Genomic DNA, 41,518 nt, shown 5'->3' with positions numbered 1-41,518 from the left:
CCAGCGCGCGGGGGGGGGGGGGGGCCGCGCGCGCGGGGGGGGGGGGGGGGGGGGGTTGGGGGGGGGGGGGGGGGGGGGGGGGGGGGGCGGGCGCGCCCCCCCCCCACAGCCCCCAGGCGGCCTCGCCCCCCGGGTCGCGCGCCCGTGTCCCCCGTGCCAGGTTGGTACAGGGGGAAATGCGGGCACACCATGCGACAGACGACCGGGAAGTACGGCAGAGGCAGGACCATCGCGACGGCAACGGCCGCCGCCCTGGTCACCCTCGCGGTGCCCGCCTGCTCGGCCTCCTCGGGGGCCGGGCCCTCCGCGCCCGCCGGCTCGGGAGCCGCCGCGACCACCGGCGCCCCCGCCGTCACCACGGGCGCCGCCCCCGATCCGACGCCCCCGCCGGACTCCTCGTACCCGATGTCCACCGCGCCGCTCACCGTCCCGGCCGTACGGGAACACGAGCCCGCGCGGGGCCCCGGCTGGAAACCCGGACCCGGCTCGCGGGTGGTCGTGGCGCCCGCCGACAGCGCGGCCCTCGCCGACGAGGGGAAGCTGCTCGCCGGCGAACTGAAGCTGGGGTACGCGGAGTCCGACGAGGTGAGGTCCGGCGACGTCGAACTGGACCTCGGCGCGAAGGGATCCGGCGCCGCCGAGTCCTACACCCTCACCGTCCGGGACGGCCGGGTACTGATAGCCGGCCCCGACCAGGCGGGCGTCTTCTACGGCACGCGCACCCTGAAACAGGCGGTACGCGGCGCCGGGTCCGCCCCGGAGGGCACCGTCAAGGACGCCCCCGCCAAACCGCAGCGCGGCCTCAACCTCGACATCGCCCGCAAGTACTTCGCCCCGGAGTGGATCGAGGCCCGGCTGCGCGAAATGGCCGACCTCAAGCTCAACCAGCTCGGCCTGCACTTCTCCGACGACCAGGCGTTCCGGATCCAGTCCGACAGCCATCCCGAGATCGTCTCCACCCCCCACCTCACCAAGGCCGAGGTCCGCCGGATCACCGCGCTCGCCGCCCGGCTGCACATCGCGGTCGTCCCCGAGATCGACTCGCCCGGACACCTCGGCGCCGTCCTGCGCGCCCACCCGAACCTGCAACTGCGCGACGTGCGGGGCAAGGCCGTCAAGGGCGCCGTCGACATATCCGACCCGGCGTCGGCCAAGCTGGTCGACGAACTGCTGCGCGAGTTCATCCCGCTGTTCCCCGCCGGAGCCTGGCACCTGGGCGCCGACGAGTACCAGGCCCTCGTCGTCCGCGACCCGCAGGCCTCCTTCCCACAGCTCGCGGCCGCCGCCCGGCAGCGCTACGGACCCGCGGCCCGGGTCCAGGACCTGGCGGCGGGCTGGCTGAACGACAGGGCCGCGGTGGTCCGCCCGTCGGGCAAGGCCCTCAAGGCGTGGAACGACGGCTTCTTCCGCGGGGGAGTGGTCGCGGCGGCGCCGGACATCCAGGCCGAGTACTGGACCGGCAAGGAGATCGGCGCGCGGCCGCCGCTGGAGTACCTCGACGAGGGCCGCAAGGTCGTCAACCTCAACGACGAGTACCTCTACTACGTGCTCGGCGAGCCGAACCAGTTCACCTACCCCACCGGCCGCCGGATCTACGAGCAGTGGACCCCGCGGGTCCTGCGCGGCACCACGGCCGTTCCCGCGCGCTACGACGCGCAGATACTCGGTGCCCGGCTCGCCATCTGGGCCGACCTGGCCGGCGCCCAGACCCCCGCCCAGGTGGCGGCCGGGATCCGGCTGCCGCTGGCCGCCCTGTCCCAGAAGGTGTGGGACGCGCGGCCCCCGCAGCAGCCGTGGACCGGTTTCCAGGCCCTCGCCGACCGCCTGCGGACCCCGTAGAACCCGAACCCGCCGCCCCGCCGACGTCGCGTACGTCGGCGGGGCTTCACGAGCCTCCTGACCCTACGGAACCGCGGGTCCCACGACCGGGATGCGCTGCGCTACCCCCTGCCCGGAGTTCCATGCCGACGCCAAGCGGATTCAGCCGAACGGGTGGGCGCGCGGCGCGGGGGCCTCGGGCGCCTCGCTAGCGTGGGCCGCCGGATCTCAACGGAGGCGCCCATGGACGCACGTGACCCGTCGCCGGACGGAGCCGCAGGGTCCGCCCCGGCCGCAGAAGGCGCCGCCGGGCCGGCCGCGGACTTCGGGGCGGCGCTGCGGCAGGTCAGGACCGAACGCGGGCTGTCCCTCTCCGCGCTGGCGCGGCTCATGCACTACAGCAAGGGCTACCTCAGCAAGATCGAGAACGGCACCAAGCCGCCCACCGCCGACCTCGCCCAACGCTGCGACGAGGCGCTCGGGGCGGGCGGCGCGCTGGCCCGGCTGGTGCCGGACACCGTGCCGCAGGCACGCAGACCGGAGGCCGAGCCCGCGGCCTGTCCGTACCGGGGCCTGGCCGCGTTCGGTCCCGGCGACGCCGACTGGTTCTTCGGACGGGAACGGGCCACGTCGACGCTGCTGCAACGGCTGGCGGGACAAGCGGGCAAGGGTCCCCTGGCGGTGGTGGCACCGTCGGGCGCCGGCAAGTCCTCACTGCTGCGGGCCGGGCTCGTGCCCGCCCTGCGGCAGGGCGGCGCCGGGCCGTTCGGCGTCCGGGCCCCGCGCGTGGTGCTCTGCACACCGACGGCCCACCCGATGCGGGAGCTGGCGCGGGTGCTGGAGCCCACCGCCACACCCGCCCGGCCGGCGCCGTCGGAGGGCGACTCCGCGCCCGACGGGGCCCGGCTGGTCCTGGTCGTCGACCAGTTCGAGGAAGTGTTCACGCTGTGCCGCGACGAGGCACAACGGCGGACCTTCATCACCGCGCTCACCGAACTGTCGGCGCTCTCCGGCGGCGACACCGACGCCCCCGCCCTCGTCGTCCTCGGCCTGCGCGCCGACTTCAGCGGACGCTGCCTGGCCCACCCCGAGCTCGCCGACGTGTTCACCCGCGGCCTGTTCGTCCTCGCCCCGATGACCCCCGAAGAGCTGCGCGCGGCCATCACCCGCCCCGCCGAGCGGGCCGGGCTGCTGCTGGAACCCGGCCTGGTGGAACTGCTGGCACGGGACGCCGGGGCGGAGGACGGCACCCCGGCGGGTTCGGCGGGCGCCCTACCGCTGTTGTCGCACGCCCTCCTGGTGACCTGGGGCGCCCGCTCGGGCCGCACCCTCACGGTCGCCGGGTACGAGGCGACGGGAGGCCTGCGCGGCGCGGTCGCGCGCACGGCGGAGGACGTGTTCACCGGGCTCGACCAGGCCGGGAAGGACGCGGCCCGGCGCGTGCTGCTGAGGTTGGTGCAGATCGGCGACGGGGACGTGGAGACCCGGCGCCGCGTCGAGCCCGACCGGCTGCTCGCGGGGCTGCGTGACGCGGGCGCGGCGGGCGCCGCGCTGGACGCCTTCGTACGGGCCCGCCTCGTGACGGCCGGCGAGTCCGCGGTGCGGATCACCCACGAGGCCCTCCTGCGGGCCTGGCCCCGGCTGCGCCGATGGATCCACTCCGACCGGGCGGGACTCCTGCAGCGCCAGCAGCTCGCCGACGCGGCGGCGGCCTGGGTGCGGGGCGGCCGGGACGCGGAACTCCTCTACCGGGGCAGCCGGTTGGCGGCGGCCGGGGAATGGGCCGAGCAGCAGGACGGCCGTGATCCGCCGGGCCCCTGGGAGGGCGAGTTCCTCGCCGCGAGCCGGGCCGCTGAACACGGACGGCGGCTGCGGTCCCTGCGCCGGGCGCGGACGCACCGCAGGCTGCTGGTGACGCTGGGCCTGCTGCTGGTCCTGGCGCTGACCGCCGGTGGACTGGCCTTCCACCAGTGGTCGCGGGCGGTGGAGGAACGACTGGTCGCGCAGTCGCAGGCGCTGGCGGTGCGCTCCGGGGCGCTGGCGTCGGGCCAGCCGGAGGCGTCGATGCTGCTGGCCGTGGAGGCGTACCGGACGGCCCCTACGACGGAGGCGCGCGGCGCGCTGCTCAGCACGCAGGCGCAGGCCTTCACCGGCCGGCTGTCCGGACACACGGGCCCGGTCAACGGGGTGGCCTTCGCCCCGGACGGCAAGCTGCTCGCGACGGCCAGCGCCGACACGACCGTACGGCTGTGGGGCGGCGCCGGCCACCGGCAGGCGGTGGCCACGCTCACCGGGCACGGCGGGCCGGTGCTGGGGGTGGCCTTCGCCCCGGACGGCCGGCTGTTGGCGTCGGCGAGCGCGGACGGGACGGTCCGGCTGTGGCGGCTGCCGGAACGCCAGCCGGTGGGCACCCTCTACGGACACGGCGGCGGGGTCCGTTCCGTCGCCTTCTCGCCCGACGGCACGACCCTCGTGTCGGGGGGAGTCGACGGGACGGTACGCCTGTGGGACACGGCGTCGGGACAGCCGCGGAGCACGCTGCGCGGCCACACCGACGCCGTGCACGGGGTCGCGTTCTCCCCGGACGGGCGCCGGGTGGTCTCGGGCGCCGCCGACCGCACGGTCCGACTGTGGGAGGTGGCCGACACGGGCGCGGGCGCCGGTACGGAAGAGGTCCTCGAAGGGCATGACGACGGGGTGCTCGGGGTGGCCTTCGCACCGGACGGGCGCAGCGTCGCCTCGGGCGGCGCGGACCGCACCGTCCGGATCTGGGACGTCTCCGGGCCCGGCCGGCCCACGGCGACGGAGGTGCTGCGCGGGCACAGCGACGACGTCAACGCCGTCGCCTACACGCGGGACGGCACCACCGTCGTCAGTACCAGCGGCGACGGCACGGCCAAGCTGTGGGACACGGCCGGACACCGGGTCACCCAGGTCCTCGCCGGGCACACCGACTACGTGCTCGCGGTGGCGGTCGGACCGGACGACCTCCTGGCCACCGGCGGGTTCGACCGGTCGGCGGTGGTGTGGGACCCGGGCCGGACCGCGCTGGTGGTCCGCCCCTTCGCCGAGGTGTGGCAGGCGGCGTTCGCCCCCGGCGGGCGGCTGCTCGCCTCGGCGGGCGCGGACCGGGCCGTCCGCCTGTGGGACCTGCGGCAGCGCCGCCCCGCCGGGATGCTGACCGGGCACCAGGGGGCCGTCTTTGCCGTGGCGTTCTCCCCCGACGGACGCCTCGTGGCGTCGGCGGGCGCCGACCGCACGGTCAGACTGTGGGACTGCGCCCGGCGGACGCTGCTCGCCACCCTCACCGAGCACGGCGGGTCGGTCTTCGCGCTGGCGTTCTCACCGGACGGCCGGACCCTCGCGTCGGCGAGTGCGGACCGCACGGTGAAACTGTGGGACACCGCCCGACGGGCCCAGCTGAGCACCCTGACCGCGCACCAGGACTTCGTCAACGCGGTCGCGTTCAGCCCGGACGGACGGCTCCTGGCCTCCGGGAGCGACGACCTGACGGTGCGGCTCTGGGACGTCGCCGGGCGTTCGCCGCGGACGGTCCTGCGCGGCCACGGGGGCGCCGTGCGGAGCGTGTCCTTCAGCTCCGACGGAGAGCGCCTGGCCAGCAGTGCCAACGACGGCACGGTCCGGGTGTGGGAGCCCGCGTCCGGCCGTTCCCTCGCCACCCTCACCGGGCACACGGGCGCGGTCCGCGCCGTGGCCTTCGGGCCCGACGGCCGGGTCCTCGCCTCCGGAGGCATCGACGGCACGGTCCGGCTGTGGGACGCGGTCGGGTTCCGGCCGGTCGCCACCCTCGCGGGACACGGCGGGGCCGTGTGGGGCGTCGCCTACGACCCGTCCAGCGGGAGGCCGGCGAGCAGCGGCACCGACGGGACCGTCCGCTTCTGGTCCGTCGATCCGGGCGGGCGGACGGCCGCGATCTGCACCCTGATCGGGGATCCGACGCCGGGGCGCTGGCGTTTCCTGTTGCCCGGACGCCCTTACCGTCCGCCGTGCGCGTCCGACGCCCCCGCCGCCGGCCCGCGAGGCTGACGGCGGGTCAACGTGCCTGGTGGGAGGGGGTTTCCCGAAGGTTTCCCGTTTCCCGTCGCGGTGGGCGACCGTGGGTTCCTCGACAGGCGGGGGTGCCGGGGCACAGTCTCGGAGTGCCCGGCGGGCCGGTGGAGAGCCGGACCGCGATCACGGGGACGACACCGCGGCGACGCCGCGACGGGGACGAGGACGGGGACGGGGATACGTACATGGGGATGCGGAGAACGGTGGGGGCGGCGGTGACGGCGATCGTGCTCCTGGCCGGCTGGGGAGGCGCCCGAGCCACAGCGGCACCGGCACCGGCGGCAGCGGCGGCAGCGGCGTCCTGCGGCGTGCTCGCCACCGGGGCCTCGGCGGTGGCGGAGGCCGCCGTACGGGCCGCCTGCGAGCAGATCGGCGTCTGGTACACCTGGGGCGGCGGCCACGGGCCGCGGCCGGGGCCGACGTACGGCCAGGTCGACCCGAGCGACCCGGCCAGCGAACACGACCCGGAGCGGCTGGGCTTCGACTGCTCGGGACTGGTCCGCCACGCCTACGCCCGCGCCGCCGGCGGCGACCCGCTGTCCGGCAACTCGTACCACCAGTTCAACTCCCCGCAGGTGAAGCAGCGTTTCTCGGCGGCCCGGGGGACGGCGCCACTGCTGCCGGGCGACCTCCTCGCCTGGGGGTCCGGGGGCTCCGTCCACCACATCGCGATCTACCTGGGTGCCGGAAAGATGGTGGAGGCCCGGCAGTCGGGCACCCGGATCGCGGTCAGCGACGTACGACTGGGAGGGGACTACGCGGGCGCGGTCCGCATCGACGAGGCGTCGCGGGCTCCGGGAACGTTCAGCACCTGGGGCACCGATGTGTGGACCCACACGGAGCCGTCCACGAGCAGCGGGCGGGTGCACCGGTTCGCCGGCCCGACCTCGGTGCGCGTCGAGTGCCAGAAGCACGCCGAGACGGTGACGGCGGAGGGCTACACCAACGACGCCTGGTCCTACCTGCCCGAGTACCGGGCGTGGATCACCAACATCTACCTCAAGGGCCCCGCCTGGCTGGACGGCGTGCCCACCTGCCGCTGACCACCGGGCGGCGACCACTCACCACCACACCCATCACCGGCTCCCGACGGAGCCCTTTCGAGGAGGAAGCATGTCCGCACGCAAGAAGATCGCCCTCGGTCTCGCCGCCGCCGCCCTGGCGGGCGGCCTGGCCACCGTCACCGGGCCCGCGATGGCGACGCCCACGGCCGTGAAGGGTGCGGCCGCCGAATGCGGGGTCCGCTCCGACGGCAAGCTGTGGTGCGGCAACAGGGCCGGCGCCAAGGGCTACGAGCACCGCTCCTACAGCTCCGGGGTCCGCGGCCCGCTCAACACGGGCTTCAGCTGGTTCCAGTGCTGGGGCCCCGGGGACAACCACACCGGCGGCAACAACGTCTGGTACTGGACCAAGCTGGACAACGGCCAGTGGGGCAACGTCCCGGCCGTGGACGTCCACACGTCGGTCGACCCCGCGCCGGGCCTGCGCCAGTGCTGATGACGGCCTGACTGCCTGACGGCCTGACTGACGGGCCGCGCGTCCGTGCTGACGGGCCGGAGCCGCCCCTTCCCGTACGGGAAGGGGCGGCCCCGTGCGTGGTGTCGGTCCGCGCCGGCCGGGATCGGGGGGCCTCACACGGGGGCGTCGGCGTACTGGGCGGCGTACTCCCCGGTCGGCGGGACGACGGTGATGACGTCGATCAGGACGCCGTCCGGGGCGCCGACGATGAAGTGCCGCTGGCCGAACTCCTCCGTGCGCAGCGGCAGGATCTCGGTCAGTCCCGCTCGCGCCACGAGGCGGCGGTGTTCGGCGTCCACGTCGGCCACCTCGAAGTTCAGCAGCAGGCCGCCGCGCAGGGGGACGCGGTGTCCCTCGGGGACGGTCGGATGGGCAGGGTCCAGGAGGGCCAGTTCGTACTGGGGGGCGTCGGGGCGGCGCAGGCTGACGTACCAGTCGGCCTCGAAGGTGATCTCGAAGCCGAGGTGCCGGGTGTAGAAGTCGCGGGAAGCGGTCACGTCCGTCGTCGCGATCACCGGGTAGAAGCCGCCGAGTGCGTTGGTCATGACCGTCTCCTCACGTCCGGCCGGAGCGCGGCGCCGACCCGTGCCATTTCGCATACCCGGAGTATGTGAACCATGGGGCTAGCATACCCCGGGTACGCGAAATGGGAAGGCGGTACCTGCGATGGCGGTCAACCGGGCACAGCGGCGGGAGGCCACGCGCCGGGCGCTGCTGGCCGAAGGGCGGCGACGGTTCGCGGACGACGGGTACCACCACGTCGTGCTGGCCGAGGTGGCGCAGGCGGTCGGGGTGACCAAGGGGGCCGCGTACCACCACTTCGACAGCAAGGCGGGGCTCTTCCGGGCTGTCGTCGCCGAGGTCCAACGCGAGCTGGGGGAGCGGGTCGCGGCCGCGGCGGAGGAGTACGAGGACCCCTGGGAGCAGCTCCGGGCCGGTTGCCGAGCCTTCCTGGCCGCGGGATCCAACCCCTCGGTACGGCAGATCCTGCTGGTGGACGCTCCGGCGGTGCTCGGCTGGGACGAGTGGCGGGCCCTGGACGAGGAGCACTCCGCCCGGCACCTCGCGGAAGCGCTGACGGCCCTCGTGGCGGCCGGGGTCATCCCCGCCCAGCCGGTGGAACCGCTGGCCCGGCTGCTCTCCGGGGCGATGAACGAGGCCGTGCTCTGGCTGGCCAGGGGCGGCGACCTGTCGGCCACGGAACGCGCTCTGGACCGGCTCCTGTCGGGCCTGCGGACCCCGTAGCGCACCCCGGCACACCCTTGGGACGCGCGGCCGGTCGGAGCGACTCGTCGCCGTGCCGGTCGGGTGGCGACGTCCCGGACGTCCGGGGTCGGCAACGGCGCGATCCCGGCTCGGTGACGAAAGGGATCGGGCCATCGCCCCGGCCGGATCCCCGCGCTACGTTGACGCGCGACGCTTCGGCGCGGCAGGGCGGCGGCAGGTGGCGGCGGTGGAGGGGGAATGGCGATGCGAGCGGTGCGACACCGGCGAACGGCCCTGGGGGCCATGGTCCTGTGCGGGGTTTTGACGCTCTCCGGCTGTCAGGGTGACGACGGCGGCGACGGGGCGGCGCCCGGCACGCCGCCCGTCGCCCCGGCCGCGTCCTCCTCGACCGGGACCAAGCCCGGCGCGACGGCGACGGCCGCGCAGAAGCCGAAGTCGAAGCCCACGCCGACCGCGGCGGCCGGCGGCGCGGCGACCCCGACCAAGAAGCCCGAGTCCCCGGCGCCGGCGGCCACCTGCGACCACAGGATGCCGATCTCCCCGGACGAGATCGAGGTCAACCGCTACACGCCCGAGGGCGGCTTCCACAGCCTGATCGTCAAGCACGGAAACTGGGGCTGCGCCGCCCCCGACACCGACGGCGCGCCCTTCGAGACCGTGGGCAAGGAAACGTTCCTCCCGATCGCCGCCGATGCCGAGGTCACCGCGGTCACCCCGATCGTCGCGAGCACCGAGAACCAGAAGATCACCCTGCGACAGCTCATCGACTGGCTCGTCGCCCACCCCGACCAGGGGCTCGTCTTCCGCTACCACATGGGAGCCGACGGGGGCTCCGGCGAGGGGCCGGCGATCGACACCCTGGACCAGGTCTTCACTCCCTGAGGTCCGGTCCGTTCCGCAACGCGCAATGGTCCCGGTCCCGGCCGTGGGAGTGCGGTCGCGGTCCGTCTACCAGATGGAGCCGACCCACTCCGGGTGGTCGATGAACGGGTTCCGGTTGTGCTGGTAGGTGTCGAAGATGACCTGGTTGCGGCGCTGCTCGAAGGCGTCCGGCGGGTCCTGCTGGTGCCACTGCTTGAGCAGGCTGATCCGGCCCATCGCGGGGGCGCTGCCGTTGTTGACGCTGTCGTTCATCTCCAGGTTGGCGAAGCCGTCGCCGCCCTCGTAGCGCACCGCCATGTACAGGAGCATCCGCGCGACGTCCCCCTTGACCGCGTTCCGCGGTTCGAAGGAGTCGCCGTCGGTGTAGCTGCCGGGGGCCTCGGAGACCGGGCTGCCGCCCTTGTCGAAGTCCTTGTTGCCCCGGGTGCTGTTGACCGTGACGTCCTCGGGCCGCAGGTGGTGCAGGTCGGTGCCGGGGCCGGTGGCGGTGCCGAAGTCGCCGTGGCTCTTGGCCCAGACGTGCTCGCGGTTCCAGTCGTTGACGCCGCCGCCGTTGGTGGACTTGGACTGGGAGCGGCCCGAGTAGAGCAGGATGACGTTGTTGGAGTTGGCCGGGTCCTGGTCGGTGACCTTGAGCGCGTTCCACACGCCGTCGTAGGACACCTTGGACTGGTTCTTGATGATGCCGTGCAGGGCGGACTTCAGCGCCGCGCCCGTCTTGCCCGCGGCGGGCGCGTAGTAGTCCGCGTAGGGGTCGACGGAAGCGGCCGCCGGGGCGGCCGCGGTGGTGTCGCGGACCTGGTCGGCGTGGGGATTCGCCGCCGTCCGGTCCTGGACCGCCGAAGCGGTGGCGGGTATGAGGAGCAGGGAGGCGGCCGCGAGGGCGCTCGCCCAGGTGGCCGTACGGGAGATTCTCATGACGTGGGGGATGCCTCTCCACACGCACCGTCCCCGACCTGGCAGTTGGCGGGGTGTCTGGTGGCAGAGCGAGGTTCACATTGTCATGTGCCCAACAGGTTGATTCCATGTGTCGGGCGTGAAGATCCCGAGGGTGTTTCGGGCCCTCCCGAGGGGCAGGGTACGGGTGGCCCCGGATGGGGCCCGACCGAGCCCGAACAGCCCCGACAGGAGCCGTACATGGCAGTGAAGATCCTCATCGTGACAGGTGACGCGGCTGAGTCGCTGGAGGTCCTCTACCCCTACCAGCGGCTGCGCGAGGAGGGCTACGAGGTCCACATCGCCGCGCCCGCCGTGAAGAAGCTGCGGTTCGTGGTGCACGACTTCGAGGAGGGCTTCGACACCTATACGGAGAAGCCGGGTTACACCTGGCCGGCCGACATCGCCTTCGCCGACGTGGTCCCCGAGGAGTACGGGGCCGTGGTCGTCCCGGGCGGCCGCGCGCCGGAGTACCTGCGCAACGACCCCGAGGTGCGGCGGATCCTGGCGGGCTTCGCGGGCGCCGACAAGCCGATCGCGCAGATCTGTCACGGTCCGCTGATCACCGCCGCGAGCGGGGTGCTGGACGGCCGGCGGGTCACCGCCTATCCCGCGTTGGAGCCGGACATGCGTGCGGCGGGGGCCTCCTTCGAGGACTCCGAGGCGGTCGTCGACGGCACGCTCGTCTCCGCCCGCGCGTGGCCCGACCACTCCGCCTGGATGCGGGAGTTCCTCACCGTGCTGCGCGCCAAGGCGCCGCAGGACTGACCTGGCGCCTGTCGTCGAACTCCCGTCCTCGCCCGGAGGCGGAAGGGAGTCTCACGACAGGTCCTACGGGTGCGAGGTGCCGGTGTGAGGTTCGGGCGGGTGCTTCAGGCGTGAGGTGCGGTCCGACCCGAGGCCTTGAGGTACGGGTCCGCTCCGCGGGCGTGGGCGCGGCCCGCCGGTGGCTCCCGCGCGCGGCGCCGCGCCCGCCGTCCGCAGGCCTCCGTGGGGCCGCGGCCGGCGGGCGCGGGGGCTTGTGGGCCGGGGGTGGTCGCGGGCCGGGGTCAGCCGTTCGTCGTGACCTGCGGGGCGGGCTCGTACTTGTAGTTGGCCGGGCCGAAGTTCTTCTTCACGGCGGTTTCCCAGGAGCCGTCCGAGACCATCTTGGTGAGCGCGAGGTTGATCTTGCGCTGGAGGTCCCCGTCGCCCTTCTTGACGCCGATGCCGTAGTTCTCGTTGCTCAGGCTCAGCCCGACCAGCCGGAACTTGCCCTCGTTGCCCTTCTTCGCGGCGTACCCGGCGAGGATGGAGTTGTCGGTGGTCATCGCGTCGACCAGGTTGTCCTGGAGGGCGACGAGGCACTCGGAGTACCCGCCGAGTTCCAGCACGCTCGCCTTCGGGGCGAGGTTGCGCTTGAGGTTCTCCGCGGAGGTGGAGCCGGTCACCGAGCACAGCCTCTTGGTGTTGAGGTCCTCGCCCTTGGTGATGGAGGTGTCGTCCGCGCGGACGAGCAGGTCCTGGTGCGCGACGAAGTACGGGCCGGCGAAGTCGACCTTCTCCTTGCGCTTGTCGCTGATCGAGTAGCTGGCCGCGACGAACTTGACCTCGTTGTACTGGATCAGGAGTTCCCGGTCGGAGCTGAACACCTGCTTGAACTCGATCTCGCTCGGCTTGTACCCGAGCTCCTTCGCGATGTACGTGGCCACGTCGACGTCGAAACCGGTGAAGGTGCCGTCGCTCTCCCGCATCCCGATGCCGGGCTGGTCGAACTTGATCCCGATGGCTATGGGCTCCTTGGGCTCCTCACCGCCACAGCCCGAGGCGGTGGCGGCGATGGCGATCGCGGCGGCGACCGCACCGGCCTTGGGAACCTTCATGCTGAACTCTTTCCTCGGGAACGCGGGACCACGGGGGCGTGAATCGCGGGAACGGGGCACGTGGGGGACCGCGGCGTGTGAACGCACGTGAACGCACGTGTACGAGGAAGCTAGGAAGGTCACGGGCTCAGCGTCACTAGATCTGAGTAAAACTTGAGGATAACGATCCGGTTCGGCCGAAGATCCTGCGGCGAGCCGGCCCCGGCGGGGGAAGGGTGTCGGCCGGGACGGTCTGCGCGGAGTGAGGCGCCCGGCACTCCCCGCTGTCGGGGAAGCGTCCCGGATCGGGCTCATCCGGACATTGTCCCGCGCGCAAGCCGCTCAAACGTGTGATCGAACGCGAGTTTTACCGGCCGCTATGATCATCGCAGCAAGGTCGTAGCGCAGAGGTCGTCGCGCCCAAGCATCGAGCTGGAGGACGTCGGTTCGAATCCGACCGGTCTTGCGCCTCCTTCCCGTCGCGGCGGCGCGTCCGCGTGCCGCCACGGCTCGTCCTCGAATCGCCGGGCACCGGGCGCCGGCGAAGGAAGCGGTGGAGTGGTGATGACAGGGCCGACGCCCGTGCGGTGCCCCGCGATCGAACATCCGGATCTGCCGCTCGCCGATCCGGCGGACCTGCTCCCCCTGCTGACCCGGCTGGCCGAGAACCGGCCGGTCGAGCAGGACGAGGCCTTTCCCCTCGGCACCCTGCGCGCGGACGGCCGCGTCGACCTGTGCAAGCAGGGCCTCGGCCCCGCCGGAGCGGCCCTGCTGCTGCCCGCGGCCGTCGTCTCCCCACACGCGAAGCACCTCCTGCTGGGTACCAACGCCCTCGCGGACGACGGCATCCGTACCCTGGCCGGCCTCCTGCGCGGCGCGCACGGGCTGCACACCCTCTACCTCGGCTGCAACCGGATCGGCCCCGACGGCGCCCTCGCCCTAACCTCCGCACTCACCGACGACGCCACCGTCCGCGCCCTCTGGCTCAAGCGCAACCCCCTGTTCGAGGACGGGGCCCGGACCCTCGCCGCACTGCTGCGCCGCAACACCGCGCTGCGCACCCTCGACCTCGTCAACACCGGCATCGGGGCCGACAGCATCCGCCTGCTCCTCGACGCCCTCCTCGTCCGCGAGCGGCCGCTGGAGCGGATCTTCCTCGGCGGCAACGGCCTCACCGCCGAAGCGGCCCCGCTCCTCGCCGCCCTGATCCGCGACGCCGGGGTGCGCGAACTGTACGTACCGGCCAACCACCTCGGCGACGAGGGCGCCGCGATCCTCGCCGCCGCGGCGGCCGCCGATCCCGCGCGCCCCGTCCGCCTCGGCCTCGGCGGCAACGGCATCGGGGTCCGCGGAGCCCGCGCCCTCGCCGCCGCCCTCGGCGGCATCGAGGCCCTGGACCTCGGCCGGACCCTGTCCGAGCGCAGCCTCGGAGCCGCCGGCAACCACCCCGGTGACGAAGGGGCGTACGCCCTGGCCGCCGCCCTTCCCGGCAGCCCGCTGCGCCGCCTCGACCTGCGCCACACCGGCATCACCGGACGCGGCGCCAAGAGCCTGCTCGCCGCGCTGCCCGAGGACGCCCCCCTCGAACACATCGGCCTGGGCCCCGGGACGCCCCGCCGGGTCAAGCGCTCCTTCGCCGAGCGGCTGCGCCCCGTTCGGGCCGCCCACCGCGACGTGCGGGCCATCGGAAGCGTGTACCGGTGACCGTGGCCGCCCCGCTGCCCGGAGCCCTGCGCCCCGAGGACGCGGCTGCCTGGTCGCGGATCCGGCGCCACGCCGTCCCCCGCCGCATGATCGAGCGGGCCACCGCGCACCGCCTGGCCGGGGACTGGGGCTCCGCCTGCGCCGCCGCCCGCGTGGACGTCACCTTCGAACTCCCCCGACTCGCCTCCCGGTACGGTGCCGCCGTGGCCGGCGCCGTCGAGCGGGACCTGCGCCACCTCGCCCCCGACCTGCTGCGCTGGCACCTGCCCCGGGTCCTCGGCGGCCGGACGACCCTCGCACCGGGGCGCCGGATCGTACTGGCCCACTACGACCCCGACGGCGCGGCGGCGCGCGGTCGCGGCGTTCCCGCCCTCCACGTCACCACCCACGCCATGGTGGACGGCCCGCAGCGGCTACGGCTCGGCTGCGCCCCGCTTCCCTGGCACGGGGTGCCCGACCACCACCCGGCCTGGAGCACCGAGGACTGGACGGCCGCCCGCCGGCTCTGGGACGTCCGCCACACCGCCGAACTCCGCTCCCACGCCGGTCCCGCCGACCGGTTGCCCTTCTTCCGCCCCGACGGCACCCCGCTCGCCCGCGAGGAACTGCCGGCCGCGGACCCCGGAGCCGCCGACCCGGCCGGGCGGGCCGAGTGGAGCGCCGTCCTCCAGGCGCGGGGCGAGACCGAGGCGGCCCTCGCCGTCGCCGGGATCGCCCTGGACCCCACCCTCCCGGAGCCGCCGTACCTCGCGCAGTGCGTCCGCAACGCGTTGGCGGCACTGCGGGCGGCCGTGGTGGACCCGTCCCGGATCGCGGACGAGGCCCGGCGGTACGCCGCCGCGGGCGCGGGCGACCGGTTCCACTTCGTCCCCCATCGGCGCTGCCCGGTCGAGCTGGAGCCCGCCGAACCCGGCTCGGGGGCGATCCTGTCGGCCCGCGTCGGGCTCGCGCGGGAGGGGCCGACCCGCGGGGCGACCCGGCTGCCCGACCACGCCTGGCAGCCGCTGCCCGACCTCCAGCTGGTCCGGGCCGGTCGGCTCGACCCGCGCGCACTGCACCCGCTCGTCGGCGCGGCCCTCTTCCCCGGCGCCGGCCCGGCCGCGGGCCCACCCGATCCCGCCGCACCGCGCCCCGTACGGGTGCGCTGCGCGGGCGAGTGGCACGAGGTGCGCTCGCGGGGCGGCGTACTCGACATCCCCCATGACGAACAGGAGCAGCAACGGGAGCGCGCCCTCCGGGAGTCGGGCGGCACCGCCGTCGGGTGCTTCGCCGCGCGGGAGGCATGGACCTCGGGCAAGGGGCGGCTGCCGCGCGCCCTGCGGGCCGAGCGCGACGAACTGTTGCGGCGGGTCCAGCACGGCGACGCCCCCGCCGTGCTCGCCCTGCTGGACGCGGGGGTCGACCCCTGGGTCCGGGACGCCAAGGGGCGGGGGCTGTTGCACCTGCTGCCGCTGCTCGACCACGAGGAACTGCTGCCCAGACTGCTCGACGCCGGGCTCGACCTGGAGGACGAGGACGCCGCCGGAAGCACCCCGCTCGGGAGCGCCGTCCACGACGGCGGATCCGCCGCCCTGGTCCGCGCGTTGATCGCCGCCGGTGGCCGGATCGACGTCGTCGACGGGGCAGGGTTGTCGTTGCCCCAGGTGGCGCGTTGTTACGGGCGGACCGATCTGGCCTTCCTGCGACCTCTCGTGGAGCGGGCGTTCCCCGGCATCGGCTGCCCCCGGTTCGACGGAGCCAGGGACATCCGCGAGTGGTGCACGGACCGGGAGGACCAACTGGCTTACGCCCGGGCGGGCGGGGAGGAGGATCTCTTTCCGGACACCGGGGACGAGGCCCTTCCCCCGGACCTTTCCCCGGACCTCCCTCCGGACCCTTCCGACTCCTGCGGCCCCGGTTCACGGGAGGCCCGGGCCCCCCAGCCGCCCGGCAATGTCCCCGAGGAGATCCACTGGGGCGACCTCGCGGAGGAGGAGGCCGGGCACGACGGCGCGGAAGGCGTGGCCTGAGCGCCTTCGCGCCGCCGGAGCCGACGGGCCCGCACCGTGGACGATGACGGTTTCCGGCCGCGCCCGAGTGGGCGCCGACGGTCGTCACCCGTCCCTTCCGGCCCGTCCCGGGCGGCCGCGACTGGCCTGGAACGTACGGTCGGCCGGCCCGCGATCGACCGGCCGTGACAGCATGGCGGGGCAGCGTGGATCAGGCAACACGGGCCAAAGCGCCCGAGCGGAGGGGGAGTTCGGTGAGCGGAGTACGCAAGAGCCTGGCCAAGGTGGAGATAGCCCTGCGCTGGGACCCGAGTCCGGCCGGTACACCCGCCAACGACCTCGACATCGTCGCCGCCGTGTACGCCGCGGCCGACCCGCAGGGGGAGCCCGTCTACCTGGTGCACTTCGGCAGCCGGGCGCCCGACGGCACCATCACCCTGAGCCGGGACAGCCGTACCGGCCAGGGCTTCGGCTTCGACGAGGTGATGGTCCTCGAACTGGACCGGCTGGCACCCGAGCTGGGCCGCGTCGTGGTCGGCGTCGTGATCCAGGACTCCGGCGCCGGGGACGCGGCGGACCGCAAGACCTTCGCCGCGATCGCCGGTACCGGACTGCGGATCCGCGAGGGCTACGAGAACCTCGCCGAGACCGACTTCGCGGGGGTCGCGGACGCCACGGCGGCCAGGGTCGCCGAGTTCGTCCGCGACACGCACGGGGGCTGGGCCCTGGAAGCGCGGCCGCACGGATTCGACGTCGAGCCGCAGGAGTTCACCCGGGTCATGGGCGCCGTACGCGGTTGACCACCGGTCGCGCCGCGCGGTGACCCGTACGGACCGGGTGGCGGTCACTCTGCTCGGGAGTGACCGCCACCCCGTCCGGTGGTGCGCTGCCGCCGTCCCCACGAGGCAGCGCGAGCGGGTCGCCGTCCGGTCATCGTGGACGGCGGCCCACCGGTTCAGGGGGTGATGCCGAGTGCGGGCAGCAGCGCCGCGTCGACGAACCTGACCAGGTAGTCGGCGTCGGCGTACCGGCCCTCCAGCACCGGCCGGATGCGCAGCACGCCCATCAGCTGCGCCGGCAGGAACTCCACCGCGGGGTGGTCCGCGCGGATCTCGCCCCGCGCCACCGCCCGCGCGACGATCGCGTCGAAGGCGGCGAGCTCGGGCTCCACCAAGGCTTCGCGCAGCGCGCGCTGGAGCTCCTCGTCGCTGAGGACGGCGTGCCCCAGGGCCTGGGTGAGCCGGGTGTCGCTGCCCGAGGTACCGGCAGCGATGCGGGCGGCCTCGCGCAGGTCCCCGACGAGGGTTCCGGTGTCCACGCTGGCCAGCGTGCGGTCGGTCCGGCTCGCGCGCAGGGCCGCGGCGACGAGCTGAGGCTTGGTCCGCCACTGCCGGTAGAGCGTGGACTTGCCGCAGCTGGCGCGGGCGGCGACGCCCTCCATGGTGAGGGCCTCGTAGCCGTGCTCGCGCAGGGCGTCCAGGACGGCGTCGTAGAACTCCTGCTCGCGCTCCGGGGTGATCTTGGAGCGCCGCGCGGTGACCTGCGGCGTCGACGTCATGGGGGTGCGCTCTCCTCGCGGCTCCGGGGCGGCCTGGTCCGTGCTCCGAGTGTACGGCTCCCGAAGGCTATCGGAACACCAGCGTATCGATACGCGAATGTATCGATACACTGGCGTGTCGATGCGGATCGGTTCCGGCCGGCGGTCACCCCGTCGCGGCCCCTCCCGCCTTCGGCCCGGAAGCGGCACCACCAGCAGTAGCACCAGCAGCAGCACCACCCGAAAGAAGTGAGACCGGGGGATGACCTCCCACACCACACCCGGCGGGCCACGCGCCGCGGGGAAGAAGGACGAAAGGCGCCGGCTCATACGCGAGCTGCTGCTCGTCGCGGGGCTGTTCGCCGTCTACAAGGCGGGCCGGATGCTCTCCACGGGCCGCACCGGCGAGGCCTTCCACAACGCGGACCGGGTGTGGGACGCCGAACGCGCCCTGCGCCTGCCGGGCGAGGGAGCCGTACAGCGGCTCCTCCTGCACTCGGACGCCGTCGTGCACACGGCCAACACCTACTACGCGGCCGTGCACTTCCCGGCGACCGCGCTGTTCCTGATCTGGCTCTACCTGCGCAGGCCCGCCCACTACCTGTGGACCCGGCGGGTCCTCGCGCTCCTCACCGGCGCGGCCCTCGCCCTGCACCTCGCCTTCCCGCTCGCGCCCCCGCGAATGCTGGACGCCGCGCACCTGGTGGACACCGGCCTGGTCTACGGACCCTCCGTCTACCGGGCCGCCCCGGCCGCCGACACCATGGCCAACCAGTTCGCCGCGATGCCGTCGCTGCACTTCGGGTGGGCCCTGATGCTGGCCCTCGGGATGATCGCCGCGACCTCCTCGCGGCTGCGCGCGCTGTGGCTGCTGCACCCGCTCGTGACCCTGCTCGTGGTGGTCGGCACGGCCAACCACTACTGGCTCGACGCCCTCGTGGCGACCGCGCTGCTGGGCGGGGCCCTCCTGCTGGTCCCCCGTCCCGCCGAGGCGGTCGAGGCGGTCGAGGGGGTCGAGGGGGTGGATCCGGTCGAGGTGGCAGGGCCTGCTGGGCCGGTCGAGCCGCCTGTACCGGTCGAGCCGGTTGGACCGGTTCCCGTTCGGGACGCCGCTCCCGGCGGGCGCGCCGTGCCCGTCGCGTCCGCCGTGCCCGGTCCCGTACGGGGCGCAGTGCCGGGCCCCGTACGGGGCGGCGACGCCCCCGCGTACGTCCCACCCGGTCGCGCCTTCGTGTCGGCGCACGTGCGCGGCGGCGCTGCCGCGGCCGGTCCTGGCACTCCGGCCGGTCCTGGCACTCCGGCCGGTCCCGGCAGTCCGGGCAGTCCGGGCAGTCCGGGCAGTCCGGGTGGGACGGCCGTGGCGTCCTCCGGGGCGAGGGGGGCCGGGCGGTGAACGCCACCGCCCTCGCCGTCGTCCTCTGCCTGGCCTCCGCGGTGACCTACGCGGCCGCCGCCGTCGCCCAGGAACGCCTCGCCCGTCGGGCCGTCGCCCGCAGCGCCAAGGCCCTCATCGGCAACGGCGCCTGGTGGTGGTCGGCCGGGCTGAACGCCGCCGCCGCCCTCCTGCACGCCGCCGCCCTGCGCTACGGGCCCCTCACCCTGGTCCAGCCCCTCGGTGCGCTCACCCTGGTCGCCGCCGTCCCGCTCGGTGCCCGAGGTGCCGGGCGCCGGGTCGCGGCCACCGAGTGGCGGGGCACCGCGGCCACCGTCGCCGGACTCGGACTGCTCCTCCTCCCCGCCTCCGGCCCCGCCCCCGACGACACCCTCACCCTCGCCGAGGCCCTCGCCGTCTCCGGGGCCACCGCCGCCGTGATCCTGCTGCTCACCGCCCGCAAGGACCCCCGTACCGGGCTGCGGCACGCGACCGCCTCCGGGCTGGCCTCCGCCGCCGCCTCCGCGCTGACCCAGACCGTGGCCGTCGCGGCGGGCCGGGGCGGTGCCCTGCTCAGCTTCCGGGTCGCCGCCGTCGCCCTGCTCGTGGGCGTGTTCGCCGTGGGCGGCATGCTGCTCTCCCAGCGGGCGTACCGGGGCGGGCTCGGGGCTCCGCTTGCCGTCGTGAACCTCGCCAACCCGCTGGCCGCCGCCGCGATCGGCATGGTCCTGCTCGGCGAACGCCTCCAGGGCGGTGCGGTGGGCGTCCTCCTCGCGATCGGGGGAGCCCTCGCCGCCACCCGCGGCGTCCTGCTGCTGACCCGCACGCCGCAGCCCCCGGCGCCCCGGGAGCGGCCCGCCGCGGAAGGCCGGCCCGACGCCCCGACCCCGTCCGCCGTCCGCCCGCCCCTCGCGCAGGTACCGGCGGGCCCCGCGCTGCCGCGACCCTAGGTCCCGTCGGATCCTGTGGGCCCCGCGCTGCCCGACAGGATCCGACGGGGACGGCCCGGCCCCACCGCCACCAGGGTGCCGTTCGGCCCGCCGCACCCCGCCCGACCCGTGGACACCCGCGCCGCGGCGCGGGGGCCCGCGCCTACGCTGGGCCCGCACGGCGCGACGCAACGAACCGCGAGGAGCCCGGATCCACATGAGCGTCACCCCCGTCCCCACCGCCGACCTCTACGACGAGCACGGGGAGGGCCTCGACATCTGCACCACCGCCTTCCGGCGCATCGGCGGCAAGGCCCTCTTCGCCGGCCCCGTGCGCACCGTCCGCTGCCACGAGGACAACGCCCTGCTGCGCGAACTCCTCCACACGCCCGGGGACGGCGCGGTCCTGGTCGTGGACGGCGGCGGCTCGCTGCGCACCGCCCTGCTCGGCGACCTCATCGCCGGCGCGGCGGAGCGCTCCGGCTGGGCCGGGCTGATCGTCAACGGCGCGGTCCGCGACAGCGTGGCCCTCGGCCGGCTCGACCTCGGCGTGCAGGCCCTCGGCACCTGCCCCCGCAAGAGCGGCAAGACCGGCGCGGGCGCCGTGGACGAACCCGTCACCATCGGCGGCGTCACCTTCCGCCCGGGCGACACCGTGTACGTCGACGACGACGGCGTCGTGGTGCTGCCCGCCGGTCACTGACCGCCGCCGGGCAGGGGCGAGATCCCGCCACGTCGGGGCCGGCGGCCCTGGCGGCCCCCGGCCCCGACGCGTTTCACTGCGGGGCCATGAGACGACTCCGGATCATGGGCCTGTTCGCCGCGCTCACCCTCGCTGCGGGCACCCCGGTCGTGACCGCGGGACCCGCGGCGGCCGCCCCCGCCCGGCCCGCGGCGGGATCCACCGCGGACCCCGCCCCCGCACCGCCCGCCGAGTTCGGGACGGACTGGCACGACCCCCTCACCGCCGCCCCGCCCGTGGAACGGCCCGCGACCCGCTCCTGCCGCGTGACCCTCGCCGAGGCCCGCTTCAGCGACTTCACCCCCTACCGCGGGAGTTACACCCCGCCCGAGGGCTGCGGGCGCGGCCGCTGGGCGAAGGTCGTGCTGCGCCTCGACGGTGCCGTCAAGGGCCGCCAGTACGACCGCCTGGGCAACCTCACCCTCGGCGGCGTCGAGATCCTGCGCACCTCCACCCCGCAGCCCTCGCCCGACGGCATCACCTGGAACGTGGAGAAGGACGTCACCCGCTACCGCGACACCCTCAGCCGTCCGCAACCCGTCGAAATGCTCATCGGCAACGTCGTCAACGACACCTACACCGGCGTCATCGACGTCAAGGTCACCCTCACCTTCTACGCCGCCGAAGGCGCCACCGCCCCCGCCGACACCCCCGACCTGGTCCTCCCGCTCACCACCCCGGCCGTCACCACCCCGCGCAACACCGAGCGGCTCGTCGCCGAGGTGTACGCCACCGGCTCGGGCGGCGGCTGCGAGGAGTACTGGTACATGACCGTCCCGGACGCCGCCCCCTACTCCTGCAAGGCGACCGACGGCCCCTACCGCGAAGTCCGGGTGTCCGTCGACGGCCGGCTCGCAGGCCTCGCCGCGCCCTTCCCCACCGTATGGACCGGCGGCTGGTCCAACCCCTTCCTCTGGTACGTCACCCCCGGGCCGCGCGCCTTCGACGTCCCACCGATCCGCTACGACCTCACCCCCTACGCCGCCCTCCTCAACGACGGCCGCCCCCACCGCGTCGAGGTCTCCGTCACCGGCGTACCGGCCGGGCAGAGCGGCTGGAGCACCCCCGCCAACCTGCTGCTCTGGCAGGACCACGGCCGCCGGGTCGTCACCGGCGCCTTGACCCGCCACGACGAGGACACCCCGACGAACTCCTCCCGCTGGACTCCCGCCCCGACCGGCGGCGAACACCGCCTCGACACCGACGGCGGACACCGACTCACCGTCGCCGGATACCTGGACACCTCCCACGGCCGGGTCACGACCACCGTCACCCGCGCCGTCCGCAACACCTCCGCGCACCGCTGGACCGACGGCGAGGCCCGGGACGCGCTGACCGCCTCGTGGAACGACGAGGAGAGCGTGACCCGCGGCCCCACGACCACCCGCACCGTCCGCACGTACACGATGGACGGAGCGACCACCCTCGGCACCGGCGATCGGCTGCGCACCGTCCTCGCGCTCGGCGACCGAGCCGACACGGTCACCCTCCGCGGCGGCCGCGAGGTCGACCGGTCGACGCTCGACGACCGGTACGCGGGGGACGCGACCTACACGGCGAACGTCCCGCGCGACCAGCGGCACGCGGTGGGCACCACGACCGCCCGATACCGCCTGTACGGGTCCGGAAGCGGCGACGGATGTTACGACCGGACGGTGGGAACCGCCCAGGGCACGCTCACGGTGGACCGCCGCCGCTGCTGACGGCGGCGCCCCCTACGATGACGCCCCATGGAGACGAGTGAGGCCGGCAGACGGCTCGTGGACGGCCGCTTCGAGCTGATCGGCCCGCTGGGCGCCGGCGGGATGGGAACGGTGTGGCGCGCCCGCGACATCGCCCTGCACCGCGACGTCGCACTGAAGGAAGTGCGCCCGCCGGACCCGGCCATGGCCGCCGCCCAGCCCGACCTCACCGTCCAGCTGCGCGAACGGGCCGTCCGGGAGGCACGCGCCCTCGCCCGGCTCGCGCACCCGAACGTGGTCACCATCCACCACATCGTCGAACCCGCGGAGGGCTCGGACGGCCACCCCTGGATCGTCATGGAACTGGTCAAGGGCGGTTCCCTGCACGACCGCCTCGCCGGCGGCCCGATGTCCGTCGCCGACGTGCTGCGGCTCGGGCTCGACGTCCTCTCCGCGCTACGGGCCGCCCACGCCGAAGGGGTGCTCCACCGGGACGTGAAACCGGCCAACGTACTGCTGCGGCCCGACGGCTCGGCCGTCCTGACCGACTTCGGCATCGCCGCCCTGCACGGTTCGACCGCCCTCACCTCGACGGGCGTCCTGATCGGCTCGCCGGAGTACATCGCACCCGAGCGGGTGCGCGGGGAGGAGGGGCTGGCCGCCTCCGACCTCTGGTCGCTCGGCATGCTGCTGTACGTCGCCGCCGAGGGGGTCCACCCGCTGCGCCGCGCCACCAGCCTGGCCACCGTCGTCGCGGTCCTGGACGAGCCGATCCCCGCTCCCGCCCGCTCCGGCCCGCTGGCTCCCGTACTGGAGCGGCTGCTCGTACGCGATCCGGCCGTGCGGCCCGACGGCGCCGCCCTCGAAGCGCTGCTCCGCGGCGCGCAGGGCGCCACCGGCGGGCCCGGACCCGTACCGCCGGCCGCCCTCGGCCAGTACGGTCCGCCCGCCACCGGCACCCGCCCCGTACCGCTGCCCGTTACACCCCCGGCCGGCGGCCCGAACCCCTACGCGACGCCGGCGCCCTTCCCGCAGCCGGCGTTCGTTCCCGGCGCCGGGACCACCTCGGTGTCGGGGACGTCCGGCGTCGCCCGGCCGACCCGGTCCCGGCTCGTGCCGGCCGTACTCCTGACGGCCGTCCTGGCCGGCGCGGGGTTCGGCGCGGTCCAACTGCTCCCCGACGGTGGGGCGGAAGAGGGGAACGAGGCCAAGGGGAGCAACCCCACCGCCTCCACCCCGGCCACGCCCGGAGCCTCGGCCGCCGCGGCCACGGGCACCCCGAAGCCGGCGACTTCCAGGGCGCCGACGGCGAGTACGGGCAAGGCCGGCGGGAGCCTGCTCACCCCGGACGGGGTCCGCACGGCCCTCGCCGCGCTGAAGGAGAAGACCGGCACCACCACCTTCGTCGACATGAAGGTCTACGAGGAGTACGTGATCGCCGCCGTCCCCACCGCCCCCGGCGCCAGGACCGTCGACTCCTGGCAGTACCGCGACGGCGTGGCCAAACGCACCGGCCCCAACGGCACGGTCAAGGAGGGCGCGCCGCTCATCGACATGGGAGCCGTCAACTGGGACGTCCTGCCGGGCCTGCTGGAGCAGGCGCAGCGGGAGCTGAAGGTCGAGAAGCCGACCTCGCGCTACGTCATCGTCGACCCCTGGATGATGGACCGGGAGCCCTGCATGCGCCCCTACCTCAGCGACGAGTACGGCCAGGGCGGCTACGTCCTCGCCGGAATCGACGGCAAGGTCAGGAAGGTGGTGCCCTCCTGACATCGTGTACCCGTACCCGTACCCGTACCCGCACCGCCCGCCGCGTACGGTCCGACAGACACGGTTCGAGGAGCACGGACACCATGCCCAGTTGGCGCACCACCCTCACCGGGGCCGGGATCTCCGCTCCCCGACGGAGGGCCGATTACACCCACGCCGCCCGCCGGGTCCTGCGCCGCGAGCCGGCTCCGTACCTGACGCTGCGACTGCTGGCCGCGCCGCCGCTGGTTCCCGCCCTCGTGGCCGGTCTGGCCTTCATGAACCGGGTCGACGACGTCGCGGAGAACGGCGGTCCGGCCCGGAGGGCCTCGGGTCTCGCCGCGCTGACCGAACGGACCGAAGCCGCCCTGGCCACCGGGGAGAGCCCCGACCCGCTGCTACGGGCCTACGCCCACGCGGTGCGCGGCCGGGGGCTGCCGGTCGACCGGGTCACCCGCTTCCTGGAGGGCGCCGCCACGGCCGAGGCGACCTTCGACGGCTTCGCGACCGAGCGGGACTTCCAGAACTACCTCGACGCCTACGCCTGGCCCGGGGTGATGGTCTTCACCGGCCTCCAGTACCAGGGCGGCCCGGACGAGGAACAGGCCATGGGCTGGCGGAGGTTCGTGGACGCCGCCCAGCGGGTCGACTTCCTCGCGGACCTCGCCGGGGACCTCGCCGACGGGCGGTTGTGCGTCCCCCGGGACCGGCTCGCCGAACACGGTGTGACCCGCGCCGACCTGGAGGCGGCCCGTGACACCCCGGCCGTCCGCGGCCTCCTCGCCGCGGAATGCCTGCGTGCCCGTACCGCCCTCCGCGCCGCCGAGGGGATCGTCGACCTGGCCGAACCGGGGCTGAGGCCCGTGGTCACGACCATGACGGAGTTGATGGGCCACCAGCTGACGGCCGTGGAGCGGGCCGGTACGCGTGCCCTGCGCAAGGACGTCGGCTACGGTCTGGTGGCCCCGCTGCGCACCCTGGGGCGCGCGCTGCTGCGGCGTCGTGCCGCGGGGCCCGTCAGTACGCGCCGTTGACGTTGTCGATCGAGCCGTAACGGGCGGCCGCGTAGTTGCAGGCGGCGGTGATGTTGGCGACCGGGTCGTACGAGTCCTGCGGGGTGCCGGGCACGTGGTAGGCGCGGAAGGTCGGATCGATGACCTGCAGGAGTCCCTTGGAGGGAATGCCGGCCGCGGCGTTGGAGTCCCAGTTGTTGATCGCCCGCGGATTGCCCGAGGACTCCCGCATCACATTGCGGTGGATTCCGTTGTAGCTGCCGGGAATTCCGTGCTTGGCCATGACGGCCAGGGACTCGCGGATCCAGCCGTCGAGGTTGTCCGGGTACGACTCGGCGGCGGCGGCCTTCACGGTGTTCGTGGCGGTGGTCTGCGCGGCGCCCTTCGCGGCGGCGAGCCGCAGCGTGAGCCCGGGGCGGATGGCCGAGGGATTGCTGCCGACGGCCGCGCGGTTCGCCGCGTACAGCTGCTCCCAGCCGCCGCTGAGGGAATGCTGCGCCGCGATCTTGGAAAGGGTGTCGCCGGCGACGACGGAATACGTCGAGGGCGCGGCCACGGAACGTACGGCGGGCGCCGCCACGGTCTCCACCGCGCCGGCCGTGGTGGCGCTGATCAGCGGGAGGGCGAGAGCGGCCGTGCCCGTGCCGGCGAATGCCAGGCGACGGGTGAACGGGTTCTGCTTCGGCCTGCGGTGCTTTCCCTTTGCGGGCATGGCGCTATTCCTCACGTGGGGGTACGGGAGAGCCCCGGCGGCGGCCGTATTCGGCGTCGGCCGCTGGGAGTGAGGGTGACCGTAGGCGAGTGCGCGGGGCCGCAACAAGATGCGAATTCGTGGGGTAGATCGACTTCCCGGTTCCCGCGGGTAAATGACCATGAAAGGGAGTTCGGTCCACGGCGGATTCCCTTTCGGGGAAAAGGGAATCCGCCATTCCGCAGAAATGATGTTGACCCTGTCCGCGTGACCGACATCACGGTTTCGGGAGCCCGGCGCCATTTCGGGCAATTCCGCGCCCGATGCTCCCGATTCGGGCTACCCGGCTGTTGGTGGCGAATCGCCCATACCGGGGCCTAAGGGTGCGTGGGAGGGTCCGCGTCGCCGGGTCCGGGTGCCGGGAGTTCCGCGAGGGCCGTCAGCGCGACCCCGACCGCGGCGTCCGACGCCGGCAGCAGGGGGAGCCGTACGTCGGGTGACGGGATCCGGCCCAGGGCGTGCAGCACCCCCTTGAGCACCACCGGGTTCGGCTCCGCGAAGACCGCCGCCGAGAGTCGGGCCAGCGCGTGGCCCAGGGCCCGGGCGCGCGGGACGTCACCGGCCTCCCAGGCCGCCGCGAGGTCCACGAACCGCTCCGTCGCCAGGTGGGCCGAAGCCAGGATCCCGCCCACCGCGCCGAGGGCGAGCATCGGCGACAGGTACGCGTCGTCCCCCGCCAGCGCCGCGAAGCCGGCCGGCAGTCCGCCCATCAGCTCCACCGTGTCCTGGTCGATCCCGCCGGACGCGTACTTCACCCCGACCACCCCCGGCAGGGACCCCAGGGCCGCCAGCGCCGCCGCGTCCAGCCGCTGCCCGGTGCGGTACGGGACGTGATAGACGATCAACGGTACCGGGCTCACTTCCACCAGTCGCCCGAAGTGCGCCAGCACCCCCGCGGCCGAGGGCCGCACGAACGGCGGTACCGTCACCAGGGCCGCCCCCACCTCCGGCCACCGCGCCAGCCGGACCAGCGCGGCCTCCGCCGCCCGGGTCGCGCTCGCCCCGGCGCCCACGGTCAGCAGCGCTCCGCGCTCCCGGCAGACGCGGGCGCAGACCCCGGTGACGAGGTCCCGCTCGGCCTCGTCCAGGGAAGCGCTCTCGGCGGTGGTGCCGAGGGCGACGATCCCGACCGCCCCCGCGTCGAGCGCCTCGTGCGCGAGGGCCTCCAGGGTCGCGACGGCGACGTCCCCGGCCGGGGTGAAGGGGGTGACGAGGGGGACGTGGATCCCGCCGAGCGCGGGGCCCCGCGCGATGTCGTGCGCAGTGGTCCGGTCGGGGGCGGGGGCCATGTCGTGCGTTGCGCCCCGGTTGGGGTCGAGGGCCATGTCGTGCGAGGTGCCCCGGTCGGGGTCGAGGGTCACGTCGTGCGTGGTGCCCCGGGTGGGGGCGGGGGCGATGTCCTGGAAGGTGTCCTGGTGCATGGACAGAGCCTCGCCCGCCCCGACCGTCGAATCCAGTTCGCATTCCTTACCCGAACCGTAAGCTGAGCCGATGCTCGACGTACGCCGCCTGCGCCTCCTGCGCGAACTCGCCCGGCGCGGCACCATCGCCGCCGTGGCCGAGGCCCTGGCCTTCAGCCCATCGGCCGTATCCCAACAACTCGGGGTCCTGGAACGCGAGGCGGGACTGCCGCTGCTGGAGCGCACCGGGCGCAGGGTCCGCCTCACCCCGGCCGCGCAGAACCTGGTCCGCCATGCCGAGGTCGTCCTCGAACGGCTGGAGCAGGCCGACGCGGAACTCGCCGGGGCCCGCACCGGCCTGGCCGGAGCCCTGCGCATCGGGGCCTTCCCCACCGCCACCCGGGCCATCGTCCCGGCGGCCCTCGCCGACCTGGCCCGGCGCCACCCGGGGCTGGAACCGATGCTCAGCGAGACCGACCCGGCCGCGGTCGCCCACGCGCTGCGGGCCGGTGAGCTGGACGTTGCCCTGGTCCACTCCTACGACTTCGTTCCCGACCCGGAGGAACCGGGCCTGACCACCCGGCCCTTGTACCGGGAGGCCATGTACCTGGCGGCGCCCGCCGGCGGGCCGGACACCTGGACCGACGGAGCGTCAGGCCCGGGACCGGGACCCGGCACGGGACCCGGCGCCGCGCCCGGCCAGGACGAGGTCCTGCGGGCCCACCGTGACGCCCCGTGGATCACCGCCACGCCCGGGACCCTCTGCCACGCCATGACCGTGCGGGCCTGCCAGGCCGCCGGTTTCGGCCCGCGCGTCCGGCACTGGGTCGATGAGTTCGCCACCGTCCTCGCCCTCGTCGCCGCGGGGCTCGGGGTCGCCGTGGTGCCGCAGCTCGGGACCCCCGGAACCGACGTGCCGGGCGTCTCCCTCACCCGCCTGCGCATGGAACGACGTACCAGGATCGCCTTCCGCAGCGGGGCCGGCGCCCACCCCGCCGTGGCCGCGTTCACCGCTTCGCTGCGGTCCGCCCTACCGCCGGATCTGGCCGGTCGGGGCGCCGGAACGTGACACGGCTCCCGCACCACCCGCCGCCCGTGTACGTTCGTTGATCCAGAGGTGTGCCGGAGATCCGGAGGTCCAGAGACCCTGAGACCACACGCTCCCGGCAACAGGACCGAACTACCAGAGCGGGGTACGACGTGACGCATCGTGTACGAGGGGTCATCGCGCGCGGCAAGGGCGCACCGGTGGAGGTGACCACGATCCTCGTGCCCGACCCGGGGCCCGGGGAGGCCCTGGTCAAGATCCAGGCCTGCGGGGTCTGTCACACCGATCTGCACTACCGGGAGGGCGGGATCAACGACGAGTTCCCCTTCCTCCTCGGCCACGAGGCGGCCGGCGTCGTCGAGTCCGTCGGCCCGGACGTCACCTCGGTGGCCCCCGGCGACTTCGTCGTCCTCAACTGGCGTGCGGTGTGCGGCAACTGTCGGGCGTGTCGCCGCGGCCGCCCCTGGTACTGCTTCGCCACGCACAACGCCGGCCAAGCCATGACGCTGGAGGACGGCACCCCGCTGTCCCCGGCGCTGGGCATCGGAGCCTTCGCCGAGAAGACCCTCGTCGCCGCCGGGCAGTGCACCAAGGTGGACCCGGCCGCCTCGCCCGCCGCCGCCGGCCTCCTGGGCTGCGGGGTGATGGCCGGCCTGGGCGCCGCCCTGAACACGGGCAACGTGGGCCGCGGGGACTCGGTCGCCGTCATCGGTTGCGGGGGAGTGGGCAACGCGGCGGTCGCGGGCGCCCGGCTCGCGGGTGCCTCCCGGATCATCGCCGTCGACCTCGACGACCGGAAGCTGGAGTGGGCCCGCGGCCTGGGAGCCACCCACACGGTCAACGGCGGTACGGAGGACGTCGTCAAGGCGATCCAGGAGCTGACCGGCGGCAACGGCGCGGACGTCGTCATCGAGGCCGTGGGGCGCCCCGAGACGTACCGGCAGGCCTTCTACGCCCGCGACCTCGCCGGGACCGTCGTCCTGGTCGGTGTCCCGACGCCCGAGATGAAGCTCGAACTCCCCCTGTTGGACGTCTTCGGTCGCGGCGGCGCCCTCAAGTCCTCCTGGTACGGGGACTGCCTGCCCGAGCGTGACTTCCCGCTCCTGATCGACCTGTACCTCCAGGGCCGGCTCGACCTCGACGCGTTCGTCTCCGAGACCATCCCGCTCGACGGCGTCGAGGAGGCCTTCGGGCGGATGGAACGGGGCGAGGTCCTCCGCTCGGTGGTCCAGTTCTGACCCGGTGACGCGGTGACGCCGTGACGCCGTGACGCCGTGACGCCGTGACGCGGTGACGGGGCGGCGGTGTGACCGCCGGGCGCCGCGGCGCCCGCACCGCCACCCCACCGGCCCACGCGGCCCCTGCCGATCGGCAGGGGCCCGGGGCCACGACCTACACTCGGCCCGACCGCCGAACTCCCCGTCCCGCACCCCGCCGCGAACCGGCCGGGGCGCGGGCGCGCGGAATCCGTACCCACACCCCAGGGGCCGTCCGTGACCGTCGCCCGCAGCTACCGCCAGCCCGGTGTCGTCCTCACCGACCACCACTTCACCGTCCCCCTCGACCACGCCCGCCCCGACGGCGAGCGGATCGAGCTGTACGGCCGCGAGGTCGTGGCCACCGGCCGGGACCCCGAAGGATTGCCCTGGTTGCTGTACCTGGAGGGCGGCCCGGGCTTCGGGGCGCGGCGGTTCGTCGGCCGGCAGGCCTGGCTGGAGCGGGCGCTCACCGGCTACCGGGTCCTGCTCCTCGACCAGCGCGGAACGGGCCACTCCACACCCCTGACCCGGCAGACGCTGCCCCTGCGGGGGAACCCCGCCCAGCAGGCCGAGTACCTGGCGCACTTCCGGTCCGACTCGATCGTCCGCGACGCCGAGGCCGTCCGTCCGGCCCTGACGGGAGGCGCGCCCTGGACCGTCCTCGGCCAGAGCTTCGGCGGGTTCTGCGCCACCCACTACCTCTGCACCGCCCCCGAGGGCCTCACCGCCGCCCTCATCACCGGCGGTCTGCCCTCCCTCGACGCGACCGCCGACCAGGTGTACGAGGCCGCGTACCCGCGCGTCGAGCGCAAGAACGCGGCCCACTACGCCCGCTACCCCATGGACGTGGAGCGCGCCCGCCGCGTCGCCGCCCACCTCGCCGAGCGGCCCGCCCTGCTCCCCGGGGGCTACCGGCTGACCGTCGAGGCCTTCCAGTCCCTCGGGATGCTCCTGGGCTCCGGCGACGGCGGCCACCAACTGCACTACCTCCTGGAGGACGCCTTCGTCCCCGGCGCCGGCGGGCCCGCCCTCTCCGACGCCTTCCTGGAGAACGCCCACGCGCAGCTCTCCTTCGCCGGGCACCCCCTCTACGCGCTGCTCCACGAGTCGATCTACGCGCAGGACCCGGCCGTACCCACCGGCTGGGCGGCCGAACGGGTCCGTGCGGGCCTGCCCCGGTTCGACGCGGCCAAGACCCTCGCGGGCGACGAGCCGCTCCTGTTCACGGGGGAGACCATCCACCCCTGGCACTTCACCTCGGACCCGGCCCTCGCCCCGCTGCGCGAGACCGCCGAACTGCTGGCCGCCCGCACCGGCTGGCAGCCCCTGTACGACGCCGACCGCCTCGCCGCCAACGAGGTGCCGGTCGCGGCCGCCGTCTACCACGACGACATGTACGTCGACACCGGCCACTCCCTGCGCACCGCCCGCGCCATCAGGGGCCTGAAGACCTGGGTGACGGACGAGTTCGAACACGATGGCGTCCGTGCCGGAGGCCCCCGCGTCCTGGACCGGCTGCTCACCCTGCTCGACGACTGAGGGCCGACACCCGGGCGGTGACCTCCGGGATCGGGTCGACCTCCGGATCGGGCCGCCCTCCGGATCAGGCCGATTCGCGCGGATCCTGCCCGTCCGGTTCCACGAAGGGGCGGGTCAGGTGGGCGGTGGCAAGCAGTGCGCCGCGCTTCGCCGCCCGGCCGAGCAGGGCCTCCCGGACGGCCCGGGCCGTGGCCCGGTCGCGTTCGTGCGAGTACGGGACCGACGGGTCCGCGAGCTGCACCGCGTGGACCAGTACGTCACCGGTGACCAGGACGTCCCGCGCCCCGTCGCCCTGCTCGACCAAAACCGACTGGTGCCCGGGGGTGTGCCCGGGCGTCGGCAGCAGCGTCAGACCGGGCGCGAGGCGGTGCTCGCCGTCGACCTCGTGCAGTCGGCCGGCGGCCCGCAAGGGCGTGACCGCCCAGTCCCGCACCGGGTCGGCCGGATCCAGGGACTCCACCTCCACGCGCTGCACGACGTACCGCGCCTCGGGGAAGAACGGCTCCCCGTCCGGCCCCAGCGTCCACCCCGCGTGGTCCTCGTGCAGATGGGTCAGGACCACCGTCTCCACGTCGCCCGGCGCGATGCCCGCCTCGGCCAGCGCCGCGGGCAGCCGGCCGGGCACCGGAGCCCAGCCCGCGGCGGGGCCGTTCGCCGGACCCACCCCCGCGTCCACCAGGAGCCACCGGCCGCCCGGCCGGGCCACGGCGAAGCACCGGAAGTCCAGCCGCCAGGCACCGCTCGGCCCGACGGAACCGGGATCCAACGCGGCGGCCCTCGCCCAGGCCGCGTCCCCCGCGCCGGGGAACGCGGTGCGGGCGGACTCGAAGAACATTCCGGTGGCGTCGCGCAGGGCCACCACCTGCCCGTGGGCATCCATTCGCCTATTCTGCGGGGCATGAGCGAACGAGCCGATCAGCAGGCCCCCTTGCAGCCCATGCCCACCGATTGGCGGCGCGCCCTCGCGGTGGTCGCGCACCCCGACGACCTGGAGTACGGCTGCGCGGCGGCCATCGCGGACTGGACGGACGGCGGCCGCGAGGTCGTCTACGTGCTGGCCACGCGGGGCGAGGCGGGCATCGACACGATCGCCCCGGCCGAATGCGCCCCGCTGCGGGAGGCCGAGCAGCGTGCGAGCGCGGCCGTCGTCGGGGTGTCCACGGTCGAGTTCCTCGACCACCACGACGGGGTCGTCGAATACGGCCTGGACCTGCGCAGGGACATCGCGGCGGCCATCCGACGCCACCGCCCCGAGCTGGTGATCACCCTCAACCACCGGGACACCTGGGGTGGAGCGGGTGGTGGCGGTTTCTGGAACACGCCTGATCACCGGGCCGTCGGCCGGGCCACCCTGGACGCCGCCGCCGACGCGGGCAACCGGTGGATCTTCCCGGAGTTGATCTCCGAGCAGGGCCTGGAGCCCTGGAACGGGGTCCGCTGGGTGGCCGTCTCCGGATCCGTCACGCCGACGCACGCCTCCGACGCCGGTCCGGGCCTGGAGCGCGCCATCAAGTCCCTGCTGGAACACAAGGCGTACATCGAGGTGCTGACGGACCAGGACCCCGAGGAGTACGTCCGCTCGTTCCTGACGGGCAACGTCCAGCAGGCCGCGGGCCGCTTCGACGGCCGGCCGGCGGTGCCGTTCGAGGTCTTCCCCCGCTGATCCGAGCACCCTAGTCTGACGGGGCGTCAGGTATTGGGGCGGTGCTTCGACGGGGACGGGGGCGGGACACGGTGATCGACACCATCACCACGGAGATCGGCGAGGGTGCGGAACGCATCCGGCTCGACGTCGAGGATTCGGTGGCGGTCCTCACGCTGTGCCGCCCGGACAAGCTGAACGGCTGGAGCTGGGAGTCCACCCGCCAGCTGGGCCTCCTCGCGGACCGGATCCGGTTCGACCCGTCGGTGCGCGCCGTCCTGCTCCGGGCCGAGGGACGGGCCTTCTGCGCGGGCATCGACGTGACCGCCCCCGGCGGAGCCGTCACGGGCGGGTCCGCCGCGGAACGGACCCGCAACTACTACGAGGGCATCCGTTGGGTCCACGAACGCTTCGCGGTCCTCGCCCGGCTCCCGCAGCCCGTGGTCGCCGCCGTCCAGGGCTACTGCCTGGGTTTCGGATTCGAACTGGCGCTCATGGCGGACGTCCGGGTGGCCTCCGAGGATGCCGTCTTCGCCCTCCCCGAAGCCCGCCTGGGCGTGGCCGTGGACGCCGGAGGGGACCTGCGCATCGCCCGCGAGGCGGGCGCGGGCTGGGCCAAGTACCTGGCACTGACCGGTCGCCGGATCGACGCCGCCACCGCGGAGCGCCTCAACCTGGTCCAACTGGTCGTCCCCGAGGCCGAACTGGACGCCACCTCACGCGCGTTGGCGGCCGAGATCGCCGCCAACGCGCCGCTCGCGGTGCAGGGCATCAAGAGGGCCGTCGACTCCTTCGCGGACGCCGCCCTGCCCGCGGCCCTCGATCGAGTCGCGATGACCGCGGCCCTCACCCTCACCTCCGACGACTGCCGCGAGGGCTACGGAGCCGGCGCCGCCCGCCGTCCCCCGGAGTTCAGGGGAGCGTGAGGACGGGCCGGGTGGAGAACTCCTCGCCCGGATCCTCGCCGTCGGGTCCGTACGAGAACTCGGCCATCCCCGGGTTCCGGCAGGCCGTGGCGAGCGGCAACCATTCCAGCAGGCTCCCGTACCCGCCGCAGGCGGCGGCCCCGCCGTCACCGCCGTGGAAGGCCCCGCGGTCGGAACTCAACTCGCCGCCGTAGCTGTCGTAGGCGATGTGCAGGCCGAACGCGTTCGGCTCGTGCCGCAGGGTGCCGTTCCCGTACGAGGGCTCGTCGAGCGGGCACTCGTCGCCCCAGCGGAACAGGGTGCCCGCGCCGGCCCCGCAGGCGTGCTCCCACTCGTCCGCGCTCGGCATCCGGAGCCCGTCCGCCGCCAACGCCGCCGGTATGTCGTCCGGAACCTCCGACACATCCTCGTCCTCCACCGCCATCAGGACGGTGTCCAGCGCCACCGTCCGTACGGGGCTCAGCTCGTGGCCGAGATGGGCCGACAGGTCGGGGCCGAAACCGAACCCGGCGCTCACGGACCCGGCGTAGTCGGCCAGTTGCGCGGCTGTCGGACGCCAGGAGTCCGGGTCGAAGCCGAGACGGACGCGGCCGCCGGGTATCAGGGCGAACGCCCGGCCGCCCCGCTCGATCCGTACCCGGTGCAGCGTGCCGCCGAGGTGCTCGACCGAGTCGACCCGGGCCACCTTGCCGTCCACGAGGGCGGCCGTCTCCTCGGCGATGCGGCGGGCGGAGGCGAGGTCGAGGGACCGCCACCGGGCAAAGGTCAGGTCTGCGAGGGTCATGCCGCCAGTCTGCGGGTGGCCACCGACACCGGCGGACCGGCGTCGGTCCCACGCACGCCGGCCCGCGCACCTCCCCCGGGCCCGCCCCGGGGTCAGTGGCCGAAGGGCGGACGGCCCAGTTGGTCGCGCAGCGGGACGACCTCGGGGCTGACCAGGCTCCGGCGCTGCCAGTTGGCGCCGTCCACGACGAGGGTGTGGCCGGTGACGAAGCGGGCATAGGGGGAGGCCAGGAAGGTGGCGGCCCAGCCCAGTTCACGGGGAACGCCCACGCGCAGGGCGGGCTGCCGGGCGTCCTTGGCGCCGGGGGCGGCCCGCTCCAGGCCGCCGCGGATGTCCTCGGACATGTCCTCGTGCGGGAACAGCCCGGGGACGAGCCCGTTGACCTGGACGCCGTACGGGCCCCACTCGACGGCGAGGGTCTCCACCAGGTTCTTCACGCCGGCCTTCGCCGCGGCGCTGTGGGCGAAACCCGGCCCGCCCGTCCAGGCGTACGAGGCGCCGATGTTGACGATCGACCCCGGGGTGCCCGCCGCCAGGTGTCGGCGGCCGAACTCCCGGGTCATGAACCAGGTGCCCGTCAGGGTGGTGTCGACGACGGCCCGCCACGCGTTGGGGGACAGGTCCTCCGCCGGACAGGGGAAGTTGGCGGCGGCATTGTTGACCAGCACGTCGGGGAGCGCGAGCGCCGCCTCGGCGGCGTCGAAGACGTCCGCGACCCGTTCCGGGTCACGGACGTCGCAGACGGCGGCCGTCACCCGGCCCGCCCCGGGAACGGCGGCCAATTCCGCGCGGGCCGCCTCCAACTGCCGGGCGCGACGGCTCGCGATGACCAGATCGGCGCCGAGCCGGGCGAACTCGGCGGCGATGGCCTTGCCCAGCCCCGACCCGCCGCCCGTCACGAGGACGACCTGCCCCGCGTAGGTGCCGGGGGGCAGTGCGGCGGATCCGGGCGGGGGAGGCGCGGGCAGGCCGCGCGGGTGGTTGTCCATGCGCCCATCGATAGCGTGCGGGGGCTCGGATCACCATGCCCGTGACGGGGCGGGCCGGCTCCGGGACCCGTCGGGTCCCACCCGTCCGTCCCGTCCCGCCCCGTCACGGCCCGGACTCAGCCCTTGGCGTACGCCTGCTTGCTCGCACAGGTCCAGACGACCGCGTGGTTCTCGCGCGTCTCCCGGTCGACGATCGTGCCGCCCACGCGGTCGTCGTCGGTGGCGGCGAAGGCCCGGCTGAGGGTGTTCTGGGTGGAGCCCGCGGGATGCGGCAGTGCCAGCGGGGCACCCTTGCCCGTCCAGTAGACGGCCTGGAAGTAGCTCTGGTAGCTCTCCTCGAAGACGGTGGCGGTGCCGACGGCCACGTTGGTGGTCGGGCTGCTGCCGTTGAACTCCAGGTCGTTGCTGTACGCGGCGAGCCGTCCCGGGTCGGTCGGCAGGGTGTCGTACGGCTTCTTCCAGACGGCCGGCGTCCGCCGCGGGTCGTTGCGGTAGTGGTACTTCTCCAGGCCGACCACCCGGCCGCGGTCGTCGATGTCCCGGCCGATGGTGGCGAACGAGGCGTGGTACCCGTTCCACACCTGGAGGCTGTAGGGCGGGTAGCCGCCCCCGGCGGGCCAGACCACCGGGAAGGTCTTGGTGACCATGATGTCGTTCTCGTGGTCGAAGTAGGAGCCGCTGACGGTTCCGACGATGTCGCCGCGCTTGTTGATCCCGTTCAGCGAGGTGATCGTGCTTCCGGCGATCGCGTCGGCGGGCACCGGCAGTTCGCGCACGACCTTGCCGTTCACCCATTCCTTCGCGACGTCGCCGTCCACGAAGACGACCCGGCCCGACTCGTTGATGTCGACTCCCACGTCCCCGACGCGCGGCGCGGTCAGCGCCTGGGAGGTCGCCGAGCCCTGCTGGTGCGCGAAGGCGACGACGGCCTGGTCCGAGTTGCGGGTTGCGGTCCCCACCATCAGGCCCTTGGCGCTGACGGCCTTGACGGTGCCGGACTCGAAGCCCGCGGGAAGCGGGACGGCGTGCGGCGTGTGTTCCGGGCCGGTCCAGTAGGCGGGACCGCTCCCACTGGCACCGACGACGAGGCCTCCCGGGCCGAAGCCCTCCACGACGCCCCCCGCGGCCCCCGCGACGGTGGGCAGCAGTTCGATGCCCGGCGTGCACGAGGCCCCGGCGGCAGCGGCGGGTCCCGCCGCGGTGATGAGTCCGGCGAGGACGACGGCGGTTCCCGCGACGTGGGCGGCGCGTCTCCTGGTGACGTTCTGCAAGGTCAAGTCCCCCTGATGGCATGGGCGGCGGGGCGCGACCGGGGCGATCCGGCCCGGTCGCGGTCGTCATCCGCCGCACGGTGTCGAGTGGTTGCGATGATCAGACTGTCAACCCTGCGGAATGGTTGCCTGTTGGGAGGCGCACGTCCACACGAGCAACCGGCTCGCGGTCGGCGACGATTCGCCGCCGGCCACGCGGTTGTCGCCCGATACGGCGGTCGCCTCGCCGTGCGCCCCGGCCGTCGGCGTCGGGAGCGTCCTCACCGGTCCGTCGCCGGTCCGGTAGGTGGCCTGGGTGGGCTTGGGGTATCCGAAGTCCTCCCAGGAGTACGCCATGCCCACCACCACCCGGCCGGTCGGGCTGATCGCGTTCGCGATCAGCTCGCTCTGTCCGGGCAGATCGGGCGACGCCGTCGAGGCGGCCGTGTAGGGCGCCGACCACAGGTGGCCGACGTCGCGCCGAACGTCGCGCCAGCCCTCCGACTCGTGGCCCACCACCGTGCCCGCGTTGTCGATGCCCGTCGGTTCGGTGGTGCGCGAGTAGTCACCCTCGCTCGCGGGCGTCAGCCCCTGGGCCGGTCCGCCACCGGCGGGCCACACCACGGGGTAGGAGCGGTAGACGAAACCGTCCTGGGTCTCGTGGTGCAGGAGCGCGGAGCCCAGGATGTCCCCGCGCTTGTTGACGCCGTTGACCTCGGTGATCCGGGTCCGGGGATCGCTGCCCGGCGGCAGTTCCAGGGTGCGGGCGGGCTGTCCGTCCACCCACTCCTTGGCGACCGTGCCGTCGAGGCCGGCCACGCGGCCCGTGTCGCTGACGAAGGCCTTCCCCTCGTAGGGGGACGGGGCCGGGGCGCTCAGCAGTCGTACGGACGCCGCGCCCTTCCGGTAGGTGAACAGCACGCGGTTGTCGGTGCCCGCCTGCTTCAGGGTTCCGGCCATCAGCCCCTTGGAGTTCACGGACCGGACCTCGCCCGAGGCGTACCCGGCCGGCAGCGGTACCGCGTGGACGCGGGCGCCCTGCCAGTACGCGGGCCGCTGTCGCGACGTGCCGACCGCCAGGTCCCCCCTGCCCAGCGCGTTCACCCGATCGACGAACGTACCGCCCGGGGCCCCGGCGGGCAGGGCCTCCAGGCGCAGCACGTCCGGCTTGCAGAGCGGTGGTGCGGCGGCGGCCGGACCGGCCGCCGTGATCAGTCCCACCAGAGCGACCGCGGCCCCCGCCGCTGCCGTCATGCGCTTCATTCGATTCCCCCCAGGTCGGGTGACGTACCCCGCCATGTCATGACGCGTACGGGTCACATGCTGCCCCCTGAGACGTTCGGTGGTGGCCGAAAGGATGCCCGCCGCTCCGGGGTCGTCCGGATTTCGCCGTGGACGGGCCGGTTCCCAAGAGTGCAAGCGACCGCTTAGTATGCCGCCGAGCATGGTTCCTCGACGGCGGCTGGAGGCCCCGGATGCAGGCATGGCGCGTACACACCCACGGAGAACCCCGCGAGGCCATGCGCCTCGAAGAGGTTCCCGAACCCGTGCCCGGGGAGGGCGAGGTGAGGCTCAAGGTCCTCGCCGCCAACATCAACTTCCCCGACGCGCTGCTGGTTCGCGGGCAGTACCAGATCCGGCCGCCGCTGCCCTTCACCCCCGGCGTGGAGATCTGCGGCGAGACCGAGGACGGCCGCCGCGTCATCGCCAACCCGAGCCTGCCCCACGGTGGTTTCGCCGAGTACGTCACCGCCCCCGCGCGGGCCCTGCTGCCGGCCCCCGACACCCTCGACGACGCCGAGGCGGCGGCCCTGCACGTCGGCTACCAGACCGGCTGGTTCGGCCTCCACCGCCGCGCCCGCCTCCGCAGCGGCGAGACGCTCCTCGTGCACGCCGCGGCCGGCGGCGTCGGCAGCGCCGCCGTCCAACTCGGCAAGGCCGCCGGGGCCACCGTCATCGGGGTCGTCGGCGGCAAGGCCAAGGCGCTCATCGCCGAGGAACTCGGCTGCGACCTCGTCATCGACCGCACGGGCGAGGACGCCGCCGGGATCGCCGCCCGGGTCAAGGAGTTCACCGGCGGACACGGCGCCGACGTCGTCTACGACCCCGTCGGCGGCGACGCCTACACCGCCTCCGCCAAGTGCGTGGCCTTCGAGGGCCGCATCGTGATCGTCGGCTTCGCCGGCGGCACCGTCCCCACCCCCGCGCTCAACCACGCCCTGGTCAAGAACTACGCCGTCCTCGGCCTGCACTGGGGTCTGTACGCGACGAAGGACCCCGCGGCCGTCCTCGCCTGCCACGGCGAACTCACCCGTCTCGCCGCCGAGGGCGCCATCAAACCCCTGATCAGCGAACGCGTCCCGCTCGCCGCGGCCGCCGACGCCGTACAGCGCCTCGCCGACGGCACCACGACCGGCCGGCTGGTCGTCGTACCGGCCCTCCACGGAGGCACCCGATGACCGTCACCGCGGCGGACCTCGCCGCCCGCACCCGCGACCTGCTCGCCGCCCACCCGCCGGCCGGCACCACCCCGACCGACTTCCTGCGCGCCCGCTTCGACGCGGGCCTCGCCTGGGTGCACTACCCCGAGGGCCTCGGTGGCCTCGGCGCGCCCCGTTCCCTCCAGCCCGTCGTGGACGCCGCTCTGGAAGCGGCCGGAGCCCCCGACAACGACCCTCGACGCATCGGCATCGGCCTCGGCATGGCCGCGCCCACGATCCTCGCCTACGGCACCGACGAGCAGAAGGCCCGCTTCCTGCGGCCCCTGTGGACCGGAGACGAAGTCTGGTGCCAGCTGTTCAGCGAGCCCGGCGCGGGCTCCGACCTCGCCGCGCTCGGCACCCGCGCCGTCCTCGACGAGGAACACGACGAGTGGGTCGTCGACGGGCAGAAGGTGTGGACCTCCAGCGCCCACACCGCCCGCTGGGCCATCCTGATCGCCCGCACCGACCCCACCCTGCCCAAGCACCGTGGCATCACCTACTTCCTGTGCGACATGCACGCCCCCGGCGTCGAGGTCCGGCCGCTGCGCCAGATCACCGGGGAGGCCGAGTTCAACGAGGTCTTCCTCACCGGCGTCCGCATCCCCGACGCCCACCGCCTCGGGGCCGTCGGCGAGGGCTGGGCGGTCGCCCGCACCACCCTCATGAACGAACGCGTCTCCATCGGCGGCATGCGCTTCCCCCGCGAAGGCGGCATGATCGCCCCCGTCGCCGCGGCCTGGCGCGAACGGCCCGCCCTGCGCACCCACGCCCTGCACCAGCGGCTCCTCGACCTGTGGGTCGAGGCGGAGGTCGCCCGTCTCACCGGCGAACGGCTGCGCCAACAGCTCTCCGCCGGACAGCCCGGTCCCGAGGGCAGCGGCATGAAACTCACCTTCGCCCGCCTCAACCAGGAGATCAGCGGCCTGGAGGTGGAACTCCTCGGCGAGGAAGGCCTCCTGTACGAGGACTGGACCATGCGCCGCCCCGAAACCGTCGACTTCACCGGCCGCGACGCCGGATACCGCTACCTCCGTGCCAAGGGCAACAGCATCGAGGGCGGCACAAGCGAAATCCTCCTCAACATCGTCGCCGAACGCGTCCTCGGCCTGCCCCCCGAGCCGCGCGACGACAAGGACCTCGCCTGGAAGGACCTCTCCCGATGACGGCCGAGCGCGCCCCCTTCGACCTGCTGTACTCCGAGACCGAGGAGGAACTCCGCTCCGCCGTACGGGCCCTGCTCGCCGACCGGTGCGACGCGGCGGCCGTCCTCGCGCGCGCCGAGACCGGCCGGCCCCACGACCCGCAGCTGTGGCGCACCCTCGCCGCCGGGATCGGCGCCGCCGGACTCCTCGTCCCCGAGAAGCTCGGCGGCCAGGGCGCGAGCCACCGGGAAGCCGCCGTGGTCCTGGAGGAACTCGGACGCTCCGTCGCCCCCCTCCCGTACCTCACGAGCTCCGTCCTCGCCACGGAGATCCTCCTCGGCTGCGACACCTCGACCCCCGAAGTCGCCGCGCTGCTCGGGGAACTCGCCTCCGGACGGCAGATTTGCGTACCGGCCCTGCCGCTGACCCTCGCCCCGGGAGCCCCGCTGCCGGAGCCCATGCGGGACGCCGGGGGAGGGGTGCTGACCGGCAGGGTCACCTCCGTCGCGGACGCCGGGGCCGCCGATGTCCTGCTGGTCATCGCCGACACCGGACTCCACGCCGTCCCCGCCGCCTCCGCCGGCCTCACGGCACCGGTCCCGCTGGACCTGACCCGCCCCCTCGCCGGCGTCACCCTCGACGCCTCGCCCGGCACCCGCCTCGCGGACCCCGCCACCGCCCGCGCGGCCGTCGCCGGGGCCCTGCTCAGCGGGGCCGGCCTGCTCGCGTCCGAACAGCTCGGACTCGCCGAGTGGTGCCTGACCGAGACCGTGGGATACGTGCGCGGCCGCCACCAGTTCAACCGGCCCGTCGGCTCCTTCCAGGCCCTCAAGCACCGCCTCGCCCGGCTGTGGCTCGACGTGGCCTCCGCCCGCGCCGCGGCCAGGGCCGCCGCCGACGCCCTCGCCACCGGAGCCCCGGACGCACCCCTCACGGTCGCGGTGGCGCAGGCCTACTGTTCGGGCGTCGCGGTCCGGGCGGCCGAGGAATGCGTCCAACTCCACGGCGGCATCGGCATGACCTGGGAGCACCCGGCCCACCTCTACCTCAAGCGGGCCAAGGCGGATTCGCTGACGCTGGGCACGGCCGGCCACCACCGGGGCCTCGTCGCGGACTTCGCGGAGCTGCCGGCGCCGTAGGCCCCGCGGCGGGGTCGTCCCCCCGGGTGGGGCGGACGACCCCACCGCGGCGAGGTGGTCCGCGACCGCGACGTGCTGTGCGGCGAGCCCCCTCCGCTGCCCCCTCCGCTGCCGCCGCCGCTGCGCGAGGAGGTCCACGCGACAGATCGGAAGAGCA

34 protein-coding genes, 1 tRNA gene and 1 pseudogene are annotated in these 41,518 nt (G+C 74.4%); 25 read left to right on the top strand and 11 right to left on the bottom strand.

The genetic code is table 11. The features are described from left to right. Nucleotides 1-189 precede the first annotated feature (189 nt). From NOD94_RS22915 to NOD94_RS22900, 4 genes are all read left to right on the top strand, one after another. Nucleotides 190-1,839, top strand: a complete 1,650-nt coding sequence (locus NOD94_RS22915; RefSeq protein ID WP_281207929.1) for a glycoside hydrolase family 20 protein — start codon at nt 190-192, stop codon at nt 1,837-1,839. Nucleotides 1,840-2,061: 222 nt separating this feature from the next. Further along, nucleotides 2,062-5,865, top strand: a complete 3,804-nt coding sequence (locus tag NOD94_RS22910) for a helix-turn-helix domain-containing protein (RefSeq protein ID WP_281207928.1) — start codon at nt 2,062-2,064, stop codon at nt 5,863-5,865. A gap of 209 nt (nt 5,866-6,074) precedes the next feature. Beyond that, nucleotides 6,075-6,932, top strand: a complete 858-nt coding sequence (locus NOD94_RS22905; protein WP_281207927.1) for an NlpC/P60 family protein — start codon at nt 6,075-6,077, stop codon at nt 6,930-6,932. 70 nt (nt 6,933-7,002) lie between these two features. Further along, on the top strand, nt 7,003-7,386 hold the full coding sequence (locus tag NOD94_RS22900; protein ID WP_281207926.1) for a hypothetical protein: 384 nt from the start codon (nt 7,003-7,005) through the stop codon (nt 7,384-7,386). A gap of 134 nt (nt 7,387-7,520) precedes the next feature. On the opposite strand, the gene NOD94_RS22895 is transcribed toward NOD94_RS22900, so the two are convergent. Then, nucleotides 7,521-7,952, bottom strand: a complete 432-nt coding sequence (locus NOD94_RS22895) for a VOC family protein (RefSeq protein ID WP_281207925.1) — start codon at nt 7,950-7,952, stop codon at nt 7,521-7,523. 121 nt (nt 7,953-8,073) lie between these two features. Between NOD94_RS22895 and NOD94_RS22890 the strand changes: the two genes are divergently transcribed. After that, the gene (locus NOD94_RS22890) at nt 8,074-8,652 is read left to right on the top strand and encodes a TetR/AcrR family transcriptional regulator (protein ID WP_281207924.1); all 579 of its coding nucleotides are present in this window, start codon (nt 8,074-8,076) and stop codon (nt 8,650-8,652) included. Nucleotides 8,653-8,871: 219 nt separating this feature from the next. After that, a complete protein-coding gene (locus NOD94_RS22885) occupies nt 8,872-9,516 on the top strand; it encodes a hypothetical protein (RefSeq protein WP_281207923.1) in 645 nt (214 codons plus the stop codon). A gap of 66 nt (nt 9,517-9,582) precedes the next feature. On the opposite strand, the gene NOD94_RS22880 is transcribed toward NOD94_RS22885, so the two are convergent. Then, complete coding sequence (locus NOD94_RS22880; protein WP_281207922.1) at nt 9,583-10,434, bottom strand: endonuclease; 852 nt, start codon at nt 10,432-10,434, stop codon at nt 9,583-9,585. Between the two features lie 219 nt (nt 10,435-10,653). Here NOD94_RS22880 and NOD94_RS22875 point away from each other — a divergent pair, with 219 nt between their 5' ends. Continuing rightward, nucleotides 10,654-11,220, top strand: coding sequence for a DJ-1/PfpI family protein (locus NOD94_RS22875; RefSeq protein ID WP_281207921.1), 567 nt, complete (start codon nt 10,654-10,656; stop codon nt 11,218-11,220). Nucleotides 11,221-11,501: 281 nt separating this feature from the next. Here NOD94_RS22875 and NOD94_RS22870 read toward each other — a convergent pair whose 3' ends face one another. Next, entirely contained in the window at nt 11,502-12,314 is an 813-nt protein-coding gene (locus NOD94_RS22870) for a glutamate ABC transporter substrate-binding protein (RefSeq protein ID WP_281207920.1), read from the bottom strand. Between the two features lie 372 nt (nt 12,315-12,686). On the opposite strand from NOD94_RS22870, the gene NOD94_RS22865 reads away from it, so the two are divergent. The 4 genes from NOD94_RS22865 to NOD94_RS22850 all read left to right on the top strand — a co-directional run bounded on the left by NOD94_RS22865 (nt 12,687) and on the right by NOD94_RS22850 (nt 16,785). Further along, a tRNA-Arg gene (locus NOD94_RS22865) sits at nt 12,687-12,759 on the top strand. A 98-nt stretch (nt 12,760-12,857) separates the two neighbouring features. Beyond that, on the top strand, nt 12,858-13,997 hold the full coding sequence (locus NOD94_RS22860; protein WP_281207918.1) for a gala protein: 1,140 nt from the start codon (nt 12,858-12,860) through the stop codon (nt 13,995-13,997). After that, nucleotides 13,994-16,006, top strand: coding sequence for an ankyrin repeat domain-containing protein (locus NOD94_RS22855; protein WP_281207917.1), 2,013 nt, complete (start codon nt 13,994-13,996; stop codon nt 16,004-16,006). Before NOD94_RS22860 ends, NOD94_RS22855 begins: the two co-directional genes overlap by 4 nt. A gap of 233 nt (nt 16,007-16,239) precedes the next feature. Next, nucleotides 16,240-16,785, top strand: coding sequence for a TerD family protein (locus tag NOD94_RS22850; RefSeq protein ID WP_281207916.1), 546 nt, complete (start codon nt 16,240-16,242; stop codon nt 16,783-16,785). 155 nt (nt 16,786-16,940) lie between these two features. Here the strand turns inward: NOD94_RS22850 and NOD94_RS22845 are convergent, their stop codons facing one another. Next, complete coding sequence (locus tag NOD94_RS22845; protein ID WP_281207915.1) at nt 16,941-17,543, bottom strand: TetR/AcrR family transcriptional regulator; 603 nt, start codon at nt 17,541-17,543, stop codon at nt 16,941-16,943. A gap of 241 nt (nt 17,544-17,784) precedes the next feature. Here NOD94_RS22845 and NOD94_RS22840 point away from each other — a divergent pair. The 6 genes and pseudogenes from NOD94_RS22840 to NOD94_RS22815 form a co-directional block, all read left to right on the top strand. After that, a pseudogene (locus NOD94_RS22840) lies at nt 17,785-18,498 on the top strand (phosphatase PAP2 family protein); the annotation flags it as partial. 413 nt (nt 18,499-18,911) lie between these two features. After that, nucleotides 18,912-19,844, top strand: a complete 933-nt coding sequence (locus tag NOD94_RS22835) for a hypothetical protein (protein WP_281207914.1) — start codon at nt 18,912-18,914, stop codon at nt 19,842-19,844. A 196-nt stretch (nt 19,845-20,040) separates the two neighbouring features. Then, entirely contained in the window at nt 20,041-20,526 is a 486-nt protein-coding gene (gene rraA / locus NOD94_RS22830) for a ribonuclease E activity regulator RraA (protein ID WP_281207913.1), read from the top strand. Between the two features lie 86 nt (nt 20,527-20,612). Beyond that, nucleotides 20,613-22,268, top strand: coding sequence for a peptide-N4-asparagine amidase (locus NOD94_RS22825; RefSeq protein WP_348652347.1), 1,656 nt, complete (start codon nt 20,613-20,615; stop codon nt 22,266-22,268). 27 nt (nt 22,269-22,295) lie between these two features. Next, nucleotides 22,296-24,017 (top strand): serine/threonine protein kinase, encoded by a 1,722-nt coding sequence (locus NOD94_RS22820; RefSeq protein ID WP_281207912.1) that lies wholly within the window; start codon nt 22,296-22,298, stop codon nt 24,015-24,017. A gap of 83 nt (nt 24,018-24,100) precedes the next feature. Beyond that, nucleotides 24,101-25,030: a squalene/phytoene synthase family protein gene (locus NOD94_RS22815; protein ID WP_281207911.1), complete on the top strand. Its 930-nt coding sequence runs from the start codon at nt 24,101-24,103 to the stop codon at nt 25,028-25,030. On the opposite strand, the gene NOD94_RS22810 is transcribed toward NOD94_RS22815, so the two are convergent. Continuing rightward, complete coding sequence (locus tag NOD94_RS22810; protein WP_281207910.1) at nt 25,014-25,721, bottom strand: LysM peptidoglycan-binding domain-containing protein; 708 nt, start codon at nt 25,719-25,721, stop codon at nt 25,014-25,016. The genes NOD94_RS22815 and NOD94_RS22810 overlap by 17 nt on opposite strands. Nucleotides 25,722-26,077: 356 nt before the next feature. Next, nucleotides 26,078-27,181, bottom strand: coding sequence for a dihydrodipicolinate synthase family protein (locus tag NOD94_RS22805; RefSeq protein ID WP_348652346.1), 1,104 nt, complete (start codon nt 27,179-27,181; stop codon nt 26,078-26,080). Between the two features lie 70 nt (nt 27,182-27,251). Here NOD94_RS22805 and NOD94_RS22800 point away from each other — a divergent pair, with 70 nt between their 5' ends. The 3 genes from NOD94_RS22800 to NOD94_RS22790 all read left to right on the top strand — a co-directional run bounded on the left by NOD94_RS22800 (nt 27,252) and on the right by NOD94_RS22790 (nt 31,006). After that, a complete protein-coding gene (locus NOD94_RS22800; protein ID WP_281207909.1) occupies nt 27,252-28,229 on the top strand; it encodes a LysR substrate-binding domain-containing protein in 978 nt (325 codons plus the stop codon). Nucleotides 28,230-28,360: 131 nt separating this feature from the next. Continuing rightward, nucleotides 28,361-29,446 carry an S-(hydroxymethyl)mycothiol dehydrogenase gene (locus NOD94_RS22795; protein ID WP_281207908.1) on the top strand — a complete coding sequence of 362 codons (1,086 nt, stop codon included), beginning with the start codon at nt 28,361-28,363 and terminating at the stop codon, nt 29,444-29,446. A 255-nt stretch (nt 29,447-29,701) separates the two neighbouring features. Further along, complete coding sequence (locus tag NOD94_RS22790) at nt 29,702-31,006, top strand: alpha/beta fold hydrolase (RefSeq protein WP_281207907.1); 1,305 nt, start codon at nt 29,702-29,704, stop codon at nt 31,004-31,006. Between the two features lie 64 nt (nt 31,007-31,070). On the opposite strand, the gene NOD94_RS22785 is transcribed toward NOD94_RS22790, so the two are convergent. Continuing rightward, complete coding sequence (locus NOD94_RS22785) at nt 31,071-31,886, bottom strand: MBL fold metallo-hydrolase (RefSeq protein WP_281207906.1); 816 nt, start codon at nt 31,884-31,886, stop codon at nt 31,071-31,073. 18 nt (nt 31,887-31,904) lie between these two features. On the opposite strand from NOD94_RS22785, the gene NOD94_RS22780 reads away from it, so the two are divergent. Beyond that, nucleotides 31,905-32,669: a PIG-L deacetylase family protein gene (locus tag NOD94_RS22780; protein ID WP_281207905.1), complete on the top strand. Its 765-nt coding sequence runs from the start codon at nt 31,905-31,907 to the stop codon at nt 32,667-32,669. A 71-nt stretch (nt 32,670-32,740) separates the two neighbouring features. Further along, nucleotides 32,741-33,574, top strand: a complete 834-nt coding sequence (locus tag NOD94_RS22775; RefSeq protein WP_281207904.1) for an enoyl-CoA hydratase/isomerase family protein — start codon at nt 32,741-32,743, stop codon at nt 33,572-33,574. Here NOD94_RS22775 and NOD94_RS22770 read toward each other — a convergent pair. The 4 genes from NOD94_RS22770 to NOD94_RS22755 form a co-directional block, all read right to left on the bottom strand. Continuing rightward, nucleotides 33,561-34,358, bottom strand: coding sequence for a hypothetical protein (locus tag NOD94_RS22770; RefSeq protein WP_281207903.1), 798 nt, complete (start codon nt 34,356-34,358; stop codon nt 33,561-33,563). The two genes, NOD94_RS22775 and NOD94_RS22770, sit on opposite strands and share 14 nt — an antisense overlap. Before the next feature lie 92 nt (nt 34,359-34,450). After that, complete coding sequence (locus tag NOD94_RS22765) at nt 34,451-35,347, bottom strand: SDR family oxidoreductase (protein ID WP_281207902.1); 897 nt, start codon at nt 35,345-35,347, stop codon at nt 34,451-34,453. 116 nt (nt 35,348-35,463) lie between these two features. Next, on the bottom strand, nt 35,464-36,624 hold the full coding sequence (locus tag NOD94_RS22760; protein WP_281207901.1) for a hypothetical protein: 1,161 nt from the start codon (nt 36,622-36,624) through the stop codon (nt 35,464-35,466). A 102-nt stretch (nt 36,625-36,726) separates the two neighbouring features. Beyond that, a complete protein-coding gene (locus tag NOD94_RS22755) occupies nt 36,727-37,851 on the bottom strand; it encodes a hypothetical protein (protein ID WP_281207900.1) in 1,125 nt (374 codons plus the stop codon). Nucleotides 37,852-38,072: 221 nt separating this feature from the next. Between NOD94_RS22755 and NOD94_RS22750 the strand changes: the two genes are divergently transcribed. Genes NOD94_RS22750 through NOD94_RS22740 form a run of 3 tightly spaced genes read left to right on the top strand, consistent with a single transcriptional unit; the run spans nt 38,073 to nt 41,361 of the window. After that, on the top strand, nt 38,073-39,056 hold the full coding sequence (locus NOD94_RS22750; protein WP_281207899.1) for an NADPH:quinone oxidoreductase family protein: 984 nt from the start codon (nt 38,073-38,075) through the stop codon (nt 39,054-39,056). Next, on the top strand, nt 39,053-40,243 hold the full coding sequence (locus tag NOD94_RS22745; protein ID WP_281207898.1) for an acyl-CoA dehydrogenase family protein: 1,191 nt from the start codon (nt 39,053-39,055) through the stop codon (nt 40,241-40,243). The genes NOD94_RS22750 and NOD94_RS22745 overlap by 4 nt, the downstream gene beginning before the upstream one ends. Then, a complete protein-coding gene (locus tag NOD94_RS22740) occupies nt 40,240-41,361 on the top strand; it encodes an acyl-CoA dehydrogenase family protein (protein WP_281207897.1) in 1,122 nt (373 codons plus the stop codon). Before NOD94_RS22745 ends, NOD94_RS22740 begins: the two co-directional genes overlap by 4 nt. The last annotated feature ends 157 nt before the right edge of the window (nt 41,362-41,518 follow it).

Origin of the sequence: Streptomyces sp. Isolate_45 (genome assembly GCF_024721315.2) — a bacterium.
Classification (GTDB): domain Bacteria; phylum Actinomycetota; class Actinomycetes; order Streptomycetales; family Streptomycetaceae; genus Streptomyces.
This window is presented reverse-complemented; position numbering and strand designations above follow the sequence as displayed.

Bases quoted from the DNA above. Each gene is read 5' to 3' on its own strand.
- NOD94_RS22915 (WP_281207929.1), top strand. From the start codon at position 190: ATGCGACAGACGACCGGGAAGTACGGCAGAGGCAGGACCATCGCGACG.
- NOD94_RS22910 (WP_281207928.1), top strand. From the start codon at position 2,062: ATGGACGCACGTGACCCGTCGCCGGACGGAGCCGCAGGGTCCGCCCCG.
- NOD94_RS22905 (WP_281207927.1), top strand. From the start codon at position 6,075: ATGGGGATGCGGAGAACGGTGGGGGCGGCGGTGACGGCGATCGTGCTC.
- NOD94_RS22900 (WP_281207926.1), top strand. From the start codon at position 7,003: ATGTCCGCACGCAAGAAGATCGCCCTCGGTCTCGCCGCCGCCGCCCTG.
- NOD94_RS22895 (WP_281207925.1), bottom strand. From the start codon at position 7,952: ATGACCAACGCACTCGGCGGCTTCTACCCGGTGATCGCGACGACGGAC.
- NOD94_RS22890 (WP_281207924.1), top strand. From the start codon at position 8,074: ATGGCGGTCAACCGGGCACAGCGGCGGGAGGCCACGCGCCGGGCGCTG.
- NOD94_RS22885 (WP_281207923.1), top strand. From the start codon at position 8,872: ATGGCGATGCGAGCGGTGCGACACCGGCGAACGGCCCTGGGGGCCATG.
- NOD94_RS22880 (WP_281207922.1), bottom strand. From the start codon at position 10,434: ATGAGAATCTCCCGTACGGCCACCTGGGCGAGCGCCCTCGCGGCCGCC.
- NOD94_RS22875 (WP_281207921.1), top strand. From the start codon at position 10,654: ATGGCAGTGAAGATCCTCATCGTGACAGGTGACGCGGCTGAGTCGCTG.
- NOD94_RS22870 (WP_281207920.1), bottom strand. From the start codon at position 12,314: ATGAAGGTTCCCAAGGCCGGTGCGGTCGCCGCCGCGATCGCCATCGCC.
- NOD94_RS22860 (WP_281207918.1), top strand. From the start codon at position 12,858: ATGACAGGGCCGACGCCCGTGCGGTGCCCCGCGATCGAACATCCGGAT.
- NOD94_RS22845 (WP_281207915.1), bottom strand. From the start codon at position 17,543: ATGACGTCGACGCCGCAGGTCACCGCGCGGCGCTCCAAGATCACCCCG.
- rraA (WP_281207913.1), top strand. From the start codon at position 20,041: ATGAGCGTCACCCCCGTCCCCACCGCCGACCTCTACGACGAGCACGGG.
- NOD94_RS22825 (WP_348652347.1), top strand. From the start codon at position 20,613: ATGAGACGACTCCGGATCATGGGCCTGTTCGCCGCGCTCACCCTCGCT.
- NOD94_RS22820 (WP_281207912.1), top strand. From the start codon at position 22,296: ATGGAGACGAGTGAGGCCGGCAGACGGCTCGTGGACGGCCGCTTCGAG.
- NOD94_RS22815 (WP_281207911.1), top strand. From the start codon at position 24,101: ATGCCCAGTTGGCGCACCACCCTCACCGGGGCCGGGATCTCCGCTCCC.
- NOD94_RS22810 (WP_281207910.1), bottom strand. From the start codon at position 25,721: ATGCCCGCAAAGGGAAAGCACCGCAGGCCGAAGCAGAACCCGTTCACC.
- NOD94_RS22805 (WP_348652346.1), bottom strand. From the start codon at position 27,181: ATGCACCAGGACACCTTCCAGGACATCGCCCCCGCCCCCACCCGGGGC.
- NOD94_RS22800 (WP_281207909.1), top strand. From the start codon at position 27,252: ATGCTCGACGTACGCCGCCTGCGCCTCCTGCGCGAACTCGCCCGGCGC.
- NOD94_RS22785 (WP_281207906.1), bottom strand. From the start codon at position 31,886: ATGGATGCCCACGGGCAGGTGGTGGCCCTGCGCGACGCCACCGGAATG.
- NOD94_RS22780 (WP_281207905.1), top strand. From the start codon at position 31,905: ATGAGCGAACGAGCCGATCAGCAGGCCCCCTTGCAGCCCATGCCCACC.
- NOD94_RS22770 (WP_281207903.1), bottom strand. From the start codon at position 34,358: ATGACCCTCGCAGACCTGACCTTTGCCCGGTGGCGGTCCCTCGACCTC.
- NOD94_RS22765 (WP_281207902.1), bottom strand. From the start codon at position 35,347: ATGGACAACCACCCGCGCGGCCTGCCCGCGCCTCCCCCGCCCGGATCC.
- NOD94_RS22755 (WP_281207900.1), bottom strand. From the start codon at position 37,851: ATGACGGCAGCGGCGGGGGCCGCGGTCGCTCTGGTGGGACTGATCACG.
- NOD94_RS22750 (WP_281207899.1), top strand. From the start codon at position 38,073: ATGCAGGCATGGCGCGTACACACCCACGGAGAACCCCGCGAGGCCATG.
- NOD94_RS22745 (WP_281207898.1), top strand. From the start codon at position 39,053: ATGACCGTCACCGCGGCGGACCTCGCCGCCCGCACCCGCGACCTGCTC.
- NOD94_RS22740 (WP_281207897.1), top strand. From the start codon at position 40,240: ATGACGGCCGAGCGCGCCCCCTTCGACCTGCTGTACTCCGAGACCGAG.